The following is a 46,004-nucleotide window of genomic DNA, read 5'->3' on the forward strand; positions in this document are numbered from 1 at the left end:
ATTCCGGTAGCAGCGCCCGGCCGGTGACCCCTGACGGCCCGGCGAGCGGCCGCTCGCCGTCCTGGACCGTCCTGCGGGGCGCGGCCGGCGCAACTCGTGCATGCGGATCGTCTCAGGAAGGCTCGGCAGGCGGGTGCTCGTCGACGCCCGGGCGTTCCGTGGACGGGTTCTCGGTGGACCGGTGCTCGGTGGACGGCTGCTCGGTGGACAGGTTCTGGGTGGACGGGTCGTCGGCGGACGGGTTCTCGACGCGCGAGTTCTCGGCGGACGGGTTCTCGACGGACGGGTTCTCGACGGGCGGCAACTCGTGGATGCGGGCGGTCCGGGCGATCTTGCGCTGCAACGACCTCAGCAGACGGATCGTCTCCTCGTCGCGGAAACCGGTGGTCGCCTGCCAGTCCCAGCCCGACCCGAACACGTCGCTGGCGAAGACCACCTCCGCGGAGGCCAGCACCCGTCGCCAGTCCCGGGGGCTGAGCGGCTGCCCGCCCCGGACCAGCGGGCGAAGGCGCACGACGTGCTCGAACAGTTCCGCGACGCTGCCGAAGTCCAGGGCCACCGCGAGTGGCTCCGTGCACCGTGCCGGGCCGCCCCACTCCGTCAGGCCATGAGCGAGCACCTCCCGCTCGTCCTCATCCAGTTCGATCGCCACAAGCTCGTCGGCTGTCATGCCCGTGATGATGCCGGAATCCCCCAAACGAGGTCCCTGGTTTTCCGGCAGGAACTGATCGATGCCCGCCACGATCGAGGGTCGGGCGACGGTATGCGGACATCGACAGGCTCCTCCACCGTGTCTGTAGTGGACGACTGTGCGGCCCGTCACCCCGCTGGTGAAGCACCGCTGCCGGCGACATCGTCCGTGAGATCCTCGCCGGATGTGGGAGACGGTGACGATCGGGGAATCCGGTGCCACGGTGACGGTCGACCGGCGCAACGGGCTGTATCGCAAGGTCTCGGACGATCCACGGGACGACCTGGTCGGCGAGGGCGCACGCCTGACCTGGCTGCGTGAGCACGGCATTCCCGCCGCCGAGGTCATCGAGTGCCGCCCCGGTCTGCTCGTGACGGCCGAGGTGCCGGGTGTGTCCGCTGCCGGGGAGTGGCCCGAGGCATCGTGTCCGCGAGTTGTCGACGCGCTCGCCGGCCTGACCCGTGCGCTGCATTCCCTGCCGATCACCGACTGCCCGTTCGATCGCCGCCTGGCCGTGGTGATTCCCGAGGCGCTGGCGGCTGACGTGGACCTCGACGACCTGGACGACGAACGCGCCGGTTGGACGCGCGACGAACTGGCCGCCGAGCTGATCTCCACCCGCCCACCGGACGAAGACCTGGTGGTCTGTCACGGTGACCTGTGCCCGCCCAATGTGGTGCTGGACCCGGACACCTGCCGGGTGAACGGCCTCATCGACGCCGGCCGGTTGGGCGTGGCCGACCGCTGGGCCGACCTTGCCCTCGTGACCAGGTCACTCACCGATGACTCCGATCCGCAGTACGGCGCCTGGGCGGCTGACAGATTCCTGAAGAAGTACGGAGTAGCACCCCACCCCCGGAAGAACGACTTCTATCGCCTGCTCGACGAGTTCTTCTGAAGTCCCCGATGCGTCAGGCCGAGGTGAAGTTCCACCGGGCGGGTAGCTCGCTGTCGCACAGAGCGCAGGTGAAGTCGCCGTCACGCACGATGTTGCGCTCCCCGCAGGAGGGGCAGCAGCGGAAGACGACCTTGGCGGTGAAGTCACCCGGATGCGCTATGCCGAGCCGGTCGAGCGATTCCCGGACGGCGGGCCAGCAGTCGGGATCCGGGCAATAACCGGTCGATTGGTTGGTCACCTCGAGGACGTGCCAACCTGACGCATCGCGGGCGAACATCATCTCACCTGCGGCAAGTACGTCTCGGCCGCCGGCGAGCGCAACATGTTCGCTGCGGCGCGGTGCCAGTCCGAGATCACCGTCAAGCGTCACCACGAAGGTGAGCGGCTCACCGAGGTCAGCGCTTCCGCGCACAGCGAGCCAGTCAGCCAGCAGGGTCGCCGAACGAACCGCGAACGCCCCCACCGTGACAGCCTCATCGCGGATCTCGGCCGGACCGACGTAGCTGAACCGCCTGGCGTGCATCACCGCGTGACGGTATCTCTCGCGATGGTGGACGTCGACGTGAATACGACAGCGCTCGGCTCGGCAGATCCGTGCACCGGATCGAGCGGCACGACGCAAGAGCGCTGGAGTCCGCCGAGGGATCGGGGCTCGCGAGTGGGAGCGGGGTCGCCGTACCATCGCGGGCATGCCCAAGCGCCGATGGATCGTCGCGCTGGCCGTGGCCGTCCTGCTCGGCGCCGGCGCCGGAACAGTGGCCGTGGCGGCGCCGTCGGTCGCGGCTGTCGCGTGCCCGTGGTGCTACGGCTTGACCGGGCTGGGTGGCGGTGTCTACGCCGAACGTGACGACGACTCGTACCGGACGATGGCCGACGCCGCCGGGCAGCGGGTCGAGCGGTTCTACGGCGGCCGGCAGGCGCACGCCCGAGTGCTGATCTGTACGACCGACGCGTGCTACCGGCGCATCGGAGGCGGCGGGGAGAAGGGCAGGGCACTGCGCAACCGGGCGCTGCTGCTCTCCCCCGCCGGCGCGACCGAGACGATCGCGGCGCACGAGTTCGCCCACCTGGAGCTCCACGAGCGGCTCGGCGACGCCCGCGGCAAGGTCCCGCACTGGTTCGACGAGGGTCTGGCCGTCGTGGTCTCCGACGATCCGCGCTATCTGCGGTCCGGAAGCGATCGCTGCCTGGTGCCCTACGACGAGGCGCTCACGGTCACGCGCGTGGACTGGGCGGCGGCCGCCGCGGGCGGGACCGACCGCGGCTACCTGCTCGCCGGGTGCGTCGTGAGTCGCTGGGTCGCGGCTCACGACGTACACAAGATGGTTGCTGATCTTCGGGATGGAATGCCCTTCGAGGACGCCCTCTCGTGAGTTCGCCGGTCGACCTCGCCGGCTTTCCGACAGCCGCCCGGCGTGAGGACCAGCCGCGGGCTGGCCACCACCGTGGTGTCGGCGGCGGCAATACCACGGTGAGCGCCAGCCGGAAGCCGCCACGACCCTACGAGAGGGTGCGCGGCGAGCAGGGCATCAGGCGATGCCGATCGTCCAGTTCTCGCCGTCGTCGCCGGCGCTGCAGGCGTTGAAGCCGCGTTCGCCGGCCACGCAGACCCGGAACGTGACGGTGCGCCCGGCCGTGAAGTCGTGGCTGAACCGGGCGGTCTCGCCCGCCGCGCCGCCGGTCGAGTGGGTGCCGGTCTGCAGTGTCCCGTCCTCGCGGACGTACCGGTACTCCAGATAGGCGCGACCGCCGCCGGCGACGTGCTTCGTCACCGTGAACGAGTCGTCCCCGGCGTCGAAATGCCCTTCCGCCAGCAGTTCACTGTCCCGGTCGAAGACCTGGGCGGTGGACGACACGGCGGACGGCGCGAATCCGAGGGTCGCCGCGATCACCGCGGCCGGAATCATGCTGTTCATTGCCACACCTCCGCACGACGCAGCCTGCTACTTCCCGATGGCCGAACCGGAGGTGACGATCTTGATACCCACCGCTGTCTCAGACGAAACCCGAGATCCGTTCGGCCACGAGATCCGGCGAGTGCGCGGGCAGGTCATGGGACGCTCCGGGCACGATCTCGGTCCGCGCGGACGGCAGCACGCGACGCAGCCGTTCGGCGACCTCGGCCGGGTCGTAGAGCGCGCTGTGCTGCCCCATCAGCACCAGCGCCGGGACGGTCAGGCCGGCGAGCTCGGCGTCGGTCACCGTGTCCGGCATCGGTAACCGGCGGCGGAACCGCATGATCAGCGGCAGCAGCCGGATCAGGTCGTCGTCGCGGAGCACGGCGTTGCGCACCGGGTAGGAGAGGCGCCGCCGCACCGGCCCGGGGGTCAGCCCGGCGAGCCCGCCCGCCATGAGCCAGATCCAGAACTTGGCGCCGAGCCGCCCGAAACCGCCCGGGTCGAGCAGGGTCAGGCTCGCCGCGCGCCCGGGGAACCGCAGCTCGTGCCGCAGGATCGCCCAGCCGCCGTAGGACATCCCGACCAGGTGGGCCCGCTCGACGCCGAGCGCCGTGAGGGCTTCCTCGAGGTCCGCCGCGACGTCGTCGGCGTCGCGGATCGGCCGGGTCTGGGTGGCTTCGCCGGGCTCGCCGATCGGGTCGAGCGCGATGACCGGGTTCTTGCGGCCGAGGGCTTCGACAAACCGATACCACGTCAGGGCACTCCCGCCCGAGCCCGGCACGAGCACGATCGGCACACCGTCCGCCGCACCCGAGCGGTAGGCGACGGCTGTGCCGAAACTGGTCGTGACCCGTTCCGCCACGACCGGCAGGGGCCACAACCGATCAAAGGATTGCCGGTACGCCGTGAGGAAGCGCTCCCGAGCGGCGTCGCTGGTGAACTCACCGACATCGTTCATGATACAACCGTATCATCAAAGTGGAGGGTGGGAACGTGCCGAAGCGGGTCGATCACGACGAGCGCAAGCGCCACATCGCCGGGGCGCTGCTGCGGATCGCCGAGCGCCAGGGCCTGCAGCACGCCACGATGCGCTCGGTCGCCGCCGAGGCCGGGGTGTCGTTGCGGCTGGTGCAGTACTACTTCCACACCAAGGACGAGCTGCTGCTGACCGCGATCGGGATCTCGGCCGAGCAGATCGGCGAGCGGGTGCGGACCCGGCTGCTCGCCGCGGGCGCGGGCGCGGCACCACCGCCCCGCGAGTTCGTCACCGAGACGCTGCTGGCGGCGCTGCCGCTCGACGACGACGGGGTGCGGATCACCAGGACCTGGGCGGCGTTCTACAGCCTGGTCCTGGCCGAGCCGGAGCTGACCCGGCTCGGCGCCGACCATCCGAACAGCCTGGAACGCCTGCTGGCGAACCAGTTGCGGCTCGCCGGGCGGCCGGAGCCCGAGGTGACCGCCGCCGGCCTGCTGGCCCTGACCAACGGCCTGGCCTCCAGCATTCTGGGCCGCCAGCACGACGCCGGCATGGCGGTGACGGTGCTGCGCCACTACCTCGGCATGATCTTCGACAGCCCGGGCCGGGAGTCCGACGGGTGAGGGCCGGAGCGAGTCCTGCGCCGGCTCGCGGCTGGTCACACGATGGGCACCAGCCGCCCGCGACGCCCTCCCATCGGTCAGGACAGCCGATCGACGACGATGACCTCGGCCGGCGTGCCGGGCCGGTCGGCGGGGGTGGTGGCCGTGTAGCTGGCGAGCAGGGCGAGCGCGTCGGCGTCGCTCGTTCCCTCGGCCGTGTGGTAGACGGTCAGCGACTGCCCGTCCTCCCCGCTGACTCATCGAGGACCTGGAGCACCGGATCCGGGTCCACACCGGCTTCCGGCTCGACGACATGTCACCGGTCGGGGCGGCCCGCAGCGTCACCGTCCCGACGCTGCTCTACCAGGTTCGCGACGACGTCCTGACCCGGCCGGACGACGTCCAGGCGATCCACGACAACATCCCGGCCGAGAAGGATCTGTTCTGGATCGAGGGCAGCACCCGCCGCTGGGACGGCTACCGCTACTTCGCCCAGAATCCGGGGCGCGTCCTCGACTGGTTCGACCGTCACCTGAGCTGACCACGCGCGTGGCGGCACGGGGGACGCGCGAAGATCGGGAGATGGAAGAGGACGGGCGGCTCCGGATCACTCTGCTGGACGGGTTCGAGGCCGTCCGTGGCAAGGTCGTCGTGGCGATCCCCGGCGCGCGGCTGCGGAGCCTGACCGTACGGCTGGCACTCGCCGGTGGCCGCCCCGTCCAGCAGCACGTCCTGGCGGACGCGATCTGGGCCGGCGATCCCCCGGCCGGCCGGGCCCACGCCCTGCAGGCGCTGGTGTCACGGCTGCGCCGCGTTCTCGGCTCGGCCGGCAGCGTCGAGCAGACCGCCGGCGGTTACCGTCTCGGCATCGACCCGGCCGACGTCGACGCGCTGCGATTCGAGCGGCTCGCCGCCGCCGGCCGGGAGCGCCTGCGCGCTGGTGACCCGCTCGGGGCGGCGGCCCTGCTCGGTGACGCCACGGCGCTGTGGGGCGCATGGCCCGGCGCGGAGCCGGCGGTCGTCGCCGCCGTGGCGCCCGCCGCCGCGGCGCGGCTGGCTCACCTCTCGGTCGAGGCGCTCGTCGACCTGGCCGAAGCCGAGGCAGCCCGGGGCGACGCCGACGCGGCCGAGGCGCGCCTCGCGGCCCTGCTCACCGAGCAGCCTGTTCACGAGCGTGCGGCCGCGCTGCTGATGGACGCGCTCGCCGCTCAGGGCCGGCAGGCGGAGGCCCTGAGCCTGTACGAACGGGTCCGCGAGGCCCTCGCCGGCGACTCCGGCGCCGATCCGGGTGCTGCCCTGCGGGACCGGCACGTGCGGTTGCTGCGCGCCGCGCCGGCACCACCGAGGCCCGGGCCGGGCAATCTGCCCACACCGGTGACGAACCTGATCGGACGCGACGACGAGCTGGCCCGCGTCGATGCGCTGCTCGCCACCGGGCGCCTGGTGACGGTGTCAGGCCCGGGCGGTGCCGGCAAGACGCGCCTCGCGGTGGAGGCCGCCCTGCGCCACCGTCACGAGTACCACGACGGCGCCTGGCTGGTCGATCTCGCCCCGGTCACCGAACCCGGCGAGGTCGGCGCCGCGGTGCTCACGGCGATCGGGCTACGCGGCGGCGCGCTCTTCGACGCGCGCCGGCGGGCGGGCGGCGACGAGCTGGACGTGCTCGCCGAGCACCTGGACGGCCGCCACTGCCTGCTGCTGGTGGACAACTGCGAGCACCTGATCGATGCGGTGGCTCACCTGTGCACGGCGTTGCTGTCCCGCTGCGCCGGGTTGAGTGTGCTGGCCACCAGCCGTGAACCTCTCGCCGTCAGCGGCGAGGCGCTGGTGCCGCTGGGCCCGCTCGCGCTGCCGGACCCGCACGCCGGCACCGAGCAGATCCTGCGGACGGCGTCGGTGCGGCTGTTCCGGGAACGGGCCGCCGCCGTACGCCCCGGCTTCGTCCTCGACGACTCGGCGATGCTGGGGGTTCTGCGCCTGGTCCGCGGATTGGACGGCCTGCCGCTGGCTCTCGAACTGGCCGCGGCGCGGCTGCGGACGTTGTCGCTCGCGGAGCTGACCGACGGAATGGCCGACCGGATCCGGCTGCTCTCCGCCGGGAACCGCACCTCGCCGCCGCGGCACCGCACCCTGCACGCGGTCATCGCGTGGAGCTGGGAGCTGCTGAGCGCCGACGAACGTACGGTGGCCGAACGTGTGTCGATCCTGCCGGGCGGCGTCACCGTGGCGTCGGCCGTCGCCGTCTGCGCGGGCACCGCGGTGCCTGCCGATGACGTGCCCGACCTGCTCGCGGCCCTGGTCGATCGGTCGCTGCTGCAGCTCGCGCCGGACCCGGGGCGCTACCGCATGCTCGAGACGATCCGCGAGTTCGGCGTCCAGCGCCTGACCGGGACGGGACGGCTCCCGACCGTCCGCGCGCTGGCCGCGGCCCACCTCGCCCGGCTGGTGGAGGACCATGACCGGCAGCTGCGGGGACCGGCGCAGCTGACGGCGATCCAGGTGATCCGCGCCGAGTACGACAACATCCTGGCCGCCCTGCGCTGGCGGTGCGACGCCGGCGACGCGTCCGGAGCCGTCACGCTGGCGCTGAGTCTGACCTGGTTCTGGCAGTTGCTCGGCCGCCACCCCGAAGCGGCCTACTGGCTGGGTGAGGCCCTGGCGGTCCCCGGCGGCGAGCCGACGACCGAACGGGCCTGCGCCGAAGCCGTTCTGCTGCTCGACCGCGCCGACGGGCAGCTCGAGAGAGGCCCCGGCCAGGTCGCCGACGACCGGAGCCGGATGCGCGAGGTCGCCCGCCGGCTGCTCGGCGGCACCCCGCTCCCGAGCCCCTACGCCGTTTTCGGACCGGTGCTGCTCGCCTTTCTGCGGGACAACGACGCCGCGTTGCTGGGCTTCGCCGAGCTGATCGACGCGGGTGACCCCTGGACGGCGGGCCTGGCCCACCTGTTCCGGGCGCAGATCGCGGAGGCCGGTGGTGAGCTCGACGTCGTACGCGTCGAGGTGGAAGCTGCCCTGACCTGCTTCCGGACCGCCGGCGACCGATGGGGCCGGGCCGCCACGCTGCCGATGCGGGCCCAGCTGCGGCAGTACGACGACGTCGACGGGGCCCTGGCCGATCTGCGGGAGGCCCGCTCGCTGGCCGGCGAATTCGGCGCGCTCAGCATCGGCGACCAGCTCGACAGCGATCTGCGCTGGCTGGACGTACACCTGCGCGGGGGCGAGACCGACCGTTCCGCGGCCCTGATCGAGACGGTCCGGGAACGCGCCGAGCACACCACCTCGGCCCAGCTGGTGATGCTGGTGAAGGCGCGGGTGGCCGGAGCCTGGCTGCGGCTGGGCCGCCCGGACCGCGCCGAGGAGCTGATCGGCGAGGCCGAGCACGCGATGCACGGCGGCACGGCGAGCCCGGACGACCACGTCCGGACGCTGGTGCACAGCGTGCGAGCAGCGCTCTGCACCAGGAGCGGTGACGTCCCCGGTGCGCAGCGGGCGCTGGCGGCGGCCTACGCGGCGGCGCTGAGGACCCGGGACCTGCCGATCGTGGCGGTCGTGGCGGTGCACGCGGCCGGCCTCGCCGCGTCGTCCGGAGAGCCGCACGCTTCGGCTGTCCTTCTCGGCACGGCCTCCCGGCTGCGCGGCGCTCACGACCACACCGATCCGTGGATCCTTGACCTCGCCCGCCGGGGGCGCACCGCGCTGGGCGACGCGACGTACGCCCAAGCCTATGGTCGTGGCTGGGAACTCGCCCCGGAAGACGCGGTGACCGCCGCCGACCCCGCCCGCCTGCCCGCGACACGAAGGCTGGAGTAGTCGGCCGCGGTCGTCGTGCGAGCCGTGACAGTCGCGTGCCAGCGCCGTACGGGCGCCGTGTGAGCGGGACCCGTCAGGTTGGGACCTGCCGCCGGAACAGCCCGGATCACGGGCGGCTCCGCAGCGGCGCACCTGACGAACCACGGAGGCGACCATGAGTGAGACCAACGCCGGAGCCGGTCACGGCTGGGTCCGGAGCTGGAGCGCGGCACCGCAGGCGCCGGACGCCGGGCTCGGCTCCCTGGACGGCGTGACGCCGTTCAAGGACGTGACGGTGCGGCAGGTGGTGCGGATCAGCGGCGGCGGGCACCGGGTGCGCGTCCGGCTCAGCAACGAGTACGGGACGGCTCCGCTGACCGTCGGCGCGGCCGGGATCGGCCTGGCCGTCGACGGCGGCGCGGTCCGGGAGGACAGCGCCCGCGTGCTGACCTTCGCCGGCCGCCCGGCTGTCACCGTTCCGGCCGGCGCGCCGATCCTCAGCGATCCGATCGACCTGCCGCTGCCCGCCCTGACGACCCTGTCGATCAGTCTCTACCTGCCGGAACTGGTGGAGAGCTGCACCTACCACGACTCGTCGCTGGACCCCGCCTGGATCCTCGCGGGCAACGCCGTCGCCGAGGCCGTGCTGCCCGGCGAGGCCGAGCCGCTGCCGGCCCGGGCGCTGCTCTCGGCCGTCGAGGTCGTTCCCGACGCGCCGGCCACCGCCGTCGTCGTTCTGGGCGACTCCCTCGTCGACGGCTTCGGCTCGACCCCTGGCACGCACTCCACCGTGCCGGAGCTGCTCGCCGACCGGGGCCTCTACGTCAGCAACCAGGGCATCAGTGGCAACCGGCTGCTCAACGACGGCCTCGGCGCCTCGGGCCTGGCCCGTTTCGACCGCGACGTACTGGCGACGCCGGGGCTCGGCCACGTCATCGTGTCGCTGGGCCACAACGACCTCAGCATCGCCGCCATGCCCCGTGACGGCGACGGCCCGCTGGCCGATCTCCTGGCCATGTTCCCCGGCGGGCCGGTGACGCCCGACGACGTCATCGCCGGCTACCGGCAGCTGATCGCCCGCGCGCGGGACCGCGGGGTGAAGATCCACATCGCCACCCTCACCCCCGACGAGGGCGCCGAGATGCACACGGCGGCCGGTGAATCGGCACGACAGGCGGTCAACACCTGGATCCGTACCAGCGGCGCCTTCGACGGCGTCCTGGACTTCGACGCCGCCTGGCGCGACCCGGCCCATCCCTCACGCGTCCGGGAGGACCTGCACGCCGGCGACCACCTGCACGGCAACGACGCCGGCTACCGGGCTCTCGCCGACTCGGTCGACCCGTCGCTGTTCCACTGACCCACCGCGTACGACAAGGAGATCTTCGATGCATGATGTGGTGATCGTGGGCGGTGGACCGGTCGGGCTGTTCCTCGCCGGTGAGCTCGCCCTCGGGGGCTGTTCGGTCCTCGTGCTGGAGCGGCAGGCAGAGCCGCACTCACCGTGGCGGCGGTTCCCGCTGGGGTTGCGCGGTCTGAACGCCGGTTCGGTCGAGGCGTTCTACCGCCGCGGCATGCTGGCCGAGCTGCTGGCGGCGTCGGGTGGCCGCGACGAGGTGGGCGCCGACCTGGACGCGGAGCGGGCGCCGGCGCCGCGGTCGGTGAGTCATTTCGCCGGGATCATGCTCGACGCGGCGAAGGTGGATCTTGCCGCTCTCCCCCCACGACTGCCCAGCCCAGCGGTGGACGGCATGCTGACCAGCCTGGACGCGGTGGAGTCGGTGCTGGCCGCACGGGCGATCGAGCTCGGCGTGGAGCTGCGGCGCGGCGTCGAGGTGACCGGCCTGACCCAGCACGACGAGACGGTGGTCGTGCACGCCGGTGAGCAGGAGTACCAGGGGCTGTGGGTGGTCGGCTGCGACGGTGGGCGCAGCACCGTGCGGCGGCTGGCCGGCTTCGCCTTCACCGGGACCGAACCGGCACTGACCGGGTACCTGTTCACCGGCGCGGTCACCGGCCGGGAGAAGCTGGGCCCGGGCTTCACCGTGACCCCGACCGGCATGTATCTGCGGATGCCCGCCGGCGGCTACCTCGGCATGATGGACTTCGACGGCGGCGCGTTCGACCGCTCCCAGCCGCTGACGCCCGAGCATCTGCAGACCGTGCTGCGCCGGGTGTCCGGCACCGACGTCACGGTGGACGAGGTCGACCTGGCCTCCAGCTTCACCGACCGGGCGATGCAGGCCACCACCTACCGCCAGGGCCGGGTGCTCCTGGCCGGCGACGCCGCGCACATCCACTCCCCCCTCGGCGGGCAGGGACTCAACCTCGGCATCGGCGACGCGCTGAACCTGGGCTGGAAACTCGCCGCCACCGTGCACGGCACCGCCCCCGACGGCCTGCTGGACACCTACACCGCGGAACGGCACCCGATCGGGGCGCGGGTGCTGGACTGGTCACGAGCCCAGGTGGCGGTTATGCGCCCGGACCGGTACGCCCCGTCCCTGCAGTCACTGATCGGTGACCTGCTCGCCACCGCGGACGCGACGACCTACGTGTGGGAACGGACCTCGGGCCTGGCCAACCGGTACGACCTGGGCGACGACCAGCCGCTGACCGGCCGCAACGCCCCGGATCTCCGGCTGGGGACCGGCACCCTGCTCGGCACCCTCCTGCAGAGCGGGCGAGGCGTGCTGCTCGACTTCAGCGCCGATCAGGTCCTGCACGAGGCGGCCACGGGCTGGACCGACCGGATCGACTACGTGGCCGGGCCGGCTCGCGACGACCTCGGTCACGGCGCCGTGCTCGTCCGGCCCGACGGCGTCGTCGCCTGGGCGGACGGCCGGAGCCCGGACAGCGACGCGTTCGACCGGGCTGCCCGCCGCTGGTTCGGCGACCCGAAAGCCTGAGCCGCCGCCACCGCGGGCCGGGGACGGGTCAGGATCCGCCCTCGGCCCGGGTCACGCAGAACTCGTTGCCGCCCGGATCCTGCAGCACCACCCAGCCCCCACCGTCCGGCGTGCGGTGGTCGGCGAACATCGTCGCCCCGATCTCCAGGAGGCGGCCGACCTCCCCGTCGCGGCCCAGGTCGGGTGACTGCAGGCAGACGTGCACCCGGTTCTTGACCGATTTCGACTCCGGCACCGCCTGGAAGTAGAGCCGCGGCCCCTCGGGCGGCACGATGAGCACCTCGGGGTCGCCGGGCGTGAACTCCGGACCGACCGGGTGGCCCACGACCTCGCTCCAGAAGATCGCCAGCACGTACGGATCAGCACAGTCGAACGAGACATTACGGATGATCGACGTCATCACCCGACCTTACCGAGTGTCCCGGCGGGCTCAACTCGGCCGCGCACCGGCCGATGTCCACGGGCATGAACGACGTCAGCACCGGCGCACGCTGGTTCGGCACCGGCCACAGCACCCTGACCGACCCGGCGGCGGCCGGCGCCGAGGCGGCAGCGGGCGCCCTGGACGGGCGGGTGCCGGCCGTCGTGTTCGTGTTCTGCTCGGTCGGCTACCAGGTGCCGGAGCTGTTCGACGCGGTGCGGGCGCAGGCCGGCCCGGACACCGTGATCGTCGGCTGCACCACGTCCGGCCAGCTCGGGGACGGCCGGGTCAGCCGGGCCGGCGTGGCGATGACCGCGTGGGGTGGCGCCGGCTTCGCCGTACGCACGCAGGTGGCTCGAGGGGCGACCGGCCGCCTGCGGGAGGCCGGAGCGCAGGCCGCGTCGTGCCTGGCCGCCGTCGGGTCGGAGCACCGGGCGCTGCTGATCATCGGGGACGGGCTGACCGGGGCGACGCACGAGATCGTCCGGGGCGCGTTCTCGGTGGCCGGCGCGGCGGTCCCGCTGGCCGGTGGTTGCGCCGGCGACAACCTCACCTACGTACGGACCTACCAGTTCCACGGCGGCCGCGACGGCGTCGAGATCCTGTCCGACACGGTGATCGGCATCGCGATCGGCTCGGACCGGCCGCTGGGTGTCGGCCTCGCGCACGGCTGGCAGAAGCAGGGCGACGCCATGGTCGTCACCAACAGCCGCGACGGCCGGGTGCTGGAGCTGGACGGCGAGCCGGCCCTGGACGTGTTCCTGCGCCGGTTGGGTGTCGGCGACTCCGCGCTCGACGACCCGGCCGCCTTCCGTGACCTGGCGTTCCATCACCCGCTCGGGTTGTCCCGGCGCAGCGGCGAGGACATCCGGGTGATCCACGACGGCGATCTGTCCGACCGGTCGCTGATCTGCCTGGCCGACGTGCCCCAGGGGGCGCTCATCTGGATGATGACCAGTGATCACGACTCGCTGTTGGACAGCGCGGGCGAGGCGTCCGGCCAGGCTCTGGAGGCGCTGGGCGGCGTGCCGGCGCTGGGCATGCTGGTGTTCGACTGCGCGGCCCGGTGGATCAAGCTCGGCGAGGCCGGCGTGCAGCAGGAGAACGCGGAGATCGGCAAGCGGCTCGACGGCGTCCCGTACGGCGGGTTCTACACCAACGGCGAGATCGGCCGGGTCCGCGGCGCCCTCGGCATGCACCACTTCACCCTTGTGACCCTGGCACTGGCCTGAAGGATCGACGATGAATCACTGGTCAACCCACCAGCTCACCGAGTTCTTCGCCGCGGTCTGCGCCGTGCAGCAGGAGGACCGCGCGATCATGGTCGCGGTCGAGCAGGCCTCCGAGGTGCTGGAGGCCGAGATCGGCGCGGTGCTGCGCGACGGCCGGGTCGAGGTCGCCTGGGGCACGAGCCGCGACCAGCTGGTCGCCGCCCTGGGCGGGGAGGAACGCCCGGACACGCTCACCCTGGCCGGTCTCGGCGAGCTGCACGTGAGCTCCGCCCGGTTCGGCTCCGGCTCGCGCGGCGCGCTGCTGGTGGCCCGCGCCGGCGACCCGCTGGACCCGGAGGAGCGGCAGCTCCTGCAGGCCATGGCGCAGACCCTCGGGCTGGCGCTGACCAACCTGAGCCTGCTGAGCGCCGAGCGGTCGCTGCGCGAGGACCGGGAGCGGGAGGCCGCCGAGCGGCTGGCGCTGCTCGAATCGCTGCGCGAGGCCCGGCACGACTCGCTGACCGGCCTGCCCACCCGGGTGCTGTTCCTGGAGATGCTCGCCGAGCGGCTGGCCTGCAACACCCCGACCAGTGTGCTCTTCGTCGACCTGGACCGGTTCAAGGCGGTGAACGACAGTCTCGGGCACCGGGCCGGCGACGAGCTGCTCGGGCTGGTCGCGCAGCGGGTCCGCGCCTGCCTGCGCCCGACGGACACGGCCGCCCGGATCGGTGGCGACGAGTTCGCGGTGCTGCTCACCGACTGCGAGGCGGACCAGGCGGTCCCGGTCGCGCAGCGCCTGATCGACGCGATCAAGGTGCCGTTCGCGGTGGCCGGCCAGGAGGTGTTCATCGGCGCGAGCATCGGCATCGCCGCCGGTCCGGGGCCCGCGCCGAGCGAGATCCTGGGCAACGCGGACGTGGCGATGTACCGGGCCAAGACCGAGGGCCCGGGCAAGGTGGTGCTGTTCGAGCCGCAGATGCACGCCGAGGCCCTGGCGCGGCTGACCCTCAACGGCGACCTGCAGCGGGCGCTGACGCTGGGCGAGTTCCGGTTGCAGTACCAGCCGCTGATCGACCTGAGCAGCGGCGAGACGGTCGGCGTCGAGGCCCTCGTACGCTGGCAGAACCCGGACCGTGGCTACGTCTCGCCGGCCGACTTCGTGCCGATGGCCGAGGAGACCGGGCTGATCAGCGACCTCGGCCGCTGGGTGCTGAACACCGCCGGGCGGCAGGCCGCGGCGTGGCGGCGCACCCGGCCCGGCCTGGGCATCAACGTCAACGTCTCCGGACGCCAGCTGACCGATCCGCAGTTCGCCGCGGACGTCGAGCGGATGCTCGCCGACACCCGGCTGCCACCGGAGGCGGTCACCCTGGAGCTGACCGAGTCGGTGCTGATGAGCGACCCGAAGACGGCCATCGCCTGCCTGCGCGACCTGCAGGATCTCGGCGTGGACGTGTCCATCGACGACTTCGGGACCGGCTACTCGTCACTGTCCTACCTGCAACGGCTGCCGGTGGACGAGCTGAAGATCGACCGGGCCTTCATCAGCCGGGAGAACCCGACGACCGCCGACCTCGCGGTGATCCGCACGATCGTCGAGCTGGCCCGGACGCTGCGCCTGCGGACCGTGATCGAGGGCATCGAGACCGAGGCGCAGCGTAACGCCATGCGACTGCTCGGCTGCGATCTGGGACAGGGTTACCACCTGTGCCGGCCGGTCCATCCGGAGAATCTGCTGGCCAGCCTGGGAACGGCCGAGCCGGGACGCCGCGCTGCCTGAGCCGGTTCCGGAACCGGAATCCACATGCGTCAAGATACTCACCGTCGTGTGAGCACGAGGGGGCGTGTGTGACCGATTCTGACGACCAAAGACGTTCGCTGTCACGGGCCGAGAACCTGCGCCTGACCCGGATGCCGTCGCTGCCACCACGGCCGGGCACGACCGGACCGCTCCGGCTGCCGGTCGAGGAGACCCCGGCGGCCGTGCCGGTCCGCGCCCCGGCCCGGCGGCGGCGCGGCGGCCTGCTGATCGGGTTGGTGCTGCTGCTGCTCGCGGCGGCGGGCGGCGGGGTCGTGTACCGGTGGAGGTCGGACGCGGTCGCGAGCCCGGCGCCGTCCGCGCCCACCACGTTCCCCGCGGTCGAGGGCCCGTCGCTGATCGCGTCGCCGGCCGCGGGCCCCGGGCGTGATCCGGTCGCCGCGGCGGCCTCCCCGGCGACGCCGTCCACTGCCCCGTCGACCGCCCCGTCCACCGGCCTGTCGAGCGTTCCTGCCAAGAAACCGCAGGTCACCGGCAAGGTCAACGCCAGCGGGACCAACCTCGCCCTGCGCGCCACCTGCACCGCCTCGGGCGCCGAGGCCGACGGCTGGCTGCCGAAGTACGCCTGCGACGGCGACCCGGAGTCACGCTGGTCCAGCGCGTTCAGCGACACGCAGTGGATCCGCGCCGACCTGGGCACGACCTGGCAGCTGACCGGCGTGACCCTGGTCTGGGAACGGTCCTACGGCGCGAGCTACCGCGTCGAGACGTCCGTCGACGGCAAGACCTGGACGCGCCTCTACGTGACCAGTAACGGACACGGCGGCACTGAGCAGATCCCGGCGAAGGGCACTGCCGCCCGGTTCGTCCGCATGGTCGGCGTCAAACGCGTCAGCTCCTACGGCTACTCCCTGCTGGAGCTCGAGATCCGCTGAGACCCTTTGCGCGTACGGCGTGAGACCCCTTTGCGCGTACGGCGTGAGCACGGTCCCGCGGTGACCGGCTCGCGACCTGATCCCGGCACCGGATCGCGGCGCGCCGCACTCCCCTCAGCTGGTTGTCATGGGCGTTATCCGTCCCGGATAACGCCCATGACAACCAGCCAGAACCCCGCCGTGCCCGCAGGCCCGACCCGGTCACGGTCCCGGCTGGTCCCCAGGGGTGCATCATCCGCCGGATACACCCGTGACGGCCAGCCACGGCAGCCCGGCTGGCCACCAAGGGTGCATGGCCGCCCGGACACACCCGTGACCGCCAGCCGCGACAGCCCGGCTGGCCGCCAAGGGTGGGTCGCGCCGGCCGGGCGGTCAGCGAGCGGGCGGGATGACAGGCGCGCCGGGCCGGGTGGTCAGGAGCAGGCGCGCCCGGACGGGTGGTCAGGCAGGCGCGCCCCGGGTGGGTGGTCAGCGGGCGAGCAGGCGGGACCGGGCGGCCTGATAGGCGCAGCCGGCCGCGTCGAGTGTCTCCGCCGTCGCCAGCACCCGATCACGATCGGACACGAGCAGGGCGCCGGCCCGTTCGACGAGCGCGGCCGCGACCGGGTTGCCCTCGACGACCTCACGGGCGGCGGCCACCCGGGACGCCGCCTCCGCCGACTCGGCGAGCACGGCCGCCTCGGCACGCAGCGCGACGTACCAGTGCAGCCAGATCCAGGTGACCCACTTCCAGACCTCGTCCGGCTCGGGGACCGTTCGTTCCGCCGCCTGCGCCACCCGCCCCTGGTCGAGCAGCAGGATCGTATCGAAGACCGCCCCGAAGCCGTACGTGAGCTCGGCCGTCACTCCCATCCGCTCGACCACGGCCTGCCACCGGGCCCGGGAATCCTCGTCACCACGCAGTCCGTGGACCATCGCGACCGCGGCCGCCGCCGGGGACAGCGCCGACGCCGGCGGGCGCCCGGCCCGCTGCCACGACTCCAGGAAGCGTTCGCCGAGCCGCGACACCTCGTCGAGGTTCCCGGCCAGGGCTTCGGTGACCAGCAGCCAGCAGGTGGCCCGATGACCGACCTCGGCGAGCATGGGATGCCCGGCGAGCTCCCGGCCGGCCCGCCGGGCGGCGAGCAGGTCGCCGGCCCCGAGCGCGGTCTCCACCGCCATGCCGAGCGCGTCGAGGCGCTCGTGGAGCACGGCCGGGGTGTCCGGCAGCGGCGCCAGCAGCAGGAGCCGCCGCCGGGCGGTCGCCGCCGTCGCGAACGTGTCCCCCGCCCAGCTCTGGGCGCCGATCAGCGCGTCCAGCGCGGCCGATTCGGCGAGCGGATCACCGAGGTCGCCGGCGAGGTCGACGGCTCGCTGGGCGCGGGCGAGGGTCTCCGGCACGGTGTTGCCGGCCGGTCCTTGCGCCGCCCCGAACGCGTCCGACAGCACGCCCGCCTCGGCCAGGGCCACGGCGGCGAGCGCGGCGGGCGAGTTCCCGGCCAGCTTGCGTGCCTCGTCGACCAGGCGCAGCGTCTCCTCCCGGGCCGGGAGCCGCTCGAACTTGCCCCAGAACCGGTGGGTGCTGGTCGCCGCGAGGGCGAGGTCCCGGGCCGCGGCGGACTCGGACGGTGCCGCCGCGGCGGCTGCCCGCAGGTAGCGGTACAGGTCGTCGCCGCGGATCCGGCACCCGGCGACCGCCGCCGCCTGCCGGTACATCTCCGCGGCCACGGCCGGATCCGGGGCCAGCCCGGCCGCCTGCTCGAACCGGATCTGGGACTCGGCCGCGAGCCGGCGCGCGAACGTCAGCTCGGCCAGCCGGCGGGTGAGATCGAAGTCGGACGCCCACGCCTGCGCGGCCCGCAGGTCGTCGGCGATCGCGTCGAAGCTGACCCGCCAGTCCGGGTCGGCGTCCACGAGTTCGGTGGCTCGGGCCCGGCACCAGCGCAGGTGCGCGGCGCGTACGCCGTCGAGCTCGGCGGCGACGGTGAGCTGCTCGAGGCCGTACTGCCGGATCGTCTCCAGCAGGCGGAACTCGGTGCCGCCGGGCGACGGCGTGACGGTCAGCAGGCTCTGCTCGGCGAGGCGGGCCAGGCCGTCAGCGGTCGCGCCGGCCACCTCGGCCGCGGCGGGCAGCGTGAACGGCGAGACGAAGACCGCGAGCCGTCGCAGTAGACCCTGATCCGCCGGGGACAGCAACGCGTGGCTCCAGTCGAGCGCGGCGCGGACCGACCGGTGCCGTTCGTCGGTGCGCGAGCCGCCCTCCAGCATCCGCAGCGGGTCGTCGAGGCCGGCCGTCAGCCCGTCCAGCCCGAGGGCGGGCCAGCGCGCGGCCGCCAGCTCGATCGCCAGGGCCATCCCGTCGAGGCGCCGGCAGAACGCCGCGATCGGGTCCCGCAGCGCGTGGTTCGGGGGCCAGCTCGCGGCGGCGGCCCGATCCAGGAACAGCGCCACGGCGTCCGAGTCGCCCCCGCCGTCGAGGGACAGCGGCGGCACCGTGAAGACCCGCTCGAACGGGACCAGCAGACGCGCGCGGCTCGTCGCCAGGACGGTCACCTCCGGACACGTGGTGAGCAGCTTCTCCAGGAACGGGGCGACGCCGTCGCGTACCTGCTCACAGTTGTCGAGGACCAGGAGCACGGTCCGGTCGGCGAGCGCGTCCACGACGGACTCGTCCATGGCCCGGCCGAGCTGCTCGCCGAGGCCCATCGTGGCGGCGACCGCGGCCGCGACCACGCACGCCCCGGGCCCGCTGACCGGGACCAGGTCGACGAACCACACGCCGTCGGGGTAGTCCCGGCCGAGCTCTGCGGCGACGGCGAGCGCCAGCCGGGTCTTGCCGACCCCACCCGGGCCGACCGCGGTGACCTGCCGGTGCGCCTTCAGCACGGCGGTGAGTTCCGCGATCTCCGCGGCCCGGCCCACGAACGAGGTGAGCGGCACCGGGAGGACCGGCCGGACCGGTGCCGAGCCCTTGATCGAGGCGAGTGCGCGCCGGTCCGGCACGTCGAGCTTGCGCAGCAGGGCGGAGACGTGGCTCTCCACGGTACGTACCGAGATGAACAGCTTCGCGGCGATCTCGGCGTTGCTCAGGTGCTGCCCGAGCAGGGTCAGCACCTCGCCTTCCCGGGCAGAGACATCCGCGGTCGTCATGCGGCGATTATCCGTGGCCGGTATCCGTGGCCGGCTCCGTGGTGACCACGGATGTGCGCGGGACCCCCTCGCGGCGAAGCTGAGTGCACCGACGAGATGAGGAGTCACCATGACGCAGGGAATCAAGACCGTTCTGCACTCGGTGTCCGACCTGGACGCGGCCAAGAAGTTCTACACCACGCTGCTGGGGACCGAGCCGTCGACGGACACGGCGTACTACGTGGGGTTCGAGGCAGGCGCGCAGCACATCGGGCTGCTGCCGGCCAAGGCGGAGATCGCGGCGCCCGTCACGTACTGGGAGGTCGCGGACCTCGCGGCGAAGGTGGCCGAGCTGAGCGCGGCCGGGGCGGTCGTCAAGGAGGAGCCGCACGACGTCGGCGGCGGACGGCTGGTCGCGACAGTGGCCGACGCCGACGGCACCATTCTCGGGCTCCTGCAGGACCGCTGACGGTTACGCGGCCCCTGCCTTCCGGCGGGGGCCGCTGCCCCGGCTAGCGTGACGAGCATGATCCTTCCGGCCGACAGTCACGTGCACAGCGAATGGTCCTGGGACACCCTGGCCGGCTCGATGGAGGGCTCCTGCGAGCGCGCCGTCGAGCTGGGCCTGCCGGTGATCGCGTTCACCGAGCACGTCGACCACACCCGCTGGGCCGCGCCGACCGAGGGCCCGTACGTGAGCGCGGAGCTGACCGCCGCGGCCGGCCCGGACGGCCTGATCACCCCGCCCGCCTTCGACGTCGAGGGCTACCTGGCGACGGTCGAGCGCTGCCGTGACCGCTTCCCCGGCCTGCGCATCGTCACGGGTCTGGAGGTCGGCGAGCCGCACTGGTACCGCGAGCAGGTCGCGTCGATCCTCGCGGCCGGCACGTTCGAGCGGGTCCTCGGGTCGCTGCACTGCCTGCCGGACGGTGACGCGCACGCCGAGCCGTGGGCGCTGTTCCCGCACCGGGACCCGGCCGCCCTGGTCCGTGAATACCTCGCCGAGATCCCCCGGATGGTCGCCGGCGACGATCCGTTCACGATCCTCGCGCACATCGACTATCCGCTGCGGTCCTGGCCCGCCGACCGGTCCGGGCCGTTCGACCCGAGCCTGTTCGAGGACGAGTTCCGGTACGCGTTGCGGGCCACCGCCGAGTCCGGCCGCGCCCTGGAGATCAACACCCGGATCCCGCTCGACGCCACGATTCTGCGCTGGTGGCACGAGGAGGGCGGCGACGCGGTCAGCTTCGGCAGCGACGCGCACCGTCCGGAACTCGTCGCGCACGGCTTCCGGGAGGCGGCCGCGATGGCGGAAGCGCACGGATTCCGGGCGGGCCCGACGCCGTACGCGCTCTGGGGTCGCCGGTAAATCGGTGTTCATGGGCGGAATCGGACGGTAGAAACTCCGGGTGGCCCCTCGACCGAAGCTGTTCGTGCTCGCCCTGGCCCTCGCGGTCGACATGCTCGGCAGCGGTCTGCTGCTTCCGGTCTCGCTGCTGTACTTCACCGAGGTCACCGGCTTGCGACTGAGCACGGTCGGGCCGTTGCTGAGCCTCGCGGCGCTCGCCTCCCTGCCGGTGCCGGTGATCGTCGGGCACTTCGCCGACCGGACCCGCCCGCTCTCCCGGGTGCTGGCCGCGCAGGTGCTGCAGGGGGCGGCCTACGCGGCGTACGCGCTGGTCAGTGGCCCGGTCACGCTGCTGGTCGTGGCGATTGTGGCGGCGGTCGGGCAGCGGCTGTTCTGGTCGTCGTTCTTCTCCGTGGTCGCCGGTCTGGCCGAGCCCGGGGAGGACGGTCGCGTCGCCGATCGCCGGTTCGCGCTGGCCGGCATGATCCAGATGGGCGCGACGGGGGCCGGGACGCTGCTCGGCGGGCTGGCGGTGACGTATGGGTGGTATCAGCCGGTGGTCTACCTCAACGCCGTCAGCTTCCTGCTCTCGGCCGTCCTGCTGCTGTTCGTGCCGCGCGGCGCGCTGCCGTCGACCACCGCGGAAGAGCGTGGTAGTTATCGGACACTGCTGCGCGATCGTCAGTATCTGCTGCTCATCGCGGTCAACACGATCTTCGCGTTGTGCAGCATCTTCGTCGCGGTGGCGGTGCCCGTCTACCTGATCGACGGACTGTCCGCGCCGGCGTGGCTGGTCGGGCCGCTGCTCGCGATCAACACCGTGCTCCTCGCGTCCGGCCAGCGGCTCGCGGTGCGGGTGGTGCGGCCGCTGTCCCGTACCGGATCGCTGGTGCTCGCCGGTGGGCTCTGGGTGGGGTGGGCGCTCGTCTACGCCGCCGCGGTGCGGGTGCCGGCCTGGGCCCTCGTGCCGTACCTGCTGGCCGGGATGGTGCTCTACGCCGCGGCCGACCTGATCCACGCACCGATCTCGAACGCGTTGTCGTCGGCCGCGGCGCCGGTCGCGCAGCGCGGCAGATACCTGGCGATCTACCAGTACACCTTCGCGTTCGCCAACATCCTGGCGCCGTCGTTCTTCACGATACTCTTCGGGTACGGGCCCTCGCTCCCGTGGCTGGCCCTGGCGCTCGTGGCCGCGGCGGCGTCGGCCGTGACGTGGACCCTGCGCGCTCCGCTCGCGGCCCGCGAAGCCCTCAGTGACGGTGCCGCCAGTGATCAGTCCCGGACGTGAAACCTCGGGCGGCCCGTCAGCCGGTGAGCTCGTCGCCGAGGCCGGTGCGCTGGTAGAGCAGCCGCCGCCCGGCCCGCGTCCCGGTGATCAGCCCCGCGTCCCGCAGCGTCGTCAGATGATGGGAAGCCGTCGCCGGTGCCAGCCCGAGCCGGTCGGCCACCTCCCCCGTGCTGGCCGGAGCCGCCAGCAGCGTGAGGACCGCCGCCCGGGTCGGCCCGAGCAGCGCCGTCAGCGCGGCGCCCGGCGACGGCGGCCGCGACCACAGGTTGCCGTAGCCGCGAGGGGCGTACCAGAGCGAACGCCCGGTGGTCATCGCGTACACCTCAGGCCCGGCGAAGCCGGTGGGGAGCAGGGTCATCCCCGGACCACCGGACCACTGCCCGGACTTGTGCGGATATCTGATGAGTAGCGCCGAGCCATCCCAGCCGAGCCGCGGATGCAGTCCTTCGATCATGGCCCGTGGGCTCTCCGCTGCCGCCACCCGCATACGACCGGCGATCTCCGCGTCCGCGAAGCCCCGCAGCCGCTGCCACAACGGCGCGATCGCCGCCTCGTGATAGGCCCTCAGCTCGGCGATCAGCACGCCGAGCGCCGCCGCGGGGTCCCGCTCGAACGCCAGGATCTCGGGCGGTGGCGCATGCCCGGTCCACCCGTCGAGCACCTCGGCGGCGACCCGGTCCGCCGGTGTCGACGAGACCGTCGCGAGCTCGTCGGCCAGCCGGGGCCGGGCCGTCGGCGGCACCGGGGTCAGGAAGTCCGGCGCATACCCCCGCGGCCCGGCGGCCACCGCCCGCAGGGTCGGCCCGGCCGCCGCCGAAGCCCGCGCCACCCACCCCGGCGCAACCCATGCCGCCCCCGCCCCGCGCAGTGCGAACATGCTCGCCACCAGCTCCGCCATCGGCGAGTGCGCGAACCGTGACCCGGCCAGATCCGCGGCCCCGAACTCCCATGCGATCACGCCACCATTCGAGCACGGTCGAACGGCTGCGGGCCAGGGACCACCCGCGCCTACCGTCGCGCCATGGAATACACCCGTCTCGGCCGTACCGGCCTGACCGTGAGCCGTCTCTGCCTGGGCACGATGAACTTCGGCTGGCAGATCGACGAGCCGGCCGCGCACGCCGTCCTCGACCACGCCCGCGACCGGGGCATCAACTTCGTCGACACGGCCAACATGTACGGCCGTGAGGACGGCGACGGTCTCAGCGAGCGCATGATCGGCACGTGGCTGGCGAAATCCGGTGATCGGAACCGGACGGTGCTGGCGACCAAGGTCTACGCCCCGATGTCCGCCGACCCGAACGATCGTGGCCTCTCCGCCCGCAACCTCATCGCCTCGTGCGAAGCGTCGCTGCGACGGCTGCGCACGGACTGGATCGACCTCTTCCAGCTGCACCACGTGGACCGCGCCACCTCCTGGGAGGAGATCTGGCAGGCCCTGGAGACCCTCACGATCCAGGGCAAGATCAGGTACGCCGGTTCGTCGAACTTCGCGGGCTGGCACCTGGCCCGCGCCCAGGGCGCCGCCGACCGCCGCCACTACCTGGGCCTGGTGTCCGAGCAGCCCAAGTACAACCTGCTCACCCGCCACGCCGAGCTCGAGGTCCTGCCCGCCGCGGCCGAGCTGGGGCTGGGGGTCCTGCCGTACTCGCCGCTGCACTTCGGGGCCCTCTCCGGCGCCCTCCGCAAACAACGCGAGTCGACGCCCGGACGGACCGTCCTGCACGCCCCCGACCGCGTCGAGCCGCACCGGGCGGCACTGGAACGCTACGAGAAACTCTGCGCCGACCTGGGCGAACAGCCCACCACGGTGGCGATCGGCTGGCTCCTGTCCCGTCCCGGAGTCACCGCCCCGGTGCTCGGGCCGCGCACCCCGGAGCAGCTCGACCTGCCCCTGAAAGCGCTCACCAGCCCCCTCACCGCCGAGGTCCTCGCGACCCTGGACGAGATCTTCCCGCCGATCGGCAACGGCGGCCCCGCCCCGGAGGCCTGGGCCTGGTAGCAGCTCGCTCCGGGCTTCCACCGATGGCGTCCCGAGCGGGGAACCCGGCCGTTCCTATACTCGGCTCATGACCGGGCGATTCCTGCGCGACATCGCGGTCTCCCCCGGTTTCGACCCGGCGATCTACCCGTTCCACCTGCCGGTGGTCAAAGGCCTGATCGCGGCCGGCCGACTCGACCTCGGCCCGGGGGTCACCTTCCTGGCCGGGGACAACGGCTCCGGGAAGTCCACGCTGATCGAGGCGATCGCCGTCGCGGCCGGTTTCAACGCCGAGGGCGGCAGCCGGAACTTCCAGTTCGCCACCAAGGCCACCGAGTCGTCGCTCGGCGATCATCTGACCGTCGGGCGGGTCGCCGGGCGGCGGGAACGGTCGAACTTCTTCTTCCGCGCGGAATCCTTCTACAACGTGGTCACCGAGATCGACAACCTCGGGGTCGGTGCCGGTTACGGCGGGCGCAGCCTGCACGAACGCTCACACGGCGAGTCGTTCCTCGACCTGATCGACAAACGGTTCCACCCGCACGGGCTCTATCTGCTGGACGAGCCCGAAGCCGCCCTGTCCCCCCGCGGACTGCTGATCGCCCTGGCCCGGCTGCACGACCTGGCGCGGGCCGGGTCACAGATGCTGATCGCCACGCATTCGCCGATCCTGCTCGCGCTGCCCGGGGCGGCGATTCTGCAGATCGCCGACGACGGGCGGCTGCGGCGGGTCGCCTACGACGAGGCCGAAGCGGTGCAGGTGACCCGCAACTTCCTGAACGCGCCGGAGCGCACGCTGCGCCACCTGCTCGCCGATTAGCCCGCCGTCCCACCAGCGGCAACGCACGGATAACCACCGTCAGAACCAGCGGGCACGGATGCGCTTCCGGCTGGCACTCACCGTGGCCGACACCACGGTGGCGGCCGGCCCGCGGCCCGCAGCTGGCGCTCACTGTGGTGATGCGACAGCGACAACCACCGTGAGAACCAGCCGGGACCCGGCGCCGACACGACGTCCTCAACTGCCGCTGTCCGTGCCCGGCCCGGCCGCCGCCACGACTGGTGGTCGACTGCCTGGGCCTGATGTCTTGTCGTGCCGTGGTGAGCGGGCGTCCGGGGCCGCGAAAGCGCCCGGCCCCTGGCTATCGTCGGGGCGTGCCCGCCGACCAGCCGCCGACTCCCCCGACGTTCGACGAGCTCGAGTCCTGGGCCGGCCGAGGGCGGGTTCTTCGCGCGACGGACACGGACGTGGCGGCCTGGCGAATCCCGCAGCCGGCGAAGGCCGCGCTGACGTCGAGCGGCATACCTCTGCTCGACGAGGTCGTCGGCAGCGTCTCCTTCCACGCCGCGCCGACGAGGTACCGGCTGGCTCTCGATCCCGGCGGCGAACCCACCGATCCGGCCTGGGAGTTCGGCGCCGTGCCGGTGACCGGTGAGGTTCGCCTGTGGTCACCCGGCGGCCACGAGGACAGTTCCTTCGTCAACTCCTCGATCAGCCAATGGCTGTGCTCGCTTCACCTGGTCGGCAGCCGGTTCGCCGAGTCGGACCTTTTCGACCGCTGGGACGAGAGCGCCGAGGCGGAGGAACGGGCACTCGCCGCCCTTGCCGATCTCCTCGGCCGGATCGAGGCTGTTGATCCCGCTGCCATCGCCGACGGCGATCACGAGCGGCAGTTCTGGCCCGGCTTGCTCGACCGCTGGCTCTTCTGACCCCCGGCCGAGCCATGCCGGATCACGCGAACTGGGACGCCGGCCGCCGTGACGGGGCGGTCTCCTCGGTGTTCTCCGTCCGATTGACGGTACGGGCGTCAGCCGCCGCCCCGGTCCCACCCGCCCACACGCGGGTGTCGTGCGGCCGGCCCGGGCGATCGTCGCCGCCCGCGCCGAGGGCGACGGTCGTACCGCGCACCGCCGTGTCCCAGGAGGTGATGGGAGTAGCGAACGAGGTCTCCTCGATCTCCGCCGTCGTCCTGTCCCACGACGTGGTGTGGAAGGTGCCGCCGGACGCAGTCCCGGCGCGGTGGTCGGCGGGCATCGCGGTGGCCGGCGTGGCGAGCAGGCCGGTCATGGCCAGGCCGGTAGCCGTGGCGATCAGGACGGAGAGTGAACGCTGGCGCATCGGGGCGCTCCCTTCGAGAACCGGTGTCGGGCTCTACTCTGGGGCCGGCATCTGTGTGCCGGCTGTGCCGCGACCTACGGGTTTCCTGTGCCCAGCAGAGCCCCGGTGACCAGGCGCAAGTCCACATCGGGAAGACCACCTGGCTTGCGTACGGCGAACTCCCCGTCACATACCAGCACGCTCCGGTCGCCCACCCAGTGGACCGGGCTAGCCAGCATCTGGCGGGCCGCCTCCGCCGCCGCGATCGGAGCGGCGTCACCCACCGTGACCAGCGCCTCGGTGATCAGGTCGACGGCGGCGGGCGGGACGTCGGCGTCCCCGAGTGCCGGCAGTGCCAGCAGCGCCCGCTGCGGCGTGGTCGCGAGCCGGCGGAACTCCGCCCAGGACAGGCCGGGCCCGTAACCGTGTCCCTGACGGGCGGCGACCGAGACGGCCCGGCCGGGCGCCAGCGCCACGTAGTCGTCGCCGCCCTCGAGATCATGCCCGTGCCAGATGATCTGGGCGAACCGATCGCCGATCGCGATGACCGGCCAGCGCCCGGCCGCCCGGATCTCCTCGTCCAGGGCGTCGCCGTCGCCGAACAGGTCCGCGATCACGTCAGGTCCCGCACAGCCGTCGAACGTCATCCGCCAGAACGCGCGACGCTCCGGCAGCCAGGACCCGTCGGTCAGGACCTCCGTGGTCACGCCGTCGTAGCGGCTCACGTAGTCGGTCGCCTGCGCCTCGGTCAGCATCGGCCCGATCCTATGCCGCGCGTACGGGACTCGCGCCGGAATCGCAGGGCCACACCGTGATCGACGGGTGGCTATGATTCCGGCACCCGGCCCGGGCCGGCCGATCGCCCGTACCGGAAATCTGGAGGTGGAGTGCTCGCCGAGAACGTCCGCGATGTCGCCGTGAACGCCGTGGTGCTGGGATTCTTCGCCTCGGCCTGGTTCGGGTGGGCGCAGGAGGCACCGCCCCGCCGCTGGCGGCCGTTCCTGGTGGCCGGCTCGGTTGCCGCAGTGCTCACGCTCGCCGCCGGGGCGCTGCTGGCCTGGCAGCACTGGGCCGACGGCACCGTCTTCGACGAGGACACCAGCCGCACGTTCGGCATCGTCGTCGGCATCGAGTTCGGCGTGGCGGCGCTCGGCGCGGTCCTGCTGGCCGTCCTGCGCCGCCGCGACTGGACCGCGGCGTGGATCGCGTTCGTGGTCGGGGTCCACCTGTTCCCGGTCGCCGCGATCATCGAGTTGCCGGCCGACCACGTCGCCGGGGCGCTGATCACCCTGGTCGCACTGGCGGCGGTCCCGGTCGCCCGGTCCCGGGGGATCACCCCCAGCGCCGTCGTCGGCGCGGGAACCGGGCTGGTCCTGCTCGTCACCGCGATCATCTCCGCCGTGGTGGCGGCGCTCCGCTGAACGCCACTCTCAGAACATGGGGGCCGACGGCCGTACCGGAGAGGTGAGTCGCCGGGCGGAACGCCCGAATCCCGGCAGCAACCGCTCGGTGACCGCCCGGCCCGCCGCCAGCTGCATCCCGTAGCGACGGCGGCGCTCGGCCAGGACGGCAGCCAGGAAGTGGTACGGCGGGGTCCCGGCCGGCGGTGGCGGCGTCACCCGCGTGCCCACCTCGGCGGCCAGCATCCGTTCGAGCTGACCGCGGTGCGGCTCGCTGAGCTCCGACGCCCGCGACAGGAACTGCCGGACCTGCCCGGCGAGGTCGTCGTCGATCGCGGACAGGTCGGTGACAGCGGCCCAGCCGGCGAGCGCGGACGGCATCGCCGGCACGAACCGGAACGGCACCGGCCGCTTCTCGTGCACGACGATCGTGCCCGCCGCCAGGTCACCGAGGCGGCGGCCCTTCGACGAGGAGAGCATCACCCCGAGCGTCACCACCCAGGTCAGGAACGGCAGCAGCAGCCCCGGCCACTCGACGGCCAGGCCGATCAGCGCGCGGGTGAACGCGTGCCGCACCCGGATCGGGCCGCCGTCCTCCCGGATCACCCGCAGCCCCATCGCGGACTTCCCGGGGCTGCGCCCGTTCGTCCGGGTCTCGACGAACGTCGGGAAGCCCAGCAGCACCAGCACGACCACGAGCCGGAGCACGGCCGAGACGAGCGCGTCGTCGACGATGCTGTCCGGCAGCGCCGCGAGGATCAGCCCGGCGAACAGCATCAGGCCCCCGGCCACCACGGCCTGCACGAGGACGTCGATGCCCAGGGCGATCGCCCGTGACCCCAGCCGTGCCGGGCGCAGATCGAGAGCGACCGCTTCCGCGGTGACCAGTTCAGGGGCGGGCGCAGCGTTCACCCGCACAGTGAACACCACCGGGGCCGAGCTGCGCGAACCGCGTCCACTACGCTCAGCGGGCAACGAAACGGCGGGGGCAGGACGATGATGGATCTCGACGCGTATCTCGCGGAGCGCGGCGGCGAATGGCACCGCCTGGAGGTGCTGGCGAGCCGCGCGAAGCTGGACGATCCCGCCGAGATCGACGAGCTCGTGGTCCTCTACCAGCGCGCCGCCACCCACCTGTCGGTGCTGCGCAGCCGCAACCCCGACCCGGTGATGCTGGCCGACCTGTCGCGCCTGGTCCTGGCGGGGCGCGCGGCGGTCACCCGCAGCAGCGGCGGTTTCTCGTGGCGGCCGCTCGGCGAGTTCTTCGCGTACCGGCTGCCCGGCGCTCTCTACCGCACCCGCCGCTGGTGGGGCACCCTGGCCGCGCTGCTCGTCACGGTCACCACGGTGCTCGTCTGGTACCTGTCGAGCCACCCGGACGTGCTGGCGCTATTCGTCGACGACGCGGGCATCGACGACATCGTCGACAAGTCGTTCGTCGGCTACTACAGCGAGTTCCAGTCGCAGAACTTCGCCCTGCAGGTGTGGACGAACAACGCCCTGCTCACCGCCCAGTGCCTGGCCGCCGGCGTGCTGATCCTGCCGGTGTTCTACCTGCTCTGGTCGAACATGCTGAACACCGCGGTGCTCGGCGGCGTCATGGTCAGCCGCGACGCCGGCGGCACCTTCCTGACCTACCTGGCCCCGCACGGCCTCCTGGAGATCACCTGCCTGTTCGTCGGCGCCGGCGTCGGCCTGCGCATCGGCTGGTCGTGGATCGCTCCGGGCCCGCTGCGGACCCGCCGCCAGTCCCTGGTCGCCTGGGTCCGCGAGGGCATGGTCGTCGCGGTCGGCCTGGTCCCGGCCCTGGCCGTCGCCGGCTGCCTCGAGGGGTTCGTGACGCCGTCGTCCCTGCCCGCCCCGGTCCGCATCGCCCTGGGCGCCACCGCCTGGCTCGCGTTCCTGGCCTACGCCCTGCTCTGGGGCCGCGAGGCCGACCTGCGCCGCCCCGCCGACCTCGACGCCGCCGCCCTCCCCACAGCCTGAAACCCCCGATCAAGCCCATCTTCACGTACGCCGGTGAACGCCCTCATCTGCTGCTGGAGCCATGGGAGGGCGGCGATGATGGTGCCGACCCGGTCGACACCTTCGGCGCTGATGTCTGAGCCGAGTTTCGGTAAGTTAACCGCGATGTCTTTGTTCTCGGAGATGATTACGATTCTGGGTTGGTGGGCCAGCTGCATGGTTTCGCCGAGGGTGTGGAGTCGTGGTGTCTCTCCCCCGGCACGGTGGGCTGGGTCGAGGTAGGCGAAGTGCACCGTGGTGGGTGGGGCGGTAGCCGGCGCAGGTCGTCGTGGCCCGGAAGCCGTCGGACGAGGTGGTGGCGGTCGTTGAGTCATTGTCACGGGGTCTGCTCTGCGCCGGGGCGGCCTGATGCGGTCAGGGGAGGCCGAATCTCCGAACCAGGCTGACGTCGATAACGAGGCCTTCGAACGGATACCGAACGAAGGCCTGCGGCAGGACGAAGTGGGTCCAGAGGAGCCGCTGGTCGGAGACGAAGTTGAAGTCATGGGCGAACTGGCAGGCAACGTACAGCGTCGTTGACGGCGAGGAGTCGGCAGGCGCCAGCAGCTCGCCAATACCCATCAGTAGCGGGGAATCCAGAAGGATCGCCCGCGGCACGTACGCCTGATGGCCGCCGTGCGCCGGGCCGGCGTCGAAGCCGAGCTCGATCAAGTCCTCTTTGGCGTAACCGAGGGTGAACGCCGCCATCTCGTCTAAGTCCTGCGGATGCGGCAGGTTCGGGTGTCCAGTTCGGGCCAGAAGGTTGTTCACCCGAAAGGACAGCGAGCGGTCCAGAATCGTGCGGATCTCGGCGTCGGTGTAGCGAGCGGCGTGTGTGGCGCATGCCAACTTGACCATTTCGGGCCCAAGCTTCTCTGCTCTGGCCCGAGCCTTCCGGACAAGGCGGAGATCCTGGTTCCTCACGACGTCCGGCATGTCGGCAGAAGTGAGCCTGTTTTCTTCGGCCGCCAACCAGTCCGACAACAGCGCAACGTCGACCTGCACCGACTCGATCGCGCCGGACACCTCAAATGCGACCTCGTCGCCGAGCATCGGCTCCCAGTTCGCCGTGAACAGCTGTCCTGCGCCGGAGTCGTCCGGGCGAGCGACGACGACGGCCGTCATGTCGGCGGGAATGGGCAGCGGAGGGTTCGCGGCAGGTTCCCGGTGCAAGGTGGCCCGAGCCCGGAAAATCTCCAGCGCGATGAAGACGGCGATGGCGGTGCCCGCGGCTGTCACCCGCACCCGGTCAGGGTTGGAGGTGGCGATGTTCGTCGTCACCCCGACCAGAGCCACCACCAGCGCGGCGGCGCCCGCCCAGAGCGCATCCGAACCGACCGCACGCCACCGAGGAAGCATGCCGTCCACAATAGAACCAGCGTCCGAAGCATGGATCGGCTCGTCCAATCAGCCGACTGATGATGGACGGACTGGTGCCTGCCGATGTAATGCGCTCGCGCCGCGCGGATGAGCACTGTGTCCACCGAGGCCGGGCTCAACGTCGCGGTGATCGACCACGATGCCATCACCACGGACGACACCGCGGCAGGCATGGCTCGAGTCCCCGCCATCGCCGCTGGATTCTGCGCGGCGGCACTACACGCTGACGGCGCAGGCCCTCACCGTCCGCGGCAATATCCTTCGCACCAACCCGGAGTAGTACCACCATCCCCCAAGAACTACCCTCTGGTACGCAAGCCTCCGTCAGGTCACCCCGGAACGCTCAAAGGAAGCGTGCACACCCGGCATCGCGAGCCATCTCGTGTGGACTGCGGGAGTGACCATGAGCCGGTGGACTTCTCAAAAGCGAACCCCGGGCTGGCCGACTGCTGGCGTGCCGCCCGGAACATGCGCAGAGCCGAACACGGTAATGAGGTCAGCCGGTGGCTGCGCCCTAGATCGACGGTGATCCCGTTGTTGCGGTCACGGGGCCCGATCACGGCGCTGATCTATGTCGCCGCCCGACAGGAACGATTGTGGTGGCGATCAGCGCACGAATTTCTCGTCCTGCAGATGCCTGGCTCACCAGGCCGTTCGCCGGCCGGGTCTCCACGGATCGCGCGGATACTGAACGTCGTTGATCAATACTGGCCCTTGTTAGTTGGGTTCGGTGGGCTCAGCCTGGCCGCTGTTCCGATGACCTTCTGGCTGATGGCGGTTCACCGCGGGTCGGCGTCCGGGCCCGTCTCGGAGGCAACGGCTTGGCTTCTACTGATGTTGGCGGCTCTGTTCTCCTTAAACCTGTTGATTGCTGTGGTGCGTGACTGCTTCACGACGATGGTGCCCCGTGACCCGATCGCCCATCGCGGCGGCTTGGCTGTCGGCAGCGCGCGCCAAGAGCAGTGGTCAGTACAAATATGCCATCTACCGGAAGCTCGCAGCGTGGGCCAGACCATGGCGTCGTTGATGCATGACCCGCAGATCAGCGCCGGCCTGCTGATATTCCAACGAGGTGTCACCACCTCCGCCGCCCAGCAGGCACTGCTCGGATCACCGTACGCCAGCCAGCTCATCACTGGCCCGCGTGTTCTGCTGTTATCGGCGGACGCATCTTGGCGAGTGACGTTACCGCCGCTTCCCGAACGGTTCTGGCGGATGGGCAGGTTTGCGGTGCTCAGTCAGCTGTTCATCTTGCTGGGCTGCGTGCTGGCGGTCGCCGCACGCTTCGTCGCGGACGTCGAAGCAGCCGCATGCGCGGCAGATGGTTGCGATGAGCGCCCCGCCACCTACTGGAATGCCCTGTACTGGCTGGTAAGTCGGCTTCTGGATGGGGACCCGGAGGGAACCGGCGCCGCCACGGTGAGCGTGCGTGTCATTGGTCTGCTGACCACTGTCGTAGGCATGGTGGTGCTCGCCGGCGTGCTGGTGGGCGTTATCGCCACAGCGATCAGCCACCGTCTGGCGCCGCCGGACTCCGCAGATCCGCAGGACGGTCTACTGGCACTGAACGTCCTGCCTCAGCCGGCACCCAACACAGCGGTAGCCAAGCGGAAGCTCTTAGGGCGCCCCGTAACAGTCAACGCCACAGTGTCGAGCGCAGCGGTCTTGGTCTGTGGCATGGCGCTCGGTGCCTACGTGAGCTATCGGTGCCGCGCCCGGGTTGAGCCGCCGCAATAGGGATCTGCGCTGCTGACGGTGGCCAATCGCCCCGACGGCGACCGGATCGACAAGCTCCGGCGGTGATCCGCCGCGGGACGGGCGCCTAGACCAGGAAGCGGCCGGAGCCGGGGGCCATGGTACCACCGGAGCATGCCGAGCGGTGCGTCACCGCAGGTAGAACCAGCGGTCCGGGTGGCTCGCCACCAGGTCGAACCCGAAACGCCGGTGCAGGTGGTAGCCCTCCGGTGAGGGAAACAGGACGGCTCGGGCGGCTCCCTGGCGCGCCGCGGCCGCGAGCCTGACCCGGGTCAGCGCCGTCCCGATCCCGTGCCGGCGCCATCGTGCGGCGACGCAGCAGTGAACCAGCAGCACCGCGTCGCCGAACCGGAACGAGGTGGCGGCCCCGGCCGGGGCACCCTGGTGGCAGGCAGTCCAGTGCCGGACGGGCCGGCCGGGCCCGAACCCGAGGCGGGCCGCGAAGCCGACACGGTCGTCGAGTTCGCCGCGGTCGTCCCACCAGCCGTCCTCGGCGTAGACGCGATGGTTGCGGCGCAGAGCCTCGACGTCGGTCACCTCGGTGATCTGCCAGCCGGGCCCCGGCTGCTCCGCCGCATCCAGGTCGAGGCTGGCGATCGGGCCGCCCATGTCGTTCCCGGCGCGCTCCGGTTCCAGCCCCCGATCGATCAACCGGGCGGTTGCTTCCGGCTCCAGCGGCCCCGTGACCAGCACCGAAGCCGGCACTGCCCGGTCGCGCAGCCACCCGAGCAGGTTGTCGAGCTCGCGGGGGTCGCCGGGAACCGCCGGGTCGATGACGGCGCCGTTCTCGGTGTTGGAGTCCAGACCCGTCGACACCGCGAACCCGGCGCCGGTGGTGAGCTGCGGGAAGCCTGCGGCGGCCAGGCCGCGGAACCATTCCACCTGCGCCCGCACGGCCAGCCCGGCAATGTCCACATGCGCAGGCTAGACCGGCGACGGCAGAGCCGGCTACAGGCGGCCGGTGGCTTTGAGCAGCAGGTACACGTCGGCGACCTTGCCGGCGAACGTGTCCGCGTCCGCGTCCACCACTGTCGCGCCGGAGCGGTCGAGCACGTCACGGACCCGGTCGCGCTCGAACAGGACCCGCTCGGCGGCCGCCGCGGTGTGCACGTCCGCCGCCGAGGGCTTCGCCGGCAGGGCGGCCATCCGGGCGACGGCGGGGTCCCGGACCCCGGCGACGATCACCTTGTGGCGGGCGGCGAGCCGCGGCAGGACGGGCAGCAGGCCCTCGATCATCGGGGCGGTGTCCAGGGCGGTGAAGATGACGACGAGGGAGCGTTTCCGGTCACGGCGCAGCAGTTCCCGGGCCAGCAGCGTGAAGTCCGTCTCGACCAGCGCGGGCTCCAGGGACGCCATCGCGTCGATCAGCCGGGGCAGCTGCACCCGGTGGCCGCCGCCGTCGACGCGGGCCCGCACCGACCCGTCGAGCGCGATCAGGTCCACCTTGTCGTCGGCGCGCGCGGCCAGCACGGAGAGCAGCAGCGCCGCGTCGATCGAGGCGTCCAGGCGGGGCGCGTCGCCGACCCGGACCGCCGAGGTACGCCCGGTGTCGAGCACGCAGTAGACCCGCCGGTCGCGTTCCGGCCGCCAGGTGCGGACGACGACGTCGTGGTGCCGGGCGCTGGCCCGCCAGTCGATGGAGCGCACGTCGTCGCCGATCACGTACTCGCGGAGCACGTCGAACTCGGTCCCGTGCCCCCGTCCGCGGGTCACGGCGGTCCCGTCGAGCACGCGGATCCGGGCCAGTTTCTCGGGCAGGATCCGCCGGGACGGGAAGCGCGGCAGCACCCGCAGCGTCCACGCCGGCGTGACCTTCTCGTTCCAGGAGCGGCGGCGCTGCCGGTACGCGAACCCGAAGGGTCCCATCGACCGCAGGGTGACCCGCACCGCGGGCCGGTCGCCCTGCCGGGTCGGCACGAGCGTCGTCGTCACCTCGTGCGACGTGCCCGGTTCGAGCGGGAAGGAGTGGTGCGGCGAGCCGGCGCCGGCCGACGGGACCCAGCTGTCGCGCAGGCTCAGCCGTACGTGCCGATCGGAGGTGTTGGTGACGGTCAGCGTGGTGGTGGCGGTGTTGCCGAGCCAGACCGTCCGGTCCCCGTCGCGCCGCAGTTCCAGCCTGTCGAGCGGCCCGGCGAGGAGCAGGTCGAGCAGCGCGATCAGGACGGCCACCCCGAGCACCGCGCCGGCCGCCACCCACGGCGCGGGCAGCAGCGCCGGCAGGGGCAGGCCGATCAGGAGCAGGACGGCGAAACGCCTGGTGATCATCAGCGCGGCGCCGGCACCGTCGTCAGGACCGTGGCCAGCACCGACTCGACGGTCACGCCGTCCAGCTCGGCGTCGGCGCGCAGCCGGACGCGGTGGCGCAGGGTCGGCAGGGTGTAACCCTTGACGTCGTCCGGGACCACGTAGTCCCGCCCGTTCAGCCAGGCGTGCGCCTTGGCGACGGCGAGCAGCGCGGTCGCGCCACGCGGTGACGCGCCGAGCTCCAGGGCGGGGGCGACGCGGGTGGCCCGGCAGATGTCCACGATGTAGGCCAGCACCGGGTCCGCGACCTGCACCCGCTGCACGGCCGCCCGCCCGGCGAGCAGGTCGGCGGCCCCGGCGACCGGGGTCACCCCGGCCGCTTTCAGGTCGCGCGGGTCGAAGCCGTTGTGGTGCGCGCGCAGCACGTTGAGCTCGGCGTCGCGCTCGGGCAGCGGGACGCTCAGCTTCAGCAGGAACCGGTCGAGCTGCGCCTCCGGCAGCGGGTACGTCCCCTCGTACTCGATCGGGTTCTGCGTCGCCGCGACGAGGAACGGCAGCGGCAGCGGCCGGGGGGTTCCGTCGACGCTGACCTGGCGCTCCTCCATCGCCTCGAGCAGCGCGGCCTGGGTCTTCGGCGGCGTCCGGTTGATCTCGTCGGCGAGCAGCAGGTTCGTGAAGACCGGCCCGGCCCGGAAGTTGAACGCGGCGGTCCGCGAGTCGTAGACCAGCGAGCCGGTGACGTCGCCGGGCATCAGGTCGGGGGTGAACTGGACGCGTTTGGTGTCCAGGTCCAGCGCGGTGGACAAGGCCCGGATCAGCAGCGTCTTGGCGACGCCGGGCACGCCCTCGAGGAGCACGTGGCCGCCGCAGAGCAGCGCCACCACGACACCGCCGACCACCGCGTCCTGCCCGACGACGGCCTTGCCGACCTCGGTGCGCAACCGGCCCAGGGCGAGGCGGGCCTCGTGGGCGTCGGCGTTCACGACGGCATCGGTGGTCACGACTGGTCTCCTTCGAATCCGGTGATCTCGCGTACCAGGTTCTGTACGGCGTTGGCGGCCGAGACCAGCTCGGCGTCGTTCTCGGGGAGGAAATCGGCGAGGATCTCCTGTACGTCGGCCACCTCGTAGCCGGCGGCCTCGGCGATGTCGGCGATCGTCGCACCGGGTGGCAGGCCGAGGTGCGCGACGAGCCGGCGCTGCGCCGCGGCCCGCAGGATGCCGAGCGACTCGTCGCGGGCGTGCGCGCGCTGGTAGAGGCGGGCGTGCCCGAGCATCGTCTCGTTCGACGGGACGCGGGACGGCAGCGGCTCGGCGACCGGCGTCCCGAGCCGGCGGGCGGCCGCGATCGCCACCGCGAGCAGCGCGATCGCGAGCAGGGCGACGGACGCCCAGACGGCCGGCGGGAACGCCTCGGCGAGCGGGTCCGGCTCGCTCTGCGACTGCGGCTGCTCGCCGCGCGCCGGGTCGTCCCGCGGCTGCCCGGTGGACGACTCCCGCGGCTCCCGGGTCGGCCGGGTGGTGCGCGGCTCGGCCGTCTCGGTCGTCGGCGACGGGCTGACCTGCGGTTGCACCTCCCGGTGGTGCACGTCGAGCCAGACCACCCGCGGGTTCTGCGAGAGCAGGCCGACGGCGAGGGCGCGGTTGCCGTGCTCGGTGATCCGGTCGTTGCGGAACGGATCCGGGGCGCCGACCATCGTGACCGTCGACCCGCCCCACCCGAGGCTCAGCACGGCGCCGTCGTAGCAGGTGGCAGCACCGGACGTGCCGTACCACCGGCCGCCCACCGCGGCGGTGCCGGCGGCGTGCGCGATCGGATCCGTGCAGGCCGGCGCGACGAGGCCGGTGGCCCAGCGTTCCCGGGTGACCTCGACCGGCCAATTGGTCCGGGCGATCGCCGACGGGTCCGGGCCGACCACGACGATGCGGGTGCCGGCGGGCAGCGCCCCGGGCGCGGTCAGCTGATCCAGATCGGCCAGCTCGGGGGTGGTGACCAGCAGCGTCGCGGCCCCGCCCCGCATCGCCGACAGCGCCGTTTCCGACGACGTCTCCCGGATCACCGTCACGCCGCGCTCGCGGAGTTCGCCGGCCAGCACGGCCGAGCCGATGCCGTCCTGGCTGACCGGGGACAGGTAGGCGGCGTCGTCCTGGTCGGGCCGCTCGATCGCGTGCACGACCAGGGTGCCGGTGATCACGGCGAACAGCACGGCGAACGGGATCGCCACCCGCAGCCACCTGCGGCTGCGCCTGACCTTCACAGCGGTGGTCACTCCACTCCTCCCGGCGGCCCGGTGAGCGAGCTGCGGACCTCGGCGGTGAGCGTGCGCATGCGGGCGTCGTGCCCGGGGGACGCCTCCCGCCGGCCGTACCAGATCTCGGAGAAGATCGCGGTCGCGCCGTCCAGCGGGGCGCCGACGACGGGGCGCCGGGCCGCGGCGTCAGCGGTGAGCTCCAGCGCGGTGGTGCCCGGCTCGGGCTTGATCACCCCGGCCCGGGTCAGATCAGAAACGGTCTCGCGCAGTCGCTCCCGGATCGCCTCGGCGAAGCGCCCCTCCGCCGCGAGACGGTCCGCGAGGGACAGGCCGTTCCCGCTGGGCGGCGGCTCCACGGCGTCGGGCTCCACCGCTTCCGGCACCGGCTGTGCCTTCGGCCTGGGCTTCGCTTTGGGCTTGCGGCGCCATCGGGGCAGGCGCCAGCTCAGCCGTACGCGGGGAAACCGCCACCGGGGCAGCCGCAGGCGCGGCAGCGTGAACCGCAGCCGGGGCATCCGTCGTGGCACCCACGCCGGATACCAGTACCAGAGGGCCGCGACAAGGCCGGTCAGCGCGAGCAGGATCAGGAGGGTGAGCTGTGGCGACAGCCGGTCGAACAGCCACGCCACGAGCCCGTCGTAGAACCGCGTCACGTCGCCACCAGCGTCTCCGACTCGTCCTCGCCGCGGGCCCGGCTGCGGTTCAGCGCAATGTCCAGGCCCTCGGTCCGGATCCGCGCCTCGACCAGCAGCACCGCGTCCAGGCAGGCCAGCGCCGCGTAGGCGACAGTGTTCGCCACGCCCCAGGCGATCGGGACCGCCCGGTCCAGCCAGCTCGCGCCGAGGAAGTTGTAGGCGAGCAGGTCACCGACCGCGATCCAGCCGAGCCCGAGCGCCCCACGGATCCCCAGCCAGGTCAGATAGCCCACGATCCGGACCCGGCCGACCCGCAGCCCGCCCCGCGCCGACAACCGCACCGACCGGCCCAGCGCGACGACCGGGTTGCCCGGCCGGTCCAGCGTCAGGACCGGCGTGACCAGCCCGGTCAGCGCGTAGAGCAGGACCACGCCGACCAGCCCGAAGTAGGCGGCCGGCCAGGCCACCGCGGCCAGCAGAAGAGCCAACAACAAGGCCCAGACCACGCGCGTACGCCGGAGGACCGTTCCGTGCGAGGCGGGCCGCCCGAGCAGCGCCGGCCCGGCCGCCGCCCCGGTGAACGCCCCGAGCAGCGTGATGATCCCGACCTCGATCGCCAGCCCGGTCGCCAGGATCTGCCACCACACGCCGAAGTTGAAGTGGTCGGGGAGGTAGAACGGTGGCTCCAGCCCGGGAGCGGCCGCCCGCATCCGGGTGACCAGCACCTGCTCGCCCGCCGCCAGCACCGCCGCGACGGCCAGCAGCGGCAGCGCACGCTGCCGCAGCAGCGCCACCGCACCGTCCAGCGACTCCCCCGCGGTCGTCGCCCGCAACGGCAGGATCGCCGTTCGCCGGCGCGATCCCGCCGCCTCTCCCCGCATGGCGGGCATCCTAGAAGACGGGTACGACGGCTTCGATCGAGACCCATGCCGACCTCGAAGAACCGGCAGCGGTATGGGACCGCCTCCGCCGGCCGCGGCGACGATGCCGTGACCGGTTCAGCCGAGGTGCTGGTAGACGATCTGCCAGTTCCCGGTGATCACCTTCAGGAGCATGGACAGGCGCCGGGGGCCGCCGCCGGCGGTCACCCCGGCCGAGCACAGCGCCTCCCAGCGGCCGGTCCCGATCAGCCACTGCGGGCCGGCGATCGAGCGCCGCGTGTCGTCGCCGAGCTCCGCGACGCGGCGGCCGTCCGCCCAGCACACGGCGTCCGCCGCGACCAGGCCGCCGACGCCGTCGCGGTACGCGTCGAGGAACGAGCTCAGCTCGCGGGCCGTCTCCTCACCCGCGTCGATGGTGATCGGCTCACCCCGGGAGATCGGCCGCAGCGCGACGTCGCAGCCCCGGTCGAAGTCCTGATAACAGGACGGCTCGTCGGCGTGGTTCACGAACCGGGCCGGCGACGGATAGAGGAACCGGCGCCCGCCGTAACTGTGCACGAACAGCTCCTCCCCGGCCGGCAGCGCCCGGTATTCCGCCTCGTCCAGAGGCCGCAGCCGGTAACCGAGCACGACCTCGCCGGCCTCGAAGTCCCGTGCCGCGTACACACCTCGGCCCGCGAGCGAGCCGACCCCGATCAGCACATCCACACGGAAGAATCTAGGTGGTCCGGCGCGGGCGCGGGCGCACGTCGGTCCGCGGCCACCCACGATCGTGAATCAGGGGCGCACCGGTCCACTGCGGCCGGTCCGCCGGCGGCGGCGTGACCGATAGGCTGCGCCGACGCCGAGGACTTCCTGCGCCTGGCCGCCCACGACGCCCCCAGCGACCTGTGGGTGGTCGGCGACGACCGCACAACCGACATCCTGATGGCGTGCGAGGCCGACGTCACGTCGGGCCAGGTCCGCACCGGCAAGTACGCCGACCAGTGCAATTGCGACGACCTGCCGGCGCCCACCCACGTCATCGACTCGGTCGCCGACCTCCCGGCCCTCCTCGCCGCCTCCTGACCTTTCCCGCGACACCCGTACGAGGTCAGTGGCCCGGACGACCCCGGAAGAGGTATCGTGGTGTGATAACAGTTTCGTTATCGTCGCCGCATGCCATGGAGGGTCGTCCTACATCCGGAAGCCGAGCTCGAACTCGCCAAACTTCCCGGCGCCGGGGCCGCCGCGATGCTGCACGCGGCTGAGAAGCTGACGGCCCTCGGACCCACTCTGCAGTTCCCGCACGCCAGCAACGTCAACGGGGCCGGGAAACTCCGCGAGCTGCGCCCTCGTGCCGGCAACAGCCCGTGGCGGCGTCTGTACCGACGCGTCCGGGACGTCTTCGTGATCGCCGCCATCGCCCCGGAAGCGACATGCGACCACCGCGGATTCGCGCGGGCCGCCCGGGCGGCAGAACAGCGGCTGGAAGAACTGCAGGAGGATTGACATGGAGCTGTCCGACCTCAAACCGGTCGACGAGGTGATCGAGGAGCGCCGGGAGAACGACGCGGAGTTCCGCGACGCGTGGGACCGCACTGCCTTCGCCCGCGAGGTCGCCCTCGCCGTCGTGAAGTACCGGACCGAGCGTGGCCTCTCCCAGCGGAAACTGGCCGAGCTGACCGGCCTTCAGCAGCCGGCGATCGCCCGGCTGGAGAAGGGTGAGGAGACACCCGGGCTGGCGACCCTCGCCCGGCTCACCCGGGCGACCGGCCTGACCTTCCGGGTCGACATCGCGAACGGGTCGGCCGGGCTGGTCGCGGTCTGAACCGATCAGTCCGGGAGGGCGGCCGTGAGGTCGACCTCGACGAGCTGGCCGCGGTAGCCCAGGGACGCGACCCCGACCAGCGTGCTGGCGGTGGTGAACGCCGCCGCCAGCGGGGACGCGTTCAGCTGGGCCCAGACCGAGGACAGGACCGCGGCCTCCGGGCTGACCACGTAGATGACCGAGCGGACCACCCGGTCCGGCGTGGCACCGGCCGCGGCGAGGACCGCCAGGCAGTTCGCGATCACCTGAGCGGTCTGCGCCGCGTAATCGCCCGGCTCGCCGACGACCTTCCCGGCCAGGTCGAGCGGGCACTGGCCGGCCAGGTGCGCGAGCCGCCCGGCGCTGGTGATCGTCACGTGGCTGTACCCGGCCGTCTCGTGGACCGTGCCGGGGCTGAACTTGGTGATCATCGGTCGAGGGCTCCCGGTTCGAATCGTGGCAGCGGCCAGCCCGGGTCGGGGCGGAAGCCGGTGTGCGTAACGTCGAACGGGAACTCGCCGCTGTCGATCAGTTTTGTCAGCCGGTCCGCCTCGTCCTGGATCGCCGCGGCCGCCGCCCGGTCGAAGTAGAGCGGGTGCCCCACGAACTCGGCGAACTCGTCGGTGTCCTTCCATTCCCACTGCCGGTCGGGGGTCGCCACGATGTCGAGCACCAGGTCGGTCGTCTCCACGCCGTCGTCCTGCCGGAGGTAGGGCTTCTCCAGGTTGACGTACCACCCGGTGAACTCACCGCCGGAGAAGAACCACCACACGGAGTACCCGGCGCCGGGCGGCATCAGGATCAGCACGCTGTTCCCCTGCCACGCGTGCAGTTCGAGCTTCGGGTCCTGCATCCGGTCCGGGCTGACCTCGCGCGTGCTCCTGCCGTCCACGTCGATCAGTCGCGCGAACTCCCCGCCCTCGGGCGCCCACAGCAACAGCCCCGCGTCGTCGTCCTGGATCACCCGCATCGGCTGCGCCCACGTCCGCCACGGCCCGCGCCGATACCGCCGCACGACGGTCTGCCCCGCCTCGAATCGCATCGCGGCAGACTATCGCGTACGTCGTGAGCCGCCCCCGTCACGTGAATCTGCGCCAGCTCGTCGCCCTGCAGACCCCGGAGGCCTGACGCGGCGGGTCAGCGGCAGCCGGCGCCGCGGGCGTCACGCATCGGGTCAGCGGCAGCCGGCGAGCAGGGTGTCGCTGAGCTCGCACTGGTACGGCGCGCTCTCCGGGCTGACCTCCAGGCGGTTCGTCAGGTAGACCATGACCAGGTCACGGTCCGGGTCGGCCCAGCCCAGGCACGCGTTGGAGCCGTTGTGCCCGAACGCGCGCCGGCTGCTGAGCCGCCCCATCGGCCGGGGGCGTTGCGGGTCGTTCTCGTTGCCGCCCAGCTGGAAGCCCTGCGACCAGCGGATCCGGTTGCCCAGCACCTGGTCGGCCTCACCACTGGTGGACGGGGCGCACGCGGTCGCGACGGCGTCGGCGGAGAGCAGCCGCGTCCCGAGCAGCGCCTGGTAGAAAAGGGCCAGGTCGCGGGCGGTGCTGCTGACCGTGGCGGCCGGGATGACCGCGTTGCGGGCGACGCCGAGGTTCGCCGCCCACTGCAGGGTGCGCGGGCCGCCGCGGGGCGCCCGGCGCATCGGGACCCGGCGTGGCGGCGCACTCAGGTGGGTGTCGCGCAGGCCGAGGGGCTGCAGGATCAGGCGGTCCAGCACGTCGCGCAGGGGCATCCCGGTGACGCGCTGGACCAGCTCGCCGAGCAGGAATCCGTAGCTGAGGGTGTGGTAGGCGGGATGCTGCCCGGGCGTGTGGTGCGGGCGGGCGCCGGCCAGGGCGCGCACTGATCGATTCCAGTCAGGAGCGATCAGCGCGTCGCGGTAGACGCTCTTGACGTAAGGCAGTCCGGAGCGGTGCTGGAGCACCTGCCGTACCGTAATCGTCTCTTTGGCGTTGATCTCGAATTCTGGCCAGTACGTCGCCAGGGGCGCGTCGAGCGACACGAGTCCCTGCTCGGCGAGCTGGTGCACGAGCGTCGCGATCAGCGGTTTGCCGGCCGAGAACAGCAGGAAGGGCACGTCGCGCGGCACCCCGAAGGACCAGTCGAGCACGACCTCGCCGTGCCGCAGGACCACGAGTTGAGCCGCCGCGCCGCGGGCCGCCACCATTCTGATCATGGTCTGCACCGCGCGGGGTGTGATGCCCAGCTCGTCGGCGGGCAGCTCGTCCCACGTCCGCCGGGGCTCCGAAACGATCGTCACCGTGCCTCCTGCTCCGGAGGACGGCGATTGCCGGAGCGCGTGCGGCGCACAACGTGTGAACCCGGCAACCCGGCAGACCTTTCCGGTACGCGCCCACCACGTTAACGGAAATCAAACTGATCGATGTCACCGGCCTCGGCCCGGGTGAGGTAGGGTGTCCACCGTGAACACCGGACCGGCTGGAAGCCATGCACGGATCGGCGATCCGGTGGATCGCTGACCCCCGCTCGTTCGGCACGCGGACCTCCGGAGCGACCCTCCCCCAGGTCCCGTCGAAACGAACGAGAAGCGAGGTCAACGCACTTGCCAGCCACTTTCAACCACACCATCATCGCCGCCAAGGACCGTCACGAGTCCGCAGCGCTCTACCGTGAGCTGCTGGAGGCGTCCGAGGCCCCGTCCTGGGGCCTGTTCACCAACCTCCAGCTCGGTGACGGCGTGCTGCTGCAGTTCGCCGAGCCGTCGGTGGAGATCCAGATGCAGCACTACGCGTTCCTGCTCGACGACGAGCTCTTCGACCGGGCGTACACGCGGTTGCGGGACCGCGGCATCGAGCACTGGGCCGACCCGCAGATGCGCCGCTCCGGCGAGATCAACAACGAGCACGGGGGCCGCGGCGTCTACTTCAAGGATCCCGCCGGCCACGCCGTCGAGCTGATCACCCGGCCGTACGTGTGACGGCCGTGCCGGGGTGAGCATCGCCGCCCGCCCCGGCACCCGTCGCCGGCCCTGCCGCGTCGGCGTCCGATGTCCTTTCCTCGCTGTCCCGTGGAGGTGACGATGCGGATCACGGTGCTCGGCGGCTGCGGCGCCTGGCCGCTCCCCGGTCAGGCCTGCAGCGGATTCCTGGTGGAGCAGGACGGCTTCCGGCTGATCCTCGACCTGGGGTACGCGACGGTCCCCCGCCTGCCCAGCACCGACGTCGACGCCGTGATCGTCAGCCACGGCCATCCGGACCACTGCGCCGACCTCAACCCGCTGCTGCGCGCCCGGGTGCTGCGGGCCGACCCGGCACCGAGGCTGCCGGTGTACGCGCCCGGCGGGGCCCTCGACGCCGTCCTGGCCCTGGACCGGCCCGGGATGCTCGACAGTGGCCTGGCCCTGCGCGAGTTCACGCCCGGCGACCGGTTCGAGGTGGGCCCGTTCCGGGTGGAGACGGCGCTGCTGCCGCACTGGGAGCCGAACGCCGGGCTGCGGCTGAGCGCGGGCGGCCGGGTGCTCGCCTACACCGGGGACAGCGGACCGAGCCCGATGGTGGCACGACTGGCCCGCGACGCTGACCTCTTCCTGGCCGAGGCCTCGTTTCTGGACGACGTACCGGCGGAGGCCTCGGGGTTCCTGTCCAGCGCGACGATCGCGGGCGCCGAGGCGGCGCAGGCCGCGGCCGGGCATCTGGTCCTCACGCACCTTCTCGCCGGGACGTCGCCGGCCGAGGCGATCGACGCGGCTCGCAGCCGTTTCCGGGGCGAGGTGACCGCGGCCTGTTCCGGCCTGGTGCTGCGCCTCTGAGCCGACGAACGGCTTCCGCCGGCGCCTCTGACCCCACGACAGGTCCGTCCCCGGCACCTCCCGGAACGACAAGCGGCCCTTCCCTGGTGGAGAAGGACCGTGGAGGTCGGGTCAGCCGTTGCCGGCCGGCTGGTCGGGGCTGACGTCCTGATCCGGTCGTTCGAGCTGGAACTTCCGGTTCTGTTCGAGGGCCTCCTCGAGCTGGTCCTCGAGGATGATGATCCGGCAGGCCGATTCCAGGGCAGTGCCCTGGTCGACCATCTCCCGGGCTCGCGCGGCCAGGCGCAACTGGTAACGGGAGTAGCGGCGGTGACCGCCGGCCGACCGGAACGGGGTGATCAGCTTCTCCTCGTCGAGCCGGCGCAGGAAGTCCTGCGAGGCACCGACGATCTCCGCGGCGCGGCCCATCGTGTACGCGGGAAAGTCGTCGTCACCGAACATGTCGTCGGGTGGGACCAATGAGCGAAAACCTCCATGACGAGGGCCCCGGCGCGGGAAGCACCGGGGCCCAGGGTTCACAGGACTCGAAACACCATCCACCGACAGGATCGTCGGGTTCTCGTATCCGCACCGGCCGTCATGAACGGACCGAGGTGCGAGGATCGCATAAGCGTGACCGGAGACCACCTCTTTTCGGAGGGAACTGCGGTGTCCGCCTCGGGGTCGCAGGGCGACCTGGTAGCGGGCGATCCAACGGTGTTCAGGCCCTCCCTTTCCTCTGTTTTCCACCTTGCTTTGTAGTGCTCGCCGACGCTGGGGCCCCCACGCGACTTCGTGGGCCCGCACTCGCGGGGCGAGGTGCTGCTCAGACGGAGCCCCGAACGTGCCTCGGCCCCACCTGCTGACGCGAGGCCGAGCGAGCCTTGGCGTGTCACCCGGCCCTGCTGTAGCTCGACCTGATTTCGTCTGCGTGATCACAGATCTCATTCGTCAACAGGAAGAACTCTAACCGGCACCCGTAAGAAAGTCTAGGTTTTCCAACACAGACTTTCTGGCGCGGTCTTCGAGGCGGTCACGAGCTGATCAACGCGTCGCGAGAAGGTCAGCGCCGCGACGGCGACGCCGCAACGAAAGCTCGATGACGCGGTGGCGACGGGCGAATCTGGGTACGAGTACAAGATGACCATGAGCGATGAACGGAGCAGCCGGAGCCGGACCGAGGCGGCGATGCACGACACGGCCGACAAACTCGAAGTGGTGGAGGCTGCCATGCATCGGAGCGCGCAGGCCATTCCTGATCAGGCGATCCGCCGCCGGCTGCACGACGTGGCGAATCAGGTCACCGCGACGGCGATCGACATCGAGAAGCGCGCCGAGGATCTGCCCCCGAGCCGTCCCGAACAGGCAGTTCCTCGCCCCGCACGCGGGTGACCGGCAGACACGGCCCGGCCAAGGGTGGTCAGCGCGGGACGACGCGGCGGAGTTCCCGGAGGGCCTGACGGCGTACGTCGCCGGTGAGCGTGTCGATGTAGAGGCGGCCGTCGAGGTGGTCGGTCTCGTGCTGCAACGCCCGCGCCAGGAACCCGGTCCCCTGGATGACCAGCGGCTCGCCGTTCAGATCGAAACCGCGCGCGGTGACCGACATCGCCCGTTTCGTCGAGTAGCCGAGGCCGGGCAGCGACAGGCAGCCCTCCTCGTCCTCCTGCTCCCCCTCGAAGTCCGAGAGGACCGGGTTGACCAGGTGCCCGACCTGCCCGTCCACGTTGTAGGAGAACACCCGCAGGCTCACCCCGATCTGCGGGCCGGCGACACCGGCGCGGCCCGGCTCACGAACGGTGTCCTCCAGGTCACGGACGATCTCACGCAGGCCGGCGTCGAAGTCGGTGACCAGATCGGCGGGCGTGCGCAGGACCGGGTCACCGTAGAGCCGGATAGGCCGTACTGTCATGCCCGAAATCCTAACCACCCGTTACCGGCCCCAGACGCCGGTCTCCCGGCACAGCCCACCGCGCCAAGCCGGGCTGGCACCCACGGTCCCGAACGT

Annotated in this window: 48 protein-coding genes; 25 read left to right on the forward strand and 23 right to left on the reverse strand. The window is 72.2% G+C overall.

The window, feature by feature from the left end; all coding sequences use genetic code 11:
- Positions 1-112 precede the first annotated feature (112 nt).
- Positions 113-670 carry a hypothetical protein gene (locus Acy02nite_RS42050; RefSeq protein WP_203754668.1) on the reverse strand — a complete coding sequence of 186 codons (558 nt, stop codon included), beginning with the start codon at positions 668-670 and terminating at the stop codon, positions 113-115.
- A 205-nt stretch (positions 671-875) separates the two neighbouring features.
- On the opposite strand from Acy02nite_RS42050, the gene Acy02nite_RS42055 reads away from it, so the two are divergent.
- Entirely contained in the window at positions 876-1,589 is a 714-nt protein-coding gene (locus Acy02nite_RS42055) for an APH(3') family aminoglycoside O-phosphotransferase (RefSeq protein ID WP_203754670.1), read from the forward strand.
- Positions 1,590-1,602: 13 nt separating this feature from the next.
- On the opposite strand, the gene Acy02nite_RS42060 is transcribed toward Acy02nite_RS42055, so the two are convergent.
- The gene (locus tag Acy02nite_RS42060) at positions 1,603-2,112 is read right to left on the reverse strand and encodes a hypothetical protein (protein WP_425548283.1); all 510 of its coding nucleotides are present in this window, start codon (positions 2,110-2,112) and stop codon (positions 1,603-1,605) included.
- 166 nt (positions 2,113-2,278) lie between these two features.
- Between Acy02nite_RS42060 and Acy02nite_RS42065 the strand changes: the two genes are divergently transcribed.
- Positions 2,279-2,962: a hypothetical protein gene (locus tag Acy02nite_RS42065; RefSeq protein WP_203754674.1), complete on the forward strand. Its 684-nt coding sequence runs from the start codon at positions 2,279-2,281 to the stop codon at positions 2,960-2,962.
- Between the two features lie 156 nt (positions 2,963-3,118).
- Here the strand turns inward: Acy02nite_RS42065 and Acy02nite_RS42070 are convergent, their stop codons facing one another.
- Both Acy02nite_RS42070 and Acy02nite_RS42075 read right to left on the reverse strand, forming a co-directional pair.
- Positions 3,119-3,505, reverse strand: coding sequence for a hypothetical protein (locus Acy02nite_RS42070; RefSeq protein WP_203754676.1), 387 nt, complete (start codon positions 3,503-3,505; stop codon positions 3,119-3,121).
- 79 nt (positions 3,506-3,584) lie between these two features.
- Positions 3,585-4,445, reverse strand: coding sequence for an alpha/beta fold hydrolase (locus Acy02nite_RS42075; protein ID WP_203754678.1), 861 nt, complete (start codon positions 4,443-4,445; stop codon positions 3,585-3,587).
- Between the two features lie 35 nt (positions 4,446-4,480).
- On the opposite strand from Acy02nite_RS42075, the gene Acy02nite_RS42080 reads away from it, so the two are divergent.
- From Acy02nite_RS42080 to Acy02nite_RS42100, 5 genes are all read left to right on the forward strand, one after another.
- On the forward strand, positions 4,481-5,086 hold the full coding sequence (locus Acy02nite_RS42080) for a TetR/AcrR family transcriptional regulator (RefSeq protein WP_203754680.1): 606 nt from the start codon (positions 4,481-4,483) through the stop codon (positions 5,084-5,086).
- Between the two features lie 292 nt (positions 5,087-5,378).
- Positions 5,379-5,606, forward strand: a complete 228-nt coding sequence (locus Acy02nite_RS42085) for an alpha/beta hydrolase (RefSeq protein WP_203754683.1) — start codon at positions 5,379-5,381, stop codon at positions 5,604-5,606.
- 41 nt (positions 5,607-5,647) lie between these two features.
- Positions 5,648-8,875, forward strand: coding sequence for an AfsR/SARP family transcriptional regulator (locus tag Acy02nite_RS42090; protein WP_203754685.1), 3,228 nt, complete (start codon positions 5,648-5,650; stop codon positions 8,873-8,875).
- 154 nt (positions 8,876-9,029) lie between these two features.
- Positions 9,030-10,214 carry an SGNH/GDSL hydrolase family protein gene (locus tag Acy02nite_RS42095; protein WP_203754687.1) on the forward strand — a complete coding sequence of 395 codons (1,185 nt, stop codon included), beginning with the start codon at positions 9,030-9,032 and terminating at the stop codon, positions 10,212-10,214.
- A 28-nt stretch (positions 10,215-10,242) separates the two neighbouring features.
- A complete protein-coding gene (locus Acy02nite_RS42100; RefSeq protein ID WP_203754689.1) occupies positions 10,243-11,763 on the forward strand; it encodes an FAD-dependent oxidoreductase in 1,521 nt (506 codons plus the stop codon).
- Between the two features lie 28 nt (positions 11,764-11,791).
- Here the strand turns inward: Acy02nite_RS42100 and Acy02nite_RS42105 are convergent, their stop codons facing one another.
- A complete protein-coding gene (locus Acy02nite_RS42105) occupies positions 11,792-12,163 on the reverse strand; it encodes a VOC family protein (protein WP_203754691.1) in 372 nt (123 codons plus the stop codon).
- Between the two features lie 65 nt (positions 12,164-12,228).
- On the opposite strand from Acy02nite_RS42105, the gene Acy02nite_RS42110 reads away from it, so the two are divergent.
- From Acy02nite_RS42110 to Acy02nite_RS42120, 3 genes are all read left to right on the forward strand, one after another.
- The gene (locus Acy02nite_RS42110; protein ID WP_239175769.1) at positions 12,229-13,416 is read left to right on the forward strand and encodes an FIST signal transduction protein; all 1,188 of its coding nucleotides are present in this window, start codon (positions 12,229-12,231) and stop codon (positions 13,414-13,416) included.
- A 10-nt stretch (positions 13,417-13,426) separates the two neighbouring features.
- Complete coding sequence (locus tag Acy02nite_RS42115; protein WP_203754695.1) at positions 13,427-15,175, forward strand: putative bifunctional diguanylate cyclase/phosphodiesterase; 1,749 nt, start codon at positions 13,427-13,429, stop codon at positions 15,173-15,175.
- Between the two features lie 68 nt (positions 15,176-15,243).
- A complete protein-coding gene (locus tag Acy02nite_RS42120) occupies positions 15,244-16,089 on the forward strand; it encodes a discoidin domain-containing protein (RefSeq protein ID WP_203754696.1) in 846 nt (281 codons plus the stop codon).
- Positions 16,090-16,557: 468 nt separating this feature from the next.
- Here Acy02nite_RS42120 and Acy02nite_RS47395 read toward each other — a convergent pair whose 3' ends face one another.
- Entirely contained in the window at positions 16,558-19,218 is a 2,661-nt protein-coding gene (locus Acy02nite_RS47395; RefSeq protein WP_275407309.1) for a LuxR C-terminal-related transcriptional regulator, read from the reverse strand.
- A gap of 109 nt (positions 19,219-19,327) precedes the next feature.
- Between Acy02nite_RS47395 and Acy02nite_RS42130 the strand changes: the two genes are divergently transcribed.
- The 3 genes from Acy02nite_RS42130 to Acy02nite_RS42140 are packed head-to-tail and all read left to right on the forward strand — an operon-like array spanning position 19,328 to position 21,833.
- Complete coding sequence (locus Acy02nite_RS42130) at positions 19,328-19,666, forward strand: VOC family protein (RefSeq protein ID WP_203754702.1); 339 nt, start codon at positions 19,328-19,330, stop codon at positions 19,664-19,666.
- 57 nt (positions 19,667-19,723) lie between these two features.
- Positions 19,724-20,566, forward strand: a complete 843-nt coding sequence (locus tag Acy02nite_RS42135) for a PHP domain-containing protein (RefSeq protein WP_203754705.1) — start codon at positions 19,724-19,726, stop codon at positions 20,564-20,566.
- A gap of 40 nt (positions 20,567-20,606) precedes the next feature.
- Entirely contained in the window at positions 20,607-21,833 is a 1,227-nt protein-coding gene (locus Acy02nite_RS42140; RefSeq protein WP_203754708.1) for an MFS transporter, read from the forward strand.
- 16 nt (positions 21,834-21,849) lie between these two features.
- Here the strand turns inward: Acy02nite_RS42140 and Acy02nite_RS42145 are convergent, their stop codons facing one another.
- Positions 21,850-22,791: a winged helix-turn-helix domain-containing protein gene (locus Acy02nite_RS42145; RefSeq protein ID WP_203754711.1), complete on the reverse strand. Its 942-nt coding sequence runs from the start codon at positions 22,789-22,791 to the stop codon at positions 21,850-21,852.
- 63 nt (positions 22,792-22,854) lie between these two features.
- Between Acy02nite_RS42145 and Acy02nite_RS42150 the strand changes: the two genes are divergently transcribed.
- The 3 genes from Acy02nite_RS42150 (at position 22,855) to Acy02nite_RS42160 (ending at position 25,524) form a co-directional block, all read left to right on the forward strand.
- Positions 22,855-23,835, forward strand: coding sequence for an aldo/keto reductase (locus Acy02nite_RS42150; RefSeq protein WP_203754714.1), 981 nt, complete (start codon positions 22,855-22,857; stop codon positions 23,833-23,835).
- 67 nt (positions 23,836-23,902) lie between these two features.
- Positions 23,903-24,634 (forward strand): AAA family ATPase, encoded by a 732-nt coding sequence (locus Acy02nite_RS42155; protein ID WP_203754717.1) that lies wholly within the window; start codon positions 23,903-23,905, stop codon positions 24,632-24,634.
- A gap of 335 nt (positions 24,635-24,969) precedes the next feature.
- The gene (locus tag Acy02nite_RS42160) at positions 24,970-25,524 is read left to right on the forward strand and encodes an SUKH-4 family immunity protein (RefSeq protein ID WP_203754720.1); all 555 of its coding nucleotides are present in this window, start codon (positions 24,970-24,972) and stop codon (positions 25,522-25,524) included.
- Between the two features lie 22 nt (positions 25,525-25,546).
- Here Acy02nite_RS42160 and Acy02nite_RS42165 read toward each other — a convergent pair whose 3' ends face one another.
- Positions 25,547-25,933, reverse strand: a complete 387-nt coding sequence (locus tag Acy02nite_RS42165; protein WP_203754722.1) for a hypothetical protein — start codon at positions 25,931-25,933, stop codon at positions 25,547-25,549.
- 74 nt (positions 25,934-26,007) lie between these two features.
- Positions 26,008-26,667 (reverse strand): hypothetical protein, encoded by a 660-nt coding sequence (locus Acy02nite_RS42170; RefSeq protein WP_203754727.1) that lies wholly within the window; start codon positions 26,665-26,667, stop codon positions 26,008-26,010.
- 132 nt (positions 26,668-26,799) lie between these two features.
- Between Acy02nite_RS42170 and Acy02nite_RS42175 the strand changes: the two genes are divergently transcribed.
- Positions 26,800-27,333, forward strand: a complete 534-nt coding sequence (locus Acy02nite_RS42175) for a hypothetical protein (RefSeq protein WP_203754729.1) — start codon at positions 26,800-26,802, stop codon at positions 27,331-27,333.
- 9 nt (positions 27,334-27,342) lie between these two features.
- Here Acy02nite_RS42175 and Acy02nite_RS42180 read toward each other — a convergent pair whose 3' ends face one another.
- Complete coding sequence (locus tag Acy02nite_RS42180; protein ID WP_239175770.1) at positions 27,343-28,224, reverse strand: RDD family protein; 882 nt, start codon at positions 28,222-28,224, stop codon at positions 27,343-27,345.
- An 84-nt stretch (positions 28,225-28,308) separates the two neighbouring features.
- Between Acy02nite_RS42180 and Acy02nite_RS42185 the strand changes: the two genes are divergently transcribed.
- Complete coding sequence (locus Acy02nite_RS42185) at positions 28,309-29,298, forward strand: stage II sporulation protein M (RefSeq protein ID WP_239175771.1); 990 nt, start codon at positions 28,309-28,311, stop codon at positions 29,296-29,298.
- A 393-nt stretch (positions 29,299-29,691) separates the two neighbouring features.
- On the opposite strand, the gene Acy02nite_RS42190 is transcribed toward Acy02nite_RS42185, so the two are convergent.
- Entirely contained in the window at positions 29,692-30,723 is a 1,032-nt protein-coding gene (locus Acy02nite_RS42190; RefSeq protein ID WP_203754731.1) for a hypothetical protein, read from the reverse strand.
- A 384-nt stretch (positions 30,724-31,107) separates the two neighbouring features.
- Between Acy02nite_RS42190 and Acy02nite_RS42195 the strand changes: the two genes are divergently transcribed.
- Positions 31,108-32,433 (forward strand): hypothetical protein, encoded by a 1,326-nt coding sequence (locus Acy02nite_RS42195; protein WP_203754733.1) that lies wholly within the window; start codon positions 31,108-31,110, stop codon positions 32,431-32,433.
- A gap of 147 nt (positions 32,434-32,580) precedes the next feature.
- Here the strand turns inward: Acy02nite_RS42195 and Acy02nite_RS42200 are convergent, their stop codons facing one another.
- The 7 genes from Acy02nite_RS42200 to Acy02nite_RS42230 form a co-directional block, all read right to left on the reverse strand.
- Complete coding sequence (locus Acy02nite_RS42200; protein WP_203754734.1) at positions 32,581-33,366, reverse strand: GNAT family N-acetyltransferase; 786 nt, start codon at positions 33,364-33,366, stop codon at positions 32,581-32,583.
- 33 nt (positions 33,367-33,399) lie between these two features.
- Positions 33,400-34,716, reverse strand: coding sequence for a DUF58 domain-containing protein (locus Acy02nite_RS42205; protein ID WP_203754735.1), 1,317 nt, complete (start codon positions 34,714-34,716; stop codon positions 33,400-33,402).
- On the reverse strand, positions 34,716-35,696 hold the full coding sequence (locus Acy02nite_RS42210; RefSeq protein WP_203754736.1) for an AAA family ATPase: 981 nt from the start codon (positions 35,694-35,696) through the stop codon (positions 34,716-34,718). Before Acy02nite_RS42210 ends, Acy02nite_RS42205 begins: the two co-directional genes overlap by 1 nt.
- Positions 35,693-36,964, reverse strand: a complete 1,272-nt coding sequence (locus tag Acy02nite_RS42215) for a DUF4350 domain-containing protein (protein ID WP_203754738.1) — start codon at positions 36,962-36,964, stop codon at positions 35,693-35,695. The genes Acy02nite_RS42210 and Acy02nite_RS42215 overlap by 4 nt, the downstream gene beginning before the upstream one ends.
- On the reverse strand, positions 36,961-37,599 hold the full coding sequence (locus Acy02nite_RS42220; RefSeq protein ID WP_203754739.1) for a DUF4129 domain-containing protein: 639 nt from the start codon (positions 37,597-37,599) through the stop codon (positions 36,961-36,963). Before Acy02nite_RS42220 ends, Acy02nite_RS42215 begins: the two co-directional genes overlap by 4 nt.
- Positions 37,596-38,462 carry a hypothetical protein gene (locus Acy02nite_RS42225; protein WP_203754741.1) on the reverse strand — a complete coding sequence of 289 codons (867 nt, stop codon included), beginning with the start codon at positions 38,460-38,462 and terminating at the stop codon, positions 37,596-37,598. The genes Acy02nite_RS42220 and Acy02nite_RS42225 overlap by 4 nt, the downstream gene beginning before the upstream one ends.
- Before the next feature lie 117 nt (positions 38,463-38,579).
- Positions 38,580-39,170 carry an SET domain-containing protein-lysine N-methyltransferase gene (locus Acy02nite_RS42230; RefSeq protein ID WP_203754744.1) on the reverse strand — a complete coding sequence of 197 codons (591 nt, stop codon included), beginning with the start codon at positions 39,168-39,170 and terminating at the stop codon, positions 38,580-38,582.
- A 153-nt stretch (positions 39,171-39,323) separates the two neighbouring features.
- Here Acy02nite_RS42230 and Acy02nite_RS42235 point away from each other — a divergent pair, with 153 nt between their 5' ends.
- The 3 genes from Acy02nite_RS42235 to Acy02nite_RS42245 all read left to right on the forward strand — a co-directional run bounded on the left by Acy02nite_RS42235 (position 39,324) and on the right by Acy02nite_RS42245 (position 40,272).
- Positions 39,324-39,530, forward strand: a complete 207-nt coding sequence (locus Acy02nite_RS42235) for an HAD hydrolase-like protein (RefSeq protein ID WP_264653417.1) — start codon at positions 39,324-39,326, stop codon at positions 39,528-39,530.
- A 90-nt stretch (positions 39,531-39,620) separates the two neighbouring features.
- Positions 39,621-39,953 (forward strand): type II toxin-antitoxin system RelE/ParE family toxin, encoded by a 333-nt coding sequence (locus tag Acy02nite_RS42240; RefSeq protein ID WP_203754746.1) that lies wholly within the window; start codon positions 39,621-39,623, stop codon positions 39,951-39,953.
- Between the two features lies 1 nt (position 39,954).
- The gene (locus Acy02nite_RS42245; RefSeq protein ID WP_203754748.1) at positions 39,955-40,272 is read left to right on the forward strand and encodes a helix-turn-helix domain-containing protein; all 318 of its coding nucleotides are present in this window, start codon (positions 39,955-39,957) and stop codon (positions 40,270-40,272) included.
- 5 nt (positions 40,273-40,277) lie between these two features.
- Here Acy02nite_RS42245 and Acy02nite_RS42250 read toward each other — a convergent pair whose 3' ends face one another.
- The 3 genes from Acy02nite_RS42250 to Acy02nite_RS42260 all read right to left on the reverse strand — a co-directional run bounded on the left by Acy02nite_RS42250 (position 40,278) and on the right by Acy02nite_RS42260 (position 42,511).
- Positions 40,278-40,682, reverse strand: a complete 405-nt coding sequence (locus tag Acy02nite_RS42250; RefSeq protein ID WP_203754750.1) for a RidA family protein — start codon at positions 40,680-40,682, stop codon at positions 40,278-40,280.
- Entirely contained in the window at positions 40,679-41,293 is a 615-nt protein-coding gene (locus tag Acy02nite_RS42255; RefSeq protein WP_203754752.1) for a ribonuclease FAU-1 family protein, read from the reverse strand. Before Acy02nite_RS42255 ends, Acy02nite_RS42250 begins: the two co-directional genes overlap by 4 nt.
- A gap of 132 nt (positions 41,294-41,425) precedes the next feature.
- A complete protein-coding gene (locus Acy02nite_RS42260) occupies positions 41,426-42,511 on the reverse strand; it encodes a serine hydrolase domain-containing protein (protein ID WP_203754754.1) in 1,086 nt (361 codons plus the stop codon).
- A gap of 303 nt (positions 42,512-42,814) precedes the next feature.
- On the opposite strand from Acy02nite_RS42260, the gene Acy02nite_RS42265 reads away from it, so the two are divergent.
- Together Acy02nite_RS42265 and Acy02nite_RS42270 are read left to right on the forward strand one after the other, a co-directional pair.
- Positions 42,815-43,189 carry a VOC family protein gene (locus Acy02nite_RS42265; protein ID WP_203754756.1) on the forward strand — a complete coding sequence of 125 codons (375 nt, stop codon included), beginning with the start codon at positions 42,815-42,817 and terminating at the stop codon, positions 43,187-43,189.
- 102 nt (positions 43,190-43,291) lie between these two features.
- Positions 43,292-44,020 carry an MBL fold metallo-hydrolase gene (locus Acy02nite_RS42270; protein ID WP_203754760.1) on the forward strand — a complete coding sequence of 243 codons (729 nt, stop codon included), beginning with the start codon at positions 43,292-43,294 and terminating at the stop codon, positions 44,018-44,020.
- 111 nt (positions 44,021-44,131) lie between these two features.
- On the opposite strand, the gene Acy02nite_RS42275 is transcribed toward Acy02nite_RS42270, so the two are convergent.
- Complete coding sequence (locus Acy02nite_RS42275; protein ID WP_203754774.1) at positions 44,132-44,461, reverse strand: MerR family transcriptional regulator; 330 nt, start codon at positions 44,459-44,461, stop codon at positions 44,132-44,134.
- 645 nt (positions 44,462-45,106) lie between these two features.
- On the opposite strand from Acy02nite_RS42275, the gene Acy02nite_RS42280 reads away from it, so the two are divergent.
- Positions 45,107-45,391 (forward strand): hypothetical protein, encoded by a 285-nt coding sequence (locus tag Acy02nite_RS42280; RefSeq protein WP_203754762.1) that lies wholly within the window; start codon positions 45,107-45,109, stop codon positions 45,389-45,391.
- A gap of 28 nt (positions 45,392-45,419) precedes the next feature.
- On the opposite strand, the gene Acy02nite_RS42285 is transcribed toward Acy02nite_RS42280, so the two are convergent.
- A complete protein-coding gene (locus Acy02nite_RS42285; RefSeq protein WP_203754764.1) occupies positions 45,420-45,908 on the reverse strand; it encodes a peptide deformylase in 489 nt (162 codons plus the stop codon).
- Between the last annotated feature and the right edge of the window lie 96 nt (positions 45,909-46,004).

The organism is Actinoplanes cyaneus, assembly GCF_016862095.1.
Lineage (GTDB): Bacteria > Actinomycetota > Actinomycetes > Mycobacteriales > Micromonosporaceae > Actinoplanes > Actinoplanes cyaneus.

What these genes read in the sequence shown, in the direction of transcription:
- Acy02nite_RS42050 (WP_203754668.1), bottom strand. Translation starts at nt 670, where the DNA reads ATGACAGCCGACGAGCTTGTGGCGATCGAACTGGATGAGGACGAGCGG.
- Acy02nite_RS42055 (WP_203754670.1), top strand. Translation starts at nt 876, where the DNA reads ATGTGGGAGACGGTGACGATCGGGGAATCCGGTGCCACGGTGACGGTC.
- Acy02nite_RS42060 (WP_425548283.1), bottom strand. Translation starts at nt 2,112, where the DNA reads ATGCACGCCAGGCGGTTCAGCTACGTCGGTCCGGCCGAGATCCGCGAT.
- Acy02nite_RS42065 (WP_203754674.1), top strand. Translation starts at nt 2,279, where the DNA reads ATGCCCAAGCGCCGATGGATCGTCGCGCTGGCCGTGGCCGTCCTGCTC.
- Acy02nite_RS42070 (WP_203754676.1), bottom strand. Translation starts at nt 3,505, where the DNA reads ATGAACAGCATGATTCCGGCCGCGGTGATCGCGGCGACCCTCGGATTC.
- Acy02nite_RS42075 (WP_203754678.1), bottom strand. Translation starts at nt 4,445, where the DNA reads ATGAACGATGTCGGTGAGTTCACCAGCGACGCCGCTCGGGAGCGCTTC.
- Acy02nite_RS42085 (WP_203754683.1), top strand. Translation starts at nt 5,379, where the DNA reads ATGTCACCGGTCGGGGCGGCCCGCAGCGTCACCGTCCCGACGCTGCTC.
- Acy02nite_RS42090 (WP_203754685.1), top strand. Translation starts at nt 5,648, where the DNA reads ATGGAAGAGGACGGGCGGCTCCGGATCACTCTGCTGGACGGGTTCGAG.
- Acy02nite_RS42095 (WP_203754687.1), top strand. Translation starts at nt 9,030, where the DNA reads ATGAGTGAGACCAACGCCGGAGCCGGTCACGGCTGGGTCCGGAGCTGG.
- Acy02nite_RS42100 (WP_203754689.1), top strand. Translation starts at nt 10,243, where the DNA reads ATGCATGATGTGGTGATCGTGGGCGGTGGACCGGTCGGGCTGTTCCTC.
- Acy02nite_RS42105 (WP_203754691.1), bottom strand. Translation starts at nt 12,163, where the DNA reads ATGACGTCGATCATCCGTAATGTCTCGTTCGACTGTGCTGATCCGTAC.
- Acy02nite_RS42110 (WP_239175769.1), top strand. Translation starts at nt 12,229, where the DNA reads ATGAACGACGTCAGCACCGGCGCACGCTGGTTCGGCACCGGCCACAGC.
- Acy02nite_RS42115 (WP_203754695.1), top strand. Translation starts at nt 13,427, where the DNA reads ATGAATCACTGGTCAACCCACCAGCTCACCGAGTTCTTCGCCGCGGTC.
- Acy02nite_RS47395 (WP_275407309.1), bottom strand. Translation starts at nt 19,218, where the DNA reads ATGACGACCGCGGATGTCTCTGCCCGGGAAGGCGAGGTGCTGACCCTG.
- Acy02nite_RS42130 (WP_203754702.1), top strand. Translation starts at nt 19,328, where the DNA reads ATGACGCAGGGAATCAAGACCGTTCTGCACTCGGTGTCCGACCTGGAC.
- Acy02nite_RS42135 (WP_203754705.1), top strand. Translation starts at nt 19,724, where the DNA reads ATGATCCTTCCGGCCGACAGTCACGTGCACAGCGAATGGTCCTGGGAC.
- Acy02nite_RS42150 (WP_203754714.1), top strand. Translation starts at nt 22,855, where the DNA reads ATGGAATACACCCGTCTCGGCCGTACCGGCCTGACCGTGAGCCGTCTC.
- Acy02nite_RS42155 (WP_203754717.1), top strand. Translation starts at nt 23,903, where the DNA reads ATGACCGGGCGATTCCTGCGCGACATCGCGGTCTCCCCCGGTTTCGAC.
- Acy02nite_RS42165 (WP_203754722.1), bottom strand. Translation starts at nt 25,933, where the DNA reads ATGCGCCAGCGTTCACTCTCCGTCCTGATCGCCACGGCTACCGGCCTG.
- Acy02nite_RS42170 (WP_203754727.1), bottom strand. Translation starts at nt 26,667, where the DNA reads ATGCTGACCGAGGCGCAGGCGACCGACTACGTGAGCCGCTACGACGGC.
- Acy02nite_RS42185 (WP_239175771.1), top strand. Translation starts at nt 28,309, where the DNA reads ATGATGGATCTCGACGCGTATCTCGCGGAGCGCGGCGGCGAATGGCAC.
- Acy02nite_RS42205 (WP_203754735.1), bottom strand. Translation starts at nt 34,716, where the DNA reads ATGATCACCAGGCGTTTCGCCGTCCTGCTCCTGATCGGCCTGCCCCTG.
- Acy02nite_RS42225 (WP_203754741.1), bottom strand. Translation starts at nt 38,462, where the DNA reads ATGCGGGGAGAGGCGGCGGGATCGCGCCGGCGAACGGCGATCCTGCCG.
- Acy02nite_RS42240 (WP_203754746.1), top strand. Translation starts at nt 39,621, where the DNA reads ATGCCATGGAGGGTCGTCCTACATCCGGAAGCCGAGCTCGAACTCGCC.
- Acy02nite_RS42245 (WP_203754748.1), top strand. Translation starts at nt 39,955, where the DNA reads ATGGAGCTGTCCGACCTCAAACCGGTCGACGAGGTGATCGAGGAGCGC.
- Acy02nite_RS42250 (WP_203754750.1), bottom strand. Translation starts at nt 40,682, where the DNA reads ATGATCACCAAGTTCAGCCCCGGCACGGTCCACGAGACGGCCGGGTAC.
- Acy02nite_RS42255 (WP_203754752.1), bottom strand. Translation starts at nt 41,293, where the DNA reads ATGCGATTCGAGGCGGGGCAGACCGTCGTGCGGCGGTATCGGCGCGGG.
- Acy02nite_RS42270 (WP_203754760.1), top strand. Translation starts at nt 43,292, where the DNA reads ATGCGGATCACGGTGCTCGGCGGCTGCGGCGCCTGGCCGCTCCCCGGT.
- Acy02nite_RS42275 (WP_203754774.1), bottom strand. Translation starts at nt 44,461, where the DNA reads ATGTTCGGTGACGACGACTTTCCCGCGTACACGATGGGCCGCGCCGCG.
- Acy02nite_RS42285 (WP_203754764.1), bottom strand. Translation starts at nt 45,908, where the DNA reads ATGACAGTACGGCCTATCCGGCTCTACGGTGACCCGGTCCTGCGCACG.